This is a genomic window from Janthinobacterium sp. GW456P (assembly GCF_002127655.1).
Lineage (GTDB): Bacteria > Pseudomonadota > Gammaproteobacteria > Burkholderiales > Burkholderiaceae_D > Janthinobacterium.
The window spans coordinates 1-56,583 of sequence record NZ_NEHB01000001.1 but is presented as its reverse complement, the minus strand read 5'-3'; the positions used below and the strand labels follow the sequence as shown (position 1 = coordinate 56,583).

The 56,583-nt window shown below is 65.1% G+C and carries 50 protein-coding genes and 2 pseudogenes (1 of these 52 only partly in view); 23 read left to right on the top strand and 29 right to left on the bottom strand.

Annotated features, from left to right (window positions below; genetic code table 11):
• The 4 genes from CBW66_RS00245 to CBW66_RS00230 all read right to left on the bottom strand — a co-directional run.
• Positions 1–6,487, bottom strand: the 5' portion of a protein-coding gene (locus CBW66_RS00245; protein ID WP_086153600.1) for a filamentous haemagglutinin family protein. Its footprint begins 6,134 nt before the window's first position; only the first 6,487 of its 12,621 coding nucleotides appear in the window; it begins with the start codon at positions 6,485–6,487; its stop codon lies off the left edge, out of view.
• A 153-nt stretch (positions 6,488–6,640) separates the two neighbouring features.
• Complete coding sequence (locus CBW66_RS00240; protein ID WP_086153599.1) at positions 6,641–7,615, bottom strand: FecR domain-containing protein; 975 nt, start codon at positions 7,613–7,615, stop codon at positions 6,641–6,643.
• Between the two features lie 8 nt (positions 7,616–7,623).
• The gene (locus CBW66_RS00235) at positions 7,624–8,199 is read right to left on the bottom strand and encodes an RNA polymerase sigma factor (RefSeq protein ID WP_086140406.1); all 576 of its coding nucleotides are present in this window, start codon (positions 8,197–8,199) and stop codon (positions 7,624–7,626) included.
• On the bottom strand, positions 8,196–8,939 hold the full coding sequence (locus tag CBW66_RS00230) for a hypothetical protein (RefSeq protein ID WP_139841765.1): 744 nt from the start codon (positions 8,937–8,939) through the stop codon (positions 8,196–8,198). The genes CBW66_RS00235 and CBW66_RS00230 overlap by 4 nt, the downstream gene beginning before the upstream one ends.
• 207 nt (positions 8,940–9,146) lie before the next feature.
• Here CBW66_RS00230 and CBW66_RS00225 point away from each other — a divergent pair, with 207 nt between their 5' ends.
• The 3 genes from CBW66_RS00225 to CBW66_RS00215 are packed head-to-tail and all read left to right on the top strand — an operon-like array spanning position 9,147 to position 12,003.
• Positions 9,147–10,163 (top strand): M14 family zinc carboxypeptidase, encoded by a 1,017-nt coding sequence (locus CBW66_RS00225; protein ID WP_086140408.1) that lies wholly within the window; start codon positions 9,147–9,149, stop codon positions 10,161–10,163.
• Positions 10,160–10,963: an alpha/beta fold hydrolase gene (locus tag CBW66_RS00220; protein ID WP_086140409.1), complete on the top strand. Its 804-nt coding sequence runs from the start codon at positions 10,160–10,162 to the stop codon at positions 10,961–10,963. The genes CBW66_RS00225 and CBW66_RS00220 overlap by 4 nt, the downstream gene beginning before the upstream one ends.
• Positions 10,954–12,003 carry a serine hydrolase gene (locus CBW66_RS00215; RefSeq protein WP_205701241.1) on the top strand — a complete coding sequence of 350 codons (1,050 nt, stop codon included), beginning with the start codon at positions 10,954–10,956 and terminating at the stop codon, positions 12,001–12,003. Before CBW66_RS00220 ends, CBW66_RS00215 begins: the two co-directional genes overlap by 10 nt.
• Before the next feature lie 3 nt (positions 12,004–12,006).
• Here the strand turns inward: CBW66_RS00215 and CBW66_RS00210 are convergent, their stop codons facing one another.
• Positions 12,007–13,110, bottom strand: coding sequence for a YbfB/YjiJ family MFS transporter (locus tag CBW66_RS00210; protein WP_230492341.1), 1,104 nt, complete (start codon positions 13,108–13,110; stop codon positions 12,007–12,009).
• Positions 13,107–13,982, bottom strand: a complete 876-nt coding sequence (locus CBW66_RS00205; RefSeq protein WP_086140410.1) for a LysR substrate-binding domain-containing protein — start codon at positions 13,980–13,982, stop codon at positions 13,107–13,109. The genes CBW66_RS00210 and CBW66_RS00205 overlap by 4 nt, the downstream gene beginning before the upstream one ends.
• Before the next feature lie 86 nt (positions 13,983–14,068).
• Here CBW66_RS00205 and CBW66_RS00200 point away from each other — a divergent pair, with 86 nt between their 5' ends.
• Complete coding sequence (locus tag CBW66_RS00200) at positions 14,069–15,130, top strand: nitronate monooxygenase family protein (protein ID WP_086140411.1); 1,062 nt, start codon at positions 14,069–14,071, stop codon at positions 15,128–15,130.
• A gap of 42 nt (positions 15,131–15,172) precedes the next feature.
• On the opposite strand, the gene CBW66_RS00195 is transcribed toward CBW66_RS00200, so the two are convergent.
• A complete protein-coding gene (locus tag CBW66_RS00195; RefSeq protein WP_170933080.1) occupies positions 15,173–16,573 on the bottom strand; it encodes a PLP-dependent aminotransferase family protein in 1,401 nt (466 codons plus the stop codon).
• Between the two features lie 293 nt (positions 16,574–16,866).
• Between CBW66_RS00195 and CBW66_RS00190 the strand changes: the two genes are divergently transcribed.
• A complete protein-coding gene (locus CBW66_RS00190; RefSeq protein ID WP_070224327.1) occupies positions 16,867–17,112 on the top strand; it encodes a hypothetical protein in 246 nt (81 codons plus the stop codon).
• Positions 17,113–17,362: 250 nt separating this feature from the next.
• On the opposite strand, the gene CBW66_RS00185 is transcribed toward CBW66_RS00190, so the two are convergent.
• Together CBW66_RS00185 and CBW66_RS00180 are read right to left on the bottom strand one after the other, a co-directional pair.
• Positions 17,363–18,157 carry a hypothetical protein gene (locus tag CBW66_RS00185; protein ID WP_086140412.1) on the bottom strand — a complete coding sequence of 265 codons (795 nt, stop codon included), beginning with the start codon at positions 18,155–18,157 and terminating at the stop codon, positions 17,363–17,365.
• A gap of 47 nt (positions 18,158–18,204) precedes the next feature.
• Positions 18,205–18,411, bottom strand: a complete 207-nt coding sequence (locus tag CBW66_RS00180; RefSeq protein WP_139841766.1) for a hypothetical protein — start codon at positions 18,409–18,411, stop codon at positions 18,205–18,207.
• A 53-nt stretch (positions 18,412–18,464) separates the two neighbouring features.
• Here CBW66_RS00180 and CBW66_RS00175 point away from each other — a divergent pair, with 53 nt between their 5' ends.
• The 6 genes from CBW66_RS00175 to CBW66_RS00150 all read left to right on the top strand — a co-directional run bounded on the left by CBW66_RS00175 (position 18,465) and on the right by CBW66_RS00150 (position 23,573).
• Entirely contained in the window at positions 18,465–19,184 is a 720-nt protein-coding gene (locus tag CBW66_RS00175) for an SDR family oxidoreductase (RefSeq protein ID WP_086140414.1), read from the top strand.
• Positions 19,185–19,369: 185 nt separating this feature from the next.
• Positions 19,370–19,984, top strand: coding sequence for a glutathione transferase GstA (gstA, locus tag CBW66_RS00170; RefSeq protein ID WP_086140415.1), 615 nt, complete (start codon positions 19,370–19,372; stop codon positions 19,982–19,984).
• Between the two features lie 68 nt (positions 19,985–20,052).
• A complete protein-coding gene (locus CBW66_RS00165; protein WP_086140416.1) occupies positions 20,053–21,159 on the top strand; it encodes an acyl-CoA dehydrogenase in 1,107 nt (368 codons plus the stop codon).
• 148 nt (positions 21,160–21,307) lie between these two features.
• Positions 21,308–22,105, top strand: a complete 798-nt coding sequence (locus CBW66_RS00160) for an HDOD domain-containing protein (protein ID WP_230492340.1) — start codon at positions 21,308–21,310, stop codon at positions 22,103–22,105.
• 92 nt (positions 22,106–22,197) lie between these two features.
• Positions 22,198–22,629 (top strand): hypothetical protein, encoded by a 432-nt coding sequence (locus CBW66_RS00155; protein WP_070224319.1) that lies wholly within the window; start codon positions 22,198–22,200, stop codon positions 22,627–22,629.
• Complete coding sequence (locus tag CBW66_RS00150; RefSeq protein WP_230492339.1) at positions 22,626–23,573, top strand: DUF2145 domain-containing protein; 948 nt, start codon at positions 22,626–22,628, stop codon at positions 23,571–23,573. The genes CBW66_RS00155 and CBW66_RS00150 overlap by 4 nt, the downstream gene beginning before the upstream one ends.
• Here the strand turns inward: CBW66_RS00150 and CBW66_RS00145 are convergent.
• The 4 genes from CBW66_RS00145 to CBW66_RS00130 all read right to left on the bottom strand — a co-directional run bounded on the left by CBW66_RS00145 (position 23,570) and on the right by CBW66_RS00130 (position 27,487).
• The gene (locus tag CBW66_RS00145; protein ID WP_086140444.1) at positions 23,570–24,859 is read right to left on the bottom strand and encodes a glycosyltransferase; all 1,290 of its coding nucleotides are present in this window, start codon (positions 24,857–24,859) and stop codon (positions 23,570–23,572) included. The genes CBW66_RS00150 and CBW66_RS00145 overlap by 4 nt on opposite strands.
• A gap of 163 nt (positions 24,860–25,022) precedes the next feature.
• Positions 25,023–25,484 carry a GNAT family N-acetyltransferase gene (locus CBW66_RS00140; protein ID WP_086140418.1) on the bottom strand — a complete coding sequence of 154 codons (462 nt, stop codon included), beginning with the start codon at positions 25,482–25,484 and terminating at the stop codon, positions 25,023–25,025.
• Positions 25,485–25,531: 47 nt separating this feature from the next.
• Entirely contained in the window at positions 25,532–26,161 is a 630-nt protein-coding gene (locus CBW66_RS00135) for an NAD-dependent dehydratase (protein WP_086140419.1), read from the bottom strand.
• Between the two features lie 45 nt (positions 26,162–26,206).
• Entirely contained in the window at positions 26,207–27,487 is a 1,281-nt protein-coding gene (locus tag CBW66_RS00130; RefSeq protein ID WP_086140420.1) for an arsenic transporter, read from the bottom strand.
• Positions 27,488–27,672: 185 nt separating this feature from the next.
• Here CBW66_RS00130 and CBW66_RS00125 point away from each other — a divergent pair, with 185 nt between their 5' ends.
• The gene (locus CBW66_RS00125; RefSeq protein ID WP_086140421.1) at positions 27,673–29,151 is read left to right on the top strand and encodes a phage tail sheath C-terminal domain-containing protein; all 1,479 of its coding nucleotides are present in this window, start codon (positions 27,673–27,675) and stop codon (positions 29,149–29,151) included.
• Between the two features lie 130 nt (positions 29,152–29,281).
• The gene (locus CBW66_RS00120; RefSeq protein ID WP_139841767.1) at positions 29,282–29,527 is read left to right on the top strand and encodes a hypothetical protein; all 246 of its coding nucleotides are present in this window, start codon (positions 29,282–29,284) and stop codon (positions 29,525–29,527) included.
• Here CBW66_RS00120 and CBW66_RS00115 read toward each other — a convergent pair.
• On the bottom strand, positions 29,517–30,275 hold the full coding sequence (locus CBW66_RS00115; protein WP_086140423.1) for an IclR family transcriptional regulator: 759 nt from the start codon (positions 30,273–30,275) through the stop codon (positions 29,517–29,519). The genes CBW66_RS00120 and CBW66_RS00115 overlap by 11 nt on opposite strands.
• Positions 30,276–30,409: 134 nt before the next feature.
• Here CBW66_RS00115 and CBW66_RS00110 point away from each other — a divergent pair, with 134 nt between their 5' ends.
• Both CBW66_RS00110 and CBW66_RS00105 read left to right on the top strand, forming a co-directional pair.
• Positions 30,410–31,591, top strand: a complete 1,182-nt coding sequence (locus tag CBW66_RS00110; protein WP_086140424.1) for an MFS transporter — start codon at positions 30,410–30,412, stop codon at positions 31,589–31,591.
• A 4-nt stretch (positions 31,592–31,595) separates the two neighbouring features.
• Positions 31,596–32,282, top strand: coding sequence for a hypothetical protein (locus CBW66_RS00105; RefSeq protein ID WP_086140425.1), 687 nt, complete (start codon positions 31,596–31,598; stop codon positions 32,280–32,282).
• 8 nt (positions 32,283–32,290) lie between these two features.
• Here the strand turns inward: CBW66_RS00105 and CBW66_RS00100 are convergent, their stop codons facing one another.
• The 3 genes from CBW66_RS00100 to CBW66_RS00090 are packed head-to-tail and all read right to left on the bottom strand — an operon-like array spanning position 32,291 to position 37,971.
• The gene (locus CBW66_RS00100) at positions 32,291–33,664 is read right to left on the bottom strand and encodes an efflux transporter outer membrane subunit (RefSeq protein WP_086140426.1); all 1,374 of its coding nucleotides are present in this window, start codon (positions 33,662–33,664) and stop codon (positions 32,291–32,293) included.
• A complete protein-coding gene (locus tag CBW66_RS00095) occupies positions 33,664–36,810 on the bottom strand; it encodes an efflux RND transporter permease subunit (RefSeq protein ID WP_086140427.1) in 3,147 nt (1,048 codons plus the stop codon). The genes CBW66_RS00100 and CBW66_RS00095 overlap by 1 nt, the downstream gene beginning before the upstream one ends.
• A gap of 33 nt (positions 36,811–36,843) precedes the next feature.
• The gene (locus tag CBW66_RS00090) at positions 36,844–37,971 is read right to left on the bottom strand and encodes an efflux RND transporter periplasmic adaptor subunit (RefSeq protein WP_205701206.1); all 1,128 of its coding nucleotides are present in this window, start codon (positions 37,969–37,971) and stop codon (positions 36,844–36,846) included.
• 163 nt (positions 37,972–38,134) lie between these two features.
• Between CBW66_RS00090 and CBW66_RS00085 the strand changes: the two genes are divergently transcribed.
• Positions 38,135–38,884: a response regulator gene (locus tag CBW66_RS00085; protein ID WP_086140429.1), complete on the top strand. Its 750-nt coding sequence runs from the start codon at positions 38,135–38,137 to the stop codon at positions 38,882–38,884.
• A complete protein-coding gene (locus CBW66_RS00080) occupies positions 38,884–39,969 on the top strand; it encodes an ATP-binding protein (protein WP_086140430.1) in 1,086 nt (361 codons plus the stop codon). The genes CBW66_RS00085 and CBW66_RS00080 overlap by 1 nt, the downstream gene beginning before the upstream one ends.
• Here CBW66_RS00080 and CBW66_RS00075 read toward each other — a convergent pair.
• Entirely contained in the window at positions 39,966–40,856 is an 891-nt protein-coding gene (locus tag CBW66_RS00075; protein WP_086140431.1) for a LysR family transcriptional regulator, read from the bottom strand. The two genes, CBW66_RS00080 and CBW66_RS00075, sit on opposite strands and share 4 nt — an antisense overlap.
• A 114-nt stretch (positions 40,857–40,970) precedes the next feature.
• Here CBW66_RS00075 and CBW66_RS00070 point away from each other — a divergent pair, with 114 nt between their 5' ends.
• Together CBW66_RS00070 and CBW66_RS00065 are read left to right on the top strand one after the other, a co-directional pair.
• Entirely contained in the window at positions 40,971–41,969 is a 999-nt protein-coding gene (locus CBW66_RS00070) for an aldo/keto reductase (protein ID WP_086140432.1), read from the top strand.
• 108 nt (positions 41,970–42,077) lie between these two features.
• Positions 42,078–42,716, top strand: a complete 639-nt coding sequence (locus tag CBW66_RS00065; RefSeq protein ID WP_086140433.1) for an NAD(P)H-dependent oxidoreductase — start codon at positions 42,078–42,080, stop codon at positions 42,714–42,716.
• Positions 42,717–42,773: 57 nt separating this feature from the next.
• Here the strand turns inward: CBW66_RS00065 and CBW66_RS00060 are convergent, their stop codons facing one another.
• From CBW66_RS00060 to CBW66_RS00040, 5 genes are all read right to left on the bottom strand, one after another.
• Positions 42,774–44,084, bottom strand: coding sequence for an ATP-binding protein (locus CBW66_RS00060; protein WP_086140434.1), 1,311 nt, complete (start codon positions 44,082–44,084; stop codon positions 42,774–42,776).
• Positions 44,078–44,743 (bottom strand): response regulator transcription factor, encoded by a 666-nt coding sequence (locus tag CBW66_RS28870; protein ID WP_086140435.1) that lies wholly within the window; start codon positions 44,741–44,743, stop codon positions 44,078–44,080. Before CBW66_RS28870 ends, CBW66_RS00060 begins: the two co-directional genes overlap by 7 nt.
• A gap of 299 nt (positions 44,744–45,042) precedes the next feature.
• On the bottom strand, positions 45,043–45,654 hold the full coding sequence (locus tag CBW66_RS00050) for a DUF799 domain-containing protein (RefSeq protein ID WP_230492346.1): 612 nt from the start codon (positions 45,652–45,654) through the stop codon (positions 45,043–45,045).
• Positions 45,655–45,701: 47 nt separating this feature from the next.
• Positions 45,702–46,061 carry a DUF4810 domain-containing protein gene (locus tag CBW66_RS00045; RefSeq protein WP_205701207.1) on the bottom strand — a complete coding sequence of 120 codons (360 nt, stop codon included), beginning with the start codon at positions 46,059–46,061 and terminating at the stop codon, positions 45,702–45,704.
• A 17-nt stretch (positions 46,062–46,078) separates the two neighbouring features.
• Entirely contained in the window at positions 46,079–46,753 is a 675-nt protein-coding gene (locus CBW66_RS00040) for a CsgG/HfaB family protein (RefSeq protein ID WP_070288048.1), read from the bottom strand.
• Positions 46,754–47,066: 313 nt separating this feature from the next.
• Here CBW66_RS00040 and CBW66_RS00035 point away from each other — a divergent pair, with 313 nt between their 5' ends.
• On the top strand, positions 47,067–48,266 hold the full coding sequence (locus CBW66_RS00035; protein ID WP_086140446.1) for a YbfB/YjiJ family MFS transporter: 1,200 nt from the start codon (positions 47,067–47,069) through the stop codon (positions 48,264–48,266).
• Between the two features lie 23 nt (positions 48,267–48,289).
• Here the strand turns inward: CBW66_RS00035 and CBW66_RS00030 are convergent, their stop codons facing one another.
• Positions 48,290–48,649: a cupin domain-containing protein gene (locus CBW66_RS00030; RefSeq protein ID WP_230492338.1), complete on the bottom strand. Its 360-nt coding sequence runs from the start codon at positions 48,647–48,649 to the stop codon at positions 48,290–48,292.
• Positions 48,650–49,026: 377 nt separating this feature from the next.
• Between CBW66_RS00030 and CBW66_RS00025 the strand changes: the two genes are divergently transcribed.
• Both CBW66_RS00025 and CBW66_RS00020 read left to right on the top strand, forming a co-directional pair.
• The gene (locus CBW66_RS00025; protein WP_086140438.1) at positions 49,027–49,629 is read left to right on the top strand and encodes a DUF4291 domain-containing protein; all 603 of its coding nucleotides are present in this window, start codon (positions 49,027–49,029) and stop codon (positions 49,627–49,629) included.
• Positions 49,630–49,801: 172 nt separating this feature from the next.
• Positions 49,802–50,335: an ankyrin repeat domain-containing protein gene (locus CBW66_RS00020; protein WP_086140439.1), complete on the top strand. Its 534-nt coding sequence runs from the start codon at positions 49,802–49,804 to the stop codon at positions 50,333–50,335.
• An 838-nt stretch (positions 50,336–51,173) separates the two neighbouring features.
• Here CBW66_RS00020 and CBW66_RS28315 read toward each other — a convergent pair.
• Complete coding sequence (locus CBW66_RS28315; RefSeq protein WP_139841768.1) at positions 51,174–51,590, bottom strand: hypothetical protein; 417 nt, start codon at positions 51,588–51,590, stop codon at positions 51,174–51,176.
• 183 nt (positions 51,591–51,773) lie between these two features.
• On the opposite strand from CBW66_RS28315, the gene CBW66_RS00015 reads away from it, so the two are divergent.
• Positions 51,774–52,709, top strand: coding sequence for a transposase (locus CBW66_RS00015; protein WP_230492337.1), 936 nt, complete (start codon positions 51,774–51,776; stop codon positions 52,707–52,709).
• A 402-nt stretch (positions 52,710–53,111) separates the two neighbouring features.
• On the opposite strand, the gene CBW66_RS28310 is transcribed toward CBW66_RS00015, so the two are convergent.
• The 4 genes and pseudogenes from CBW66_RS28310 to CBW66_RS00005 all read right to left on the bottom strand — a co-directional run.
• Positions 53,112–53,534: a hypothetical protein gene (locus CBW66_RS28310; protein ID WP_139841769.1), complete on the bottom strand. Its 423-nt coding sequence runs from the start codon at positions 53,532–53,534 to the stop codon at positions 53,112–53,114.
• 301 nt (positions 53,535–53,835) lie between these two features.
• On the bottom strand, positions 53,836–54,339 hold the full coding sequence (locus CBW66_RS28305; RefSeq protein WP_139841770.1) for a hypothetical protein: 504 nt from the start codon (positions 54,337–54,339) through the stop codon (positions 53,836–53,838).
• 39 nt (positions 54,340–54,378) lie between these two features.
• A pseudogene (locus tag CBW66_RS00010) lies at positions 54,379–55,143 on the bottom strand (POTRA domain-containing protein); the annotation flags it as partial.
• Positions 55,144–55,359: 216 nt separating this feature from the next.
• A pseudogene (locus CBW66_RS00005) lies at positions 55,360–56,583 on the bottom strand (IS3 family transposase); the annotation flags it as partial.

The following is a 56,583-nucleotide window of genomic DNA, read 5'->3' as shown; positions in this document are numbered from 1 at the left end:
AGATCAGGTTTGCCGTGCGGATGGTGGCCACGGCATCGGCGCCACCCTGGCCATACATGGCCGGCGTGGTCAGCATCAGGCGCTCCAGGGTCGATTTCCCCGTGGCCTTGTCGTAGGTGTCGAGCACTACGTCACCATAGAAGTTGACGCTGTCGGCCGCGCTCAGCATCAGCGCCTGCAGCGCCGGCGCGCCCGTGCTGGTGTCGCCGTGCAGCAGGCGGTCGAGCACGCCCTGGTTCATGGCCAGGCCGCTGGAACGCGTGCCGTTGGCCTGGGCCGCCGCCAGCGCCTCGCCGCTGCCCATGTTGATGGCGCCCACGGCCAGGCTCAGGTTGCGGGTGCCGTAGCGGGCCGTGTCGTCCAGCGCGAAACCGCCATTCGTCGACAGCAGCAAGGTACCTTCCGAATACAGGCTGGCCGTGCCGGCGCACGCGTCGTCGCACACGCCGATGCGGATGCCGCCGCGCGCCGTGCCGCTGACGGGCGCCACGTTGAGCAAGCCGTTCGAGGCCGCCACCATGTGCACGTCCGCGCGGCCCTTTTGGTAGATGAAGCCGTCGTTGGCGTCATACGCGGCCTTGCCGCGCCCCAGGGTATTGATGCCGGCGCCGGGCGCGATATCGATCAGGCCACCGCCCAGCAGAGCATTACTTGGGTCCTGGGCGACGAGGAACACTTCGGGCGCCGCCAGCACGGCCCCCGCGCGCAGGTGGATGGCGCGCGCCGAACTGGCGCCGAAGCTCACGTAGTTGCCGCCCTGGCCATACTCAACGGATGGCGCATTGCCCAGCATCATGCGGGCAGCACCGATATTGTTTAGGCTGGAGGCGCGCACGCTGACCAGCCCGGCGCCGCTGGTGGCGGGCGCGCCGTCGGCGAGAATTTCAATCTCGCCATTGGCACTCTTGCCCGGCATCAACAGCACGGTGCCGCCATAGCCGCCTTCGGCCGCGGCGAACTTGCCGTTGCCCCGGAACTGGAACGTGTCCGCGCCGCCGTCCTGCGCCAGGATCAGCTTGAGCGTCTTCGCGTCGGCTGGCAGCAGCGCGCGCGGTATGCCGCGCGTTTGCGCATCGGCCAGCGCGAACGCGGCATAGCCCGTTTCATTGTATTGGGAATAGGTGCGCAAGACCTTGGCCGGCGTGAGTATCAGCTGGCTGGCCAGCGGCGCGCGAATGTCCGTGCCGGCGATCGACAGGGTGCCGGGCGCGCTCCAGGAACCGTTGCGCAGTTGCTGCGCCAGGGTGCCGGCGCCGCCCTGGCCCGCCAGGCCGTTCAATTCCACGCGGAAGGCGCCCGGCAGCAGAGCGTAGGTGGACGGCATCAGGGTATAGGTGCCGGCGGGCAAGCCCGGCACGCCGCTGCCTATCGTCACCTGCCGGCCGATGGCCGGATCGGCAGCGCCCTTGTCGCCGCCCGACGGTGCCTGCGGCGTTTGCGCGCCCGGCACGATGGCGTACACGGGGTTGGTTGCCAGACCCGGCAGGACAAAGCCGCCATTCGTCCCCACCTGCGCCAGCGGATGGTAGCGCGCGTCGGTCGAGCCGCCGCGTCCCGCGATGAAGCCGGCGCCCGTCAGTTCGCCGCCGCCGGACAGGTCGAGCAGCGCGCCAGGCCGCACGTCCACGGCCGCGCCGGCCATTTCCACGCCGATGCGCAAGCCGCCCTGCGCATTGATGCCGCCCACGCCCATCAAGGTGGCCGGCTTGCCGTTGACGTTCCAGGCCTGGCCATCGACGGTGCCGCCATACGGCATGACCAGGCCGGCGCCGCTGACCGAGGTGATGCTGTTGGCCAGCAGATTGACGCTCAGGCTCTTCTCGTTGTCATAGCCTGTCGTGCCGATCAACAACCGCCCCAGCGGCGCGCGCACCACGCCGCCCTGCTCGATATGCGCGGCCTGCAGCTCCAGCGAGCCGAAGGCCGAGTATGGCATGGCCGGCACGCTGTCGGTGGTGCGCGCGATGGCCAGGCTGTGGGCGGGATCGTAGCCTGTCTTGCCTTTGATGTTGCCATAACCGGCACGCACGGCGGCGCCGGCGCCCGTTTCCGGATACAGCTGGGCCGCCGCGAGCGTCAGATCGCCCGGCGTGGACAGCACCGTCGTCGCCTCGTTGCCATCCCAGCCCAGCGGGGACAGCAGGAAGCGCAGGTCGCCGCGGCTGCTCAGGCGCACGTCCGAGGCACGGATATCGACCAGGCCGCGCACGTCGATCAGGTCGCCCGTTATGCTGACCTGCCGGGCGACGGGCGACACTCCCGCCGTGCCCGGCGTGACATAGTAGTCGCGGCCCACCGGCTTGACGCTGGCCAGGCGCACATACGGCGCCGCCAGCCGCACCTGCGCCGCGGGCGAACTGCCGGGCGTGAGCGCCGGCGCACCGTACAGCTGCAAGCTTTGCGGCATGGCCAGCGACACGTCGCCGCTGAAGGACACGGCGCCCAGCAGCGCCAGGTTGCCGAAGCCGCCAGCGGCCACCTGCTCGACGGAGAGGCCGCCATGGCCATATTGCAGCAGCGACGCGCCATCGCGGGCAGACGCATCGCCGGCCAGGTCGCTGGCGGCCTGGCGCTGCGTGACGATCAGCTGGCGGCCCTGCAGCACCTTGTCCGTCGCCAGCGTTTTCAGGTACACGGGCGTGCCCGTGGCGACGGACAAGGTGCCGCCCGCCGCGCCCGCGCCGCCCGCCCGGGCCCGCAGCTGGCCGTCGAGGTACAAGCCATTGTTCGACGCCAGCGCGATGCTGCCGCCCGCGCTGGCCACGTCGATGGCGTCGCCATTGACATCCAGCACGGCGTGCGCGCCGGAAGCGTCAAGCACGGCGCCGTCGCGCACGACGACAAACAGATTGGCGGCCGACGTGCTGCCCTGCGCATGGTCGATCTCGCCGCCGACGACGATGCTGCCGCCGTCCGCCACCTTGCCGTAGCGCCGGCCCTGCGCGTCCGTGGCCGTGACCGCGCGCGACGCCACGTCGAGCACGGCGTTTTCGCCTATCCACAGGGAACGGCCATGGCCGCCCGCTTCCACGGCTTCGGACACGTTGACATCGACGCCCACGCCGCCCAGGCTGATCTTGCCGCCCCAGGCGTTCAGCCGCCCGTCCACTGTCAGCTGGCCCACGCTGGCCAGCTTGATGGACTGGCCCGCATCCACGCTCACGACGGCGCCCTTGCCTATCAGCAGCTCGGCACTGGCCATGTCGGCCGCGCCGGACAGGATATCGCCCACCTGCAGGGCCAGACTGGCACCCTTGCGCTGCGTCAAGGTACCCTTGAGCGCGTTTTCCGTGACCTGCTCCGGCGTCCACAGGGCCAGTTTTTCATTGTCCACCACGCGCAGCACGGGCATGCGCACGTCCACCTGCGTGCCGTCCGCTACCGTCAAACCCTGCTTGCCGACCAGGCTGTAGCTGGAAAAACCCTGCTCAAAAAAGTCGCCGCCCAGGTGCAGGGTGCCGGCCTCGGGTTGTTCAGTTTTGCCGATCAAAATCTTGTTGGCCTGTAATTCCAGCTTGCCGCCGCCGGCCACGCCATGGCCGCGCACTTGCGCGGCCTCGCCCAGCAGCAAATCGGCCTTTTCTCCATAGCTGGCCAGGGTCACGTTGCCGCCCTTGCCGCCCTGCTGTTTCGCCTGTGACAGGATGGCCGCGCCCGAGCCGGCGTCGATCAGGCTGCCGCTGCCGAGGCGCACGTCGCCATTGGCGCGCAGCGAGACATTGCCGCCGTTGATATACGGCAGGCCGGCGGCGGCCAGCGGATCGCGCAGCACATTGGCCAGCAGCCCGCTGGTGTCGAGCGTGACGCCGTCGGCCAGCACCAGCTTGCCCGCTGGCCCGCCCGGATTGACGACGGTGTCCAACATGCCCAGTGCACCGATCTGGTTCAGCACATTGCCGGCCAAAATGCTGCCGCCATGGCTGCGCAGGCTGGCATTGATCGCCACATCCTTGCCGTACAGGGTGATGTTGCCGCCATCGGCCACCTGCAGCGCGCTGTCGACGGTGATCACGCCTTTCGCGGCGAGGCGGATGGCGCCCAGATGTTGCTCATTCAACAAGCCAGTATCGAGCAGCAGCTTGCCCTGGCGCTCTGACGCCAGCACGTCCGCCACGTCGAGGCCGGCGGCGATGCCGTCCTGCACGCGCGTCAGGCGCACCTCGTCCATGACGGCCGACAGCGCATGCTGCAGCACGCCCGTGCGCTTGTCGAACATCGGCGCATACTGGCCGACGATCAGTTGCCCCCGCTGCGCGGCGGCGAACTGCGACTGCTGGTAGCCGTCGAGCAGCGCCTGCGGCGCCTGGGTCTGGCGCTCGCCCTGGAAGACCTCGCCCGCGATGCCCCCTTCCAGCACGGCCGAACCGGTGGCGACCACCAGCTTGCCGGCGTCGCGGCCCACCGTGTAGCCGTTTTCCAGGCGTTTTTGCGCGGCGATCAATGGATTGGCGTAGAACGCGCTGGCATCCTTGCCCCAGCGCGCATGTTCTTCCTCGTAACCCTTGTACACGCCCGCATACGGCAAGTCGGCCGGCGCGCTGCCCGCCTCATACAGCTTGCCGTCCAAGCCTTTCAGCCAGGTCTGGCGCACCGCGCCCGTCTGCACGTCGAGGGTGCCGCCCGACAGGTTGATGCTGGAGCCGGCCTGCGTGACAACATCCTTGCCGCCGAAGCTGACGGTGCCGCCCTGCGCCATCCACTCGCTGACGGAATGACCCTGCGTGCCCAGGTAGCCGGCCACTTCCAGCAAGCCGCCCGCCGTGTACCAGCGGTCGCTGTCGTAGCCGTTCGTGCCTTTCGGTACGAACACCAGCTTGCGGCGGTCGACCCAGATACTGCTGTTGAGCAAGGCCTTGCCGTCGCGGTTGACGGGCGCGTCGCGCTGCTCGTTGCCCTGCACATTGATCTCGATATTGTTCGCCTCCATGGCCACCTTCACGCCGACGGCGCCGGAGACGTCGAGCTGGGCGCCATCGCGCAGCAGGCTGCGGCTGGCCGCGTTGACGGCGATCTGGCCGCCCGTGGCCAGGGTCAGCGAGTCGCCCATGAATTCCACTGTGCCGGCGCTGCCGATCTCGATGCGCGACTGGTCGCGGCGGTCGTTCACGGCAATGATGTTTTCCGTCGTCGCCACGGCCGGACCGCGCATGGCGTCGCGCTGGCTGTCGAGCGCCGTCGTCTTGCCGTCGTCCTCGATGACGATGGCGGTGGTGGCGCCCCGTCCCACGGTGACGGCCGCGTCGCTGCCCAGCGCGTTCAGGTGCACGGTGCCGCGCGTGGCCGCCGTGGTGGTGGCGAGCACGACGCCGTCCTGCTGCACCGTGCGGCCGGCCAGGGTGACGTCGCCTTCGCGCGCCTGGATCAGGCCCGTGTTGACGACCTTGCCCGCCGTGCTGCCGGCCGCGAACCGCGGCGTGACTTCGCTGCCGCGCGTGGTCGACAGCGGATTGCCATCCGTGCCCACGCCTTTTTTAATGGCGAAACTGTCGCCGGCGGCCAGCAGGGCCTGGCCTTTGGGCGTGGCGATCTCGCCCCCGTTGTGCACTTCCTTGCCCAGCAGCATCACGTAACCGCCGCCCTCCGTGCTGCCCTTGGGCGCATTGCTGGCCAGGCGCCCGCCCGCCTGCACCTGCACCTTGCCGGCCGCATCGGAAAACGTCGTGGCGCCGGCCGTGCCGGGACTGTAGATGCCGTTTTTCTGGAATTGCGTATCGCTGATACGGGCCGCGGCCGCCACCAGGCTGCGCGTGTCGACCTGGCTCGTGCCCGTAAACACGATGCCGTTGCGGTTGACGAGCAGCACCGTGCCATCGGCCTTGATCTGGCCCTGGATCTGGCTGGGACGCGCTTGCGGATCGTTGACCCGGTTCAGCACGGCCCAGTCCTTTTGCTGCTGGAACGTCAATGTCGTGTCCTTGCCCACATTAAACGTTTCCCAGTTCAGGATGGCCTTGTCCGCCGTCTGCTGCACCACCACGGCCGTCTTGCCGTTCGCCACCGTCTGCACCGGTGCCTGGGCGTTGAGCCAGCCTGCCGTCAGGCTGTTGGTGTCGACCTGCAAGCCGCCCTGCGCCAGGCCGTTCGGCGCGCTGGCGCCGCCGGCGGCCGCCTGGCGGGCCTGCGCCTGGGCCGATTGCTGCGCGGCGATGGCGCGCGCGGCCAGGTTCAGGTTGTTGAGTGAGCGTTGCAACTGCTGATTTGCCTGCTGTTGCTGGCCCTCGGGCCGGCTGCCCAACGGCAGCGGCTGGCCATTCGGCAGGCGGCCCGAGGTGGCAGCCGTATTCTGCGCCGCCCCCTTGGCCGCGAACCAGCCGCCGCTGAACGCCTGCTGCGCCCGCGCCGGCGTGCTGAAGGCGCCCGCCATCAGCATGGTGGTCAATGCGTAAGCAAGCGGCGTGAGCCGCAGGCGGCTGCCCAGCGTGGAAGTACGCTGCGCGCCCGTATCAACGGTTGGGACTGGGCGCTGGGCAGTGTGAAGCTTGGTCATGGCAATGGTTTCCTGGCTAGAGAGAAGGGAACGGAGCCTGGCGTTGGCGCAGGCGTCCATGCCTCCATGACGTAGCTGGGCGGCGGAAGGGATAATGTTTTTTGAAAAATATTTTGATTCGCCTGCCGCTGGGGCGTCCGGCATCCGCTGAAATCAGCTGAGCAAGACGATGCCGCCCGGCAAACTGATCATTTCTGCTCCCGTCAAGTCGCGTATCATCGCCAGCGCGCCATCCATCTGGCGGATGGAAAAGCGCATGCGCACGAGCCGGCGGCCCAGTTCGGGATTGCGCAGCAGCACGCGGCCGGGCCGGTAGCGGTTGATTTCATCGACGACCTGGGACAGCGGCTTGCCGGCAAACGACAACGCACCCGTGCGCCAGGCGCTCGCTTCGCCCTTTGGTGCGGCCGTGGCCGCCTGCGCGCCCCCGTCGTCGTACACCAGTTGCTGTCCTGCATCCAGGGTCTGGCGCCGCTGCTGCCAGACCACCTCGACGGCGCCCGCCAGGCAGGTGACGCAGACGGCGTCGCCCGTGTGGCGCACATTGAAGCGCGCCGACTGCGCCAATAAACGCCCCGCGCCCGCCACCACCGACACGGGCTGGCGCGCGCCGCTGGCCAGGATTTCCGCCTCGCCGCCCAGCAGCTCGATCGACTCGGGCGCCCGCACATTGATGCGCGTCTGCGTATTCATCTGCACCGTCATCTGCTGCGACAGGGCCAGTTGCCGCTGCTCGCCCGTGTCCGTGCGGTAGTCGGCGCCGAGCTCCCGCAGCGAGGGCCAGGCGCCCAGCGGCGGGCGCAGGGCCAGCACGGCCACGCCGGCCGCCAGCGCGCCGCCGAGAAAGGCACGCCGCCCGGGACGCAGGGGGAACGCCAGCACGTTCGCCCGCTGCGGCGCGGCGGCGGCGCGGGCCAAGGCGGGGTCGAGCGCCTGCCACACTTGCCGGAGTTCGCGCCAGGCGCGCGCATGCGCGGGGCTGCGCGCGCACCAGGCGCGCAAGGCGTCGGCGTCGGCCTGCGTGAAATCGTCGCCACGCAGGCGTGCCCACCAGGCAGCGGCTTCTCGGCCGATGGCAGTGTCGTCATGTTCAACAAGGTCGCGTGGATCGCGGTCGGAAGCGGTCATGGGATTCATCAATATTTACGGCGGCCCGACACATCGCTGCGCTGGGCCGCATCGGCGTCGGCCATGCACGTTTTACAGTGTTGCATGGCGGCCTGCAATTCTTTCTTCACCATCGCCACGGAAATGCCGAAGCGCTCGGCGATCTCCGCATTGAGCATGCCGTCGATGCGCGCCGCCGTCAGGATGGCGCGGCGGCGCGGCGACAGGCCCGCCAGGGCCGCGTCGAGCGCCTGCACGTCGAGCCGCGCCGAGACGATGCGCGCCGGGTCGCTGATATCGTCGCCCGTCTCGTCGGCCATGTGCATCAGCTCTTCGCGCTCGTGCTCGGTGACGATGATGCGGTCGCGGCGGTAGGCATCGGTGGCGATATTGGCCGCCATGCGCAGCAGGTAGGCGTCGGGATTATGGACGGGCGCGGCAGCGGGACCGGGCGCCACCATCGCTTCGAGGCGCAGCCAGGTTTCCTGCAGCGCATCGGCCGCATGGTGCTTGCAGCCGACCACGCGTTCGAGGCGCCAGCGCAGCACGGCGTAGCGCGCACTGAGGTGGCCTTTGAGCTTGGTGCGCAGGTCGGGCAGGCTCATGGCGCGGAGATTCCTTGCGCGCCAGCGGCGCAATCGGCTTCGCTGCCCGGCCCTTGCGGCAGCAGCAGGATGGAGACGGGCTGCGGCATCGACGGCAGCGGCGCGGCGCCCACGCGCATGCCCAGCACCACGCGCGCAATCGCCGTGTCGCGCGCGCGCAAGCCCGTGCTGTCGAGCAGGTGCACGCGGTCCACGACGCCGGCGCGGTTCAGCGTCAGCTGCAGCGCCAGGCGGTAGCCGCCGGGGCGGGTCTGCGCGGCGCGGCACAGCAATCCCAGCAGCACGTGCTGCAGCCGGCCGACATAGGCCGCATGGTCGCCGCCGCCCTGCGTGGCGCCCGGGATGTCGGCGGCGGCCAGAATGGCGGCCGGCGGCTGGTCCGCTGCGGCCAGCGCTGAAGCCGCGGCCGGGGCATACACGATGACGGCTTGCGCGTCGGACAGGCGCGATTGCAAGCCCGTGCCTTCCAGCAAGACCTGCAGGGCCGCGCCAGCCGCATGGGGGCCGCGCACGGCGGCCGACTGGCGCTGCGCGTAACGCTGGTCGATCAGTACGGCGATACCCGTGCGGCGGCTGTACAGGTCCAGCGCGTCGCCGAGGTTTTGCGCGGCGATATCGAACTGCAACACGGCGCCGTCGCCCGGCTGCGCCCGCACGGGCCCCACCGCGGCCAGGAAACCCAGCAGTACCAGGTATCCGGCCAGCGCAAGCACATGGACGGATGCCGGGCTGCCTGTCATATCGCTATCGTGTCGCTATCGTGTGAGGAGTAAAGCGGACGCCTGGGGTGTTTGCAATGAACAATCCTTGCGTCAACTGCAACAGACTACACAGCAAACATGACGGCTTCGTGACATGCTTATCACCAATAAATTTCGCCATGCGGGACGTCGGGCGCGGCGCTGATTTCGGCTACACTGGCAGCTACTTTCCCTTTCAGACGCCTGATGATCGAAAAGAATCTGCCCGAACTGGTCATGCTGAAGCGCCTCATCGACGAAGGCGGCAGCCACCTGGAAGTGGCCACGCCCTGCAGCATTGCCATCGATGGACGCGCATTTCCCGTGTATTCGATCGCCATGGGCAATCCCGGCCCCGACGTACCCGTGCTGGGCTTTTTCGGCGGCATCCACGGCCTCGAACGCATCGGCACGCAAGTGCTGCTGTCCTTTTTGGAAAGCCTGGTCGCGCGCCTGCGCTGGGACGCCACCCTGCACCAGCAGCTGGAAACCATGCGCCTCGTGTTCATGCCGCTGGTCAACCCGGGCGGCATGTGGCAAGCGACGCGCTGCAATCCGCGCGGCGTGGACCTGATGCGCAATGCGCCGCTGAGCGCGCGCGAAAAAGTGCCGTTCATGCTGGGCGGACAGCGCTACAGTCCCCGCCTGCCCTGGTACCGGGGTGCGGCCGGGGGGCCGATGGAAGTGGAAAGCGCCGCCGTGTGCGACTTGGTCGAGCGCGAACTGCTGTCGCGCCAGTTCAGCATCGCCCTCGATTGCCATTCCGGTTTCGGCTTGCGCGACCGCATCTGGTTTCCGCACGCCCACACCAAGGTGCCTATCGAACACCTGGCCGAGATCGGCGCGCTGGAAGAGCTGTTCAGCCAGAGCTATCCGAACCACAACTATGTGTTCGAGCCGCAAAGCCGGCAATACCGCACGCATGGCGACCTGTGGGACTATCTGTACCTGAACGGCACCAGCTACACGGGCCGCGTGTTCCTGCCGCTGACCCTGGAAATGGGCTCGTGGCGCTGGGTCAAGAAAAATCCGCGCCAGCTGTTCAACCGGGTCAGCATCTTCAACCCCACGGCCGCGCACCGCTTGCAGCGCGTGCTGCGCCGGCACCTGGTGTGGTTCGATTTCCTCATGCGCGCCGCCAGCAGCCATGGCCGCTGGATGCCGGAAGGCTTGCTGCGCAAGGCGCAGCGCCGGCGCGCCCTGGCGCAATGGTACGAAGCATGACGGCGCCCACCTGGATTCTATTGCGCGGCCTGATGCGCGAACAGCGCCACTGGGGGGCCTTCCCCGCCACCCTGGCGCGCGCCCTGCCCGGCGCCCGCATCGTCACGCCTGACCTGCCCGGCAACGGCACGCGCCACGCGCAGGACAGCGCCACCCGCGTGGCCGCCATGGTGGAGGACTGCCGCCAGCACTTGCTGGCGCGCGGCATCGCCCCGCCCTACCATCTGCTGGCCCTGTCGCTGGGCGGCATGGTGGCCGTCGAATGGGCAAGCCGCTATCCGCAGGAAATCGCCCGCTGCGTGCTGCTCAACACCAGCATGCGGCCATACAGCCCGTTCTACCGGCGCCTGCGCTGGCAAAACTACGGCGCCCTGCTGCGCCAGCTGCTGGCCGGCGATGCACGCAGCCAGGAAGCATTGATACTGCGCCTGACGAGCCAGCGGCATGCCGGCGGCAACCCCGCGCTGCTGGCCGACTGGCTGCGTTTCCAGCAGGAATACCCGGTCAGCCGGCGCAATGCGCTGCGCCAGCTGCTGTCGGCCGCCCGCTACCGCGCCCCCGCCAGCCGTCCGGCCATGCCCGTGCTGGTGATGGCCGGCGCGCGAGATCAATTGGTCGACCACCGCTGCTCGCAACGCCTGGCGCGCGCCTGGCAAGCCGATTGCCTGATCCACGGCGACGCCGGCCACGACTTGCCGCTGGACGAAGGGGCATGGGTGGCGCAATCGGTGGCGCGCTGGCTGGGGGTGGCAGCGGCAGACGATAAGCAGATAAACACAGCACAATCATTATGCAGATAAGCAATCATACGAACCAGTTGGCGGCGCTGGCGGAGGCCGGCGTGCAGGAACACATTTTCCCGGGCGCGGCCTGGGCCGTGGGCACCATCGACGACGGCGTGGCGGGCGCGGCCGGGCGGCTCACGCCCGATCCCGCCATTGCCGCGATGCAGGTCGACACCCTCTTCGACATCGCCTCGCTGACCAAGATCATCGGCGTGTGGTCGCTGGTCGGCCGCCTGGTGACGCAAAAGCGCCTGCGCCTGGACAGCCGGCTGGCCGATGTGCTGCCCGGCACGGCAGGCTATGCGCTGGCGCCCGTCACGATTTTCCAGCTGCTCACGCATACGGCCGGCCTGCCGCTGCGCGCCCGCCTGCGCGCCAGCTATGGCGAGGTGTACGACGATATCGTGCGCGGCGTGCTGCAAGAACCGCTGGAAGGCACGCCGGGCCAGGCGGTCGACTACACGGACCGCGCGGCCCTGATCCTCGGCCTGGTCATCGAGCGGCTGCTGGGCATGCCGCTGGACACGGCCCTGGAAGAACATGTGCTGCGGCCGCTGGGCATGGCCGCCACGCGCTTTGGCCCGCTGCCAGCTGCGCACGGCAAGCTGGTCGCGCCGACCGAGTATTGCGAGCAAGCGGGCGCGCACCTTGCCGGCGTGACGCATGATTTTTCGACGCGGCTACTGGGCGGCGTATGCGGCATCTCCGGGCTGTTTTCCAACGTGCCAGACCTGCAGCGCTTCCTGCAGGCGATGCTGGCATCGCTGGCTGGCCAGCACGGCGCGGKGTTCGACGCCGGCTGGGTGCGTGATTCGCTGACCGTGCAAACGGGTTCCTTGAGCCCGTCGCGCGGCCTGTTCTGGCACCCGGCGGCAGGCACGGAGGCGACAGATGACATCTGGTGCCACCAGGGCTTCACGGGCACGGCCCTGTGGATCAGCCCCCGGCGCGGCCGCTATGCGGTGCTGCTGACCAACAAGCTGTACTACACGCGCGATTTCGACAGGATCAACGCGCTGCGGCGCGACTTCATGCGCCGCGCCTTCGATCTCTGAGTGTTACAGGCGCAAGCTCACGGCAATGGCCAGCAGCAACGCGCCGGCGGCCGCCAGCAGCGAACTGTTGAAACTGTGCGACTGCGCGTACAGGCTGCCGGCCAGCACGGGGCCGACGATCTGGCCCACGCCATATACCACCGTCATGAAGGCCATCATGCTGGTGCCCGCCTTGACGGCTGCCCGCTGCGCGGCCGGCATGGCGATGGTCACCGTGCCGACGAACGTGCCGCCGACGAGGATGGCGCTGAGCAGGTAGCCGGCGGCCGAGGGCGCCAGCACGGGCAAGGCCACGCCCAGCGCCTGCAGCAGCAGGTTCAGCCGCAGTGCCTGGCGCGTGCCCAGGCGCTCGTGCAGCCGGTGCCACAGGAAGCACGACGGCGCCGCACCGAGGCCGAACACGGCCCACACGTGGGCGGCATTCAAGCCGGGCAAGGCCGCGCCCACCAGCACGGGCAAATAGGTGGCCGTGACGATGTAGCCGAGTCCCGCCAGGCCGTAGATCAGGACCAGCGGCCAGGGCGCCACGGACGCCAGCGCCGATGCCGCCCTTTGCGCCGGCGCGTCCAGCGTCGCCTGGCCACTGGCGGCAATCGCGGACGCGGCCGCCAGGCCCGCCAGCGCGGCGACGCCGGCCAGCAGCAGCCACATGTCCGCGCTGTGCCAGCCCAGGCGCGCTGCCAGCGCCAGCAATTCGGCCGAGACGGCAATGCCGGCGCCCACGCCCGCGTACAGCAGCGGCGCGCCGCGCGCCTGCCGGCGCTGTTCCAGCAGCCACAAGGAGGCGGCCACCATGGCCAGCGCGCTGAAGACGCCCGCCACGCCCCGCACCGCCACGATGAGCCAGACGGGCATCGGCACAGCCAGCACGCCCAGGCACAGCGCCGTGCCGGCCGCCGACCACAGGCACAGCCGGTGCGCGCCGCGGGCCCGCGCGCGCATGGCCAGGATGGCGCCCAGCAGGTAACCGGCATAGTTGGCCGAGGCGGCCAGGCTGCCTTCGCGCAAGCTCAAGACGCCTTCCTCGACCATCTGCGGATAGATGGCCGTGAAGGCGAAGCGGCCAAAGCCCATGCCGATGGCGAGAATGACCGCCGCCACGGTCACGGCGCCGCCTCGCCGAGCTGCGCCAGCAAATGCTGAAAGGCGGGCACGTCGAATCCGGCTCGCCACACGAGCGCCGTGTCGGCTTGCCCGGCGGACAGCGTTTTCAAAGTGGCAGGCGCATCGGACAGCGCCAGCACGCTGGCGGGCAGCACGGTCACGCAGGCGCCGGCCGCCACGCAGGCGATCATGGTGTGATACGAACTCAGCTCCTGTACGCGCCAATCGGTCGAACCTGCAACGCCCAGCAGCTCTTCGGCGATGCCGCGGTAGGTGCAGCCCTGCGGAAAGGCCGCCAGCGAGCGCGTGCGCACCTCCATGGCGTGGCGCGCCTGCCCTTCACTGGCCGGCAGCAGCAAACACAGTTCCTCGCGCCACACGGCGGTCGATGCCAGGCCCAGCTCTTCCAGCGCGGCGGCGCCGCCGAACGCTGGCGGCAAGGCGACAAAAGCGCAGTCGAGCAAACCCGTGCGCACTTGCTCGATCAGGGGGCGCGACGGCCCCGTGCTCAGCGCCAGGCGCGTCTCCGGATGGCGGGCGTGATACGCGGCCAGCAGCGCCGGCAAGCGGCTGGCCGCCGTGCTTTCCATGCTGCCGACACGCAAGGCGCCCCCTTCGCGCCCGCCCGTGACGACGTGCCGCGCTTCTTCCGCCAGCGCCAGCAAACGCTGCGCATACTCGAGAAAGCGCTCGCCCGCCGCCGTCAGGGCCATGCGTTTATTGGCGCGCACGAACAGGTCGGCGCCCATATCGGCTTCCAGCTGCTGGATGCGCGTGGTGACGCTGGACGGCGCGCGGCCCAGCCGCGCCGCGGCCTGGGTGACGCTCAGTTCACTGGCCACGGCACAGAAAATCGTCAGGGATTCCAGATCCATCACATTCTCTTTTTTAAAATGATTGTGATAGTATATTCTGAAAATGAGAATACTCAACAGCATCTCTACTGCATGAAGGAAACATCATGAGCACGTCCCAGCGCTTCCTCGACCGTCTCGGCTTGCAGCACCCCCTCATCCAGGCGCCGATGGCGGGCGTGTCCACGCCGCGCATGGCCGCCGCCGTCTCGAACGCGGGCGGCCTCGGTTCGCTGGCCATCGGCGCCGGCAACGTGGCGCAGGCGCGCCAGGCGATCGCCGACACGCGCGCGCTGACGGACCGCCCCTTCAATGTGAATGTATTCTGCCACGCGCCGGCGGTACGCGATGCGCGGCGCGAAGCGGCCTGGCTGGCCCATCTGGCGCCCCTGTTCGCGGAACTGGGCGCGGCCGTGCCTACGGAGCTCGACGAGATATATCAAACTTTTCTCGCCAATGAGGCAGCATTCGCCCTGCTGCTGGAGCTGCGCCCCGCCGTCGTCAGCTTTCATTTCGGCTTGCCGGCGCAGCAGCAGATCGCCGCCCTGCGCCAGGCCGGCGTCTACACCATGGCCACGGCCACCAATGTGCGCGAGGCGGCGCTGATCGAACAGGCGGGCGTCGACGCCATCGTGGCGCAAGGCGTGGAAGCGGGCGGACACCGGGGCGTCTTCGACCCGCAAGCGCCGGACGAGCGCCACAGCACCAGCGTGCTGCTGCGCCTGCTGGCGGGCCGCACTGCTCTCCCCCTGATCGCGGCCGGCGGCATCATGGATGGACAAGGCGTCCGCGCCGCACTGGACCTGGGCGCCGCGGCGGCCCAGCTGGGCACGGCCTTCGTGCTGTGCCCGGAATCGTCGGCCAACGCGGGCTACCGCGCCAACCTGCAAAGCGAACGGGCCGCCAGCACGCGGCTGACCAGCGTGCTCTCGGGCCGCCTGGCGCGCGGCATGGTGAACCGCTTGATCGAGCACGGCGAAGCGCCGGGCAGCCCGCCGCCGGCCGACTATCCCGTCGCCTACGATGCCGCCAAGCAATTGAATGCGCTGGCCAGCCGGCACGGCCACAGCGAATTCGCCGCGCAATGGGCCGGCCAGGGCGCGCCGCTGGCGCGGGAAATCGGGGCGGAGGAACTGGTGTCGGCACTGGCAAGGGAAATGGCGGCCTGATGCCGGGATGCTTCTGCCAATACGGAGGCGCATCCCGGTCGCTCAAACCACGGCAGCGCTGAACGACTCGGGCCGCCGCGCAAGCAGGTGAGACAGGCGCTGAAGGCCGGCCTGCAAGCGTCCACGGTCCTTGATGCTGCCCAAAGAGATGCGAATGGCGTTCACGGATGCGCTGCCCGTTGCGAATGCCTCCGCCGGCGTGACGGCGATGCCGTAGCTGGCGGCTGCGAGCGCAAGCTGCGAGGAGTTCCAATACGCGGGCAACTCGAGCCATACATGCAGACCGTCTCCGGCGCCGCTGTAGCGTCCCGCCAGCACATCGCGCGCCATCCGGTGGCGCAGGCGCGCCTCCTTGCGTACGCCTTCCATCAATCTGTCAGCCGAGCCGTCGAGTATCCACTGCGTGGCCAGGGCGGCCGTCAATGGAGCGACCATCAGCGCAAATGACCTTAGCGCGACCAGGAAGCGCTCGCGCTCCGCCGGGTCGCGTATCAGCACGAAGGCGACACGCAAGCCGGGCGTCAGGCATTTCGACAGCGTCGAGATGTAGAGCACCTGTGCCGGGGCAAACGCGGCAACGGGCGGCGGCGGCGCATCGGCGAGAAGCCAGTAGGGATCGTCCTCGACGATGCGTACATTGCAGCGCTGCGCAATGCCGGCCAGTTCCCTGCGCCGGCGTTCCGGCATGGTGATGGCGGTCGGGTTCTGCAATGTCGGATTGAGGTAGACCAGCCCGGGCTGGTGCTGGCGACACGCTTCCTCAAGCAGTTCAGGCAGCATCCCGTGCTTGTCCGCACCCACCGCGATGACGTGCCGGCCGAACTGGGCCGCTGCGGCACGCAAGCCCGGATAACTCGTCGGCTCCGCCAGGATCACATCGCCAGGCTCCGTCAGCGCAAGGATCAATGCGGCGATCGCCGCCTGCGCACCGGGACAGACAACCACCTGCCTTGAATCCAGAGGTCCGAACATCGGTTCCAGCCACCTGGCTCCGGCCTTGCGGTCGGATTCGCTTCCCCCGCCCAGGTGATAAGTCATCAGCAACTCATTATCCGCGCGCATCAGTACTTGAGACAAACCTTGTCGCAACATGTCGTCGAAGTCCACGCCATCCGGCGGTGGCGGCGTATTCATGCTCAGGTCGAGAATAGCGGTCAATTCGACTTTCGGCGCCGCGACATACGTGCCGCGCGCGCCGCGCCCCTCCAGCAAGTTGCGGCGTCTGGCTTCGTCGTAGGCGCGCGTGATCGTCGTCAGGTCGACGCCCAGCTGTGCCGCCAGCTGGCGCTGCGTCGGCAGACGGTCGCCCGCTGTCAGCGATCCGTCTGCCACCGCCACTTGCAAGGCATCCGCAATTTGCAAAAAACGGGGGCCCTTGTTCCCGCCCAATCGCGGCAACCAGCTCGTCAAATTTTCATCTTGTATGGTTTTTAACTGGGACATTTTGTCTCAATGTATGGAGGTTGTTTTAAGGTAGTATGCCTCATAACGTGTAGCAACACCATCCTTGCATGGCAGTCGCAGGCGTTTTTTCCTCATTCATCCGCATGCGGCACATCACTGCGCTCGATACCGTCGTTATTTCAGAGCTAGCTATAATGAAAGAGCCAAACAGGATGCCTGGGGGGATAGTTGAAAAAAAGTTGGAACAGTAGCTGCTGAAGCGGCATTTTGAGGCAGTGCGCCTCACGACAGATAGTGTCAAGTAATCAAGTAATAGACTGGAAATACGCAAAATGATCGATTGGACCCCTATAGTCTTCGTGACATTCAAGGCGCTCGTGCTCGCCACGGGCATGTTCTTCGCCATCAAGTGGCATTACGATCAAGGCAAGAAGGATAAGGACAAGGCGAAGCAGAATCGCGCGGTGCTGCGCGCGAGCGGCAAGGTGGTCGCCATCTTCGCGCTATTGCTCCTGGCACTCGGGATCGTCACCTTCTTCGTCGTCAGCATGGTCGGTCTGGACATGACCATGCCATGACGACAGGGAGTGGCCGGCCGATATCGAGCGATGCGCAGGCCTACTTCAGCAAGGGACTAGACGCCAAGGGACTCGACGCCGATCAACGGCGACGCCATCGGCCCGCTCTCCTTCAACCGGGGCGCGCCGTTCGAGAACGAGACCAAGTTCGGTGAAGAACGCAATGGCGGCATCGTCGTCCATGCGCCCGACCGTCATATTGCCTCCCGGGCGGCTAACCCAGCCTGCCGTCAGGGAGAAGGAAGCCGCGCTACGGCAACCTGTGCCGGAAAGTCGGCTCGATGTCGCGCGCATGCAACCAGCGCACGATGTCTTCCAGTGTGGCGTCCTGCAGCAGCAAGCCTGGCTGCGTAACGGACTTTCCCGACGGCAATGGCGCGGCGGCGGGCGCGGGCACGGCATCAGCCAGCCCCGCATGTCCCTGCAGCTTCGCCAGCGCCTGCGCGAATTGTCCCGGAGTGATGCTGCGCAAGCTCTCCAGGAAGCCCAGCTGGGCGGCGGGCGGCGGCGGCATGTCCAGGCCCGGCTCGTCGACGAAGGCGGCGCCCATGCTGGGATGGATGAAGGCGGCCCATTTGCCCGAGGTCTGCAGGCATGGCGGCAGCGCCGCCTGCTCCACGTAGGCGGGCGGCGCAGAGGCAAGGATGTCGGTCGGGGCAGGCAAAAAGGTGGAACGCAGCAGCTGCACGAACCGGCGCGCCTGGGCGACGGGCACGGGCGTGGCCAGAGACAGCCATAACTGGAATGCCGTGCCCGAAATGCTGACGGCAGGCGCCGGCAAGTCCAGCTCGTGCTGCACGGCATTGGCGATCGTGCACAACGCGCTCCAGTGCGCCTCGCCGCCGCCCTTGCCGCCAAACTCCAGCACCAGTGCGCGCGCCAGGCCGCTCTCGGTCACGAGTTGCACGGCCACCGTCTGCTCGCCCGACAGGTGGCGCGCCAGCACGGCCGGCATCAAAGGCTGCGCACCGCCCTGCGCATCGACGTATTGCTGCTGTTCCTCGAACAGATACAGGCGGGTGAGTTCGGAAATCAGTTTATGCATGGGCACCCTCGTAATGACGTTGAGCAACACTTGTCAACGCGCCCCGATTATAGCCTCCCCGCCCTTGGCGCACCCTCCCGCCCTGCGCCAAACACCAGCCAGCCGGCCACGGCGAACAGGCTGGCGGCCACGCCGCCGTACAGCATCACGGCGCCAAAGCCCTGTGCCGGCGCCAGCCGGGCCACGGCGGCCGCCGAAGCGTTCGGGCAATCGCTGCGCGAATGGTCTGCCGCTGCGGCGACGTGAATTTGCAAAAAAGTGTAGCCTTCGCAGGTGTGCATTTTCAGGCCAAAGGACCTCCTCTCCCATGCAACCTCGCACCTTCCTCGTCACCGGCGCGACACGCGGCATCGGTCATGCCATCTGCACCCTGCTGCATCAGCAGGGACATCGGGTGATCGGCATCGCGCGGCATGTTGCGGGCGTCGACTTTCCGGGTACGCTGATTGCCTGCGATCTGGTCGATCTGGCGCAGACGGCGGAAGTGCTCAAGGCGCTGGGAAAAGAGTTTGATATCGATGGCATCGTCAACAATGCGGGCATTGCCTCGCCCCAGCCGCTGGGCCAAATCGACTTTGCCACCTTGCAGAGCGTGTTCGACCTGAACGTGCGCGCCGCCATCCAGGTGACACAGCAGTTCGTGGATGCGATGAAGCAGCGCCGCTATGGCCGCATCGTGAATATCTGCAGCCGCGCAGTCTACGGCAGCGTGGACCGCACCGCCTATTCCGCCGCCAAAAGCGCCCTGGTCGGCTGCACGAGAACCTGGGCGCTGGAGTTGGCCCAGCACGGCGTGACGGTCAATGCGATCGCCCCGGGCCCCGTGGAAACGGCACTGTTCCGCAAGACGCGCCCCGTCGGCAGCGAAATGGAACGCCAGGTGCTTGCCACGATACCGATGCGGCGGCTGGGACAGCCGGATGAAGTCGCCGCCGCCGCCGGCTTCCTGCTATCGGAGCAGGCCAGTTACGTGACAGGCCAAGTGCTGGCGGTGGATGGCGGAGGCAGCCTCGGCGGGCGCGCATGAGCAATCCGCACCAGCAGCATGGCGTGCGCGTTTTTCTTGCTGCTTGCCCCCTTGGGCTAGCCCGGGCTTTGAGGCAGCGCAATCGTTCACCGGGTGTGACCAGTCACCGCACGAACACGCATTTACCGGCGGCTCGCGCAGGACTATAGTGGTATCTTCCCAAGCTGTTCGAGGATAGGATCGCCATGAAACTCTTCTACTCGCCGGGCGCCTGCTCACAGGCACCGCACATCATCCTGCGCGAAACGGGCACGCCATTCACCCTGGCCAAGGTCGACCTGGGCCAGCACCGCACGCAGGAAGGCGGCAATTACTATGAACTCAATCCGAAAGGCCAGGTGCCCCTGCTGGCGCTCGACGACGGGACGACCTTGAGCGAAGGCCCCGTCATCGCCCAGTACATCGCCGAACAGGCCGGCAGGCAGGACCTGCTGCCGCCCGTGGGCAGCTTTGCCCGCTACAAGGTGCTGGAATGGCAGAACTACATCACGTCCGAGCTGCACAAGTCATTCAGTCCCCTGTTCGATCCCCGCTTCGAGGCCGCCACCAAGGCCTTGTTCATCGAGCAACTGGGCAAGAAATTCAAGTGGGTGGACAGCCGCCTGGAAGGCCGGTCCTATCTGACCGGCGACACGTTCACGGTAGCCGACGCCTACCTGTTCGTCGTCACGGGCTGGGCGCCGAACGTGGGCGTGGACTTGTCCGCGCTGGCAAATCTGCAAGCCTTCCTGGGCCGGGTGGCCCAGCGCGACAGCGTCAAGGCTGCCTGGGAAGCGGAAGGATTGACCAAGGCCGCTTGAACGGCCGTGTCGCGGCACGCCCGGCTCTGTGCGAAAATGCCCGCCTTCGCCATTGCCGGACTTTACTCATGCCGCACGCCGCCCTCGCTACCGTTGCCCCCCTTTCCGAGCGCGACGCGCGCCGCATCGCCCGTCACGCCCAGGCGGCCGACGCCGCCCGCTTGCTGCATCCGGCCCAGCAAGCCTTGCTACACCGGCGCGGCTGGCTGACGATGCTGGCGCCGCGCAGCGCGGGCGGCGCCGAGCTGCCCCTGCCGCAAGTGGTGCGCCTGGAAGAAGCCGTGGCCGCCGTCGACGGCAGCATGGGCTGGGTGCTGACCCTGTGCGCAGGCGCCGGCTGGTTCGCCGGTTTCCTGGCGCCCGACATGGCGCGCACCATCATCGGCACGCCCCGCGTCTGCCTGGGCGGCAGCGGCGCGGCCACCGGATACGCGGAGGAAGAAGGCGACGGCTACCGCATCACGGGCAGCTGGGACTACGCCAGCGGCGCGCCCATGGCCACGCACTTCACCCTGAACGCCCGCCTGCAGCGCGATGGCCAGCCCCTGCTCGATGGGGACGGCCAGCCGCGCATCCGCGCCTTCCTCGTACCCGCCGCGCTGGTGCGGCTGGTGCCCTCGTGGAACAGCATCGGCATGCGCGCCAGCGCCTCGCACAGCTACCGCATCGACGGCCAGTGGCTTGCCAAGGAACACGGTTTTACGATCAGTCCCGCTACCGCGACGGCCGACGGCCCCCTGTACCGCTACCCGTTTTATTCGCTCGCCTACGTGACCCTGGCCGCCAACATGGCCGGCATGGCCGCGCATTTCATGGAATTGGCCGAAGAATGCATGCGCCACCGCCGCCATGCGCGCGCCGGCTTGCCGCTGCTGGACGTGCCGGCAGCGGCCGCCATGCTGCAAGGCAGGCAAGACGCATACGCCGCCGCGCGCAGCCGCTTTTATGCCGTGCTGGACGCCAGCTGGGCGCAGGTGGCGGCGGGCGCAACGCTCGACGCGGACGCCATGCAAGCCGTGCAAGAGCGTGCGCTGGACCTGGTCGCCGCGTGCCGCGCAGCCGTCGATGGCCTGTATCCGTACTGCGGCCTGTACGCGGCCCGCGAAGACAGCGCCATCAACCGCGTCTGGCGCGATTTCCATACGGCCAGCCAGCACTCCTTGCTGCTGCCGTAAGACGCTGGAACGCAGCCCTCTATGCCGGGCATGGCCGGTTCGGCATGCGAACGCCATGCTAGCCGGATTGCCTGATAATATGGGGGCATTGCTACTTCTCGCTCCCCTATCCATGCACGTCAACACGCTCAGCAGCCTTGCGCAACTTTTGGCCAGCGCCGAAACGGAAACCCTGGCCTTTCCCACCAGCATCAATACGGCCCTGCTCCTGCAAAAGGAACTGGCCAACCCGGATTGCCACTCGGCCGACATCAGCCGGCTGCTGTTGTGCGAACCCACCTTGTCGGCGCGCGCCGTGGCGCTGGCCAATTCGGCCATGTTCGCGTCCGGCCACACGCCCGCCATCACCAGCGTGCGCGCCGCCGTCGAGCGGCTGGGCCACCGCAACCTGTATGCGCTGGCGACGGCGGCCGTCATCCGCCAGCTGAACGCGGGCATCCGCGACGAAGCCTTGCGCGCCCGCGCCACCCAGCTGTGGGCGCACACCGTGCATGTGGCGGCGCTGGCGCATGCGCTGGCAGGCGCCGTCACGCATGCGGATGCCGATACGGCGCTGTTCGCCGGCATCGTGCATGAAGTAGCCGGCTTTTATTTGCTGGCCCAGGCCGACAAGACCCCAGGTCTGTACGCCGAGCTGGAAACGCAGATGGCCTCCACGCTGGAAGTGATCGGCCGCGCGCTGATGCGCCAGCTGGGCGTGCCGCTGTCGGTGGCCGATGCCGTCAACGCCTTGCCCGGCTCGACCATCATGTTGCCGCCCGAAGGCTTGCGCGACACCCTGCTGCTGGCCAAGGCGCTGGCGCCCGTGCCTTCGCCGCTGCCGCAGGCCTACGTCACCATCAGCGCACCGCTGCGGGCCTACCTGGACGACGATCCCGTGCTGCAAGCGCTGCGCACGCAGCCGTCGGCCGAAGCCAAGGCCCTGATCAAGGTCCTGCTTAGCTGACGGCCGATCTGCTATGATGGCGCAGGCCCGGATGTACCCGGCCCGCTTTCATTGATGTGCACTGGAAAACTGCCTTGACTACCTCCCTACGCATGCTCGGCCTGGCCGCAGCTCTGACCATGGCGTGCAACGCCAACGCCGACAGCTTCGTTTCCTCGGCCTCCAGCGCCGGCTCCCAGTCGAGCGGCAGCATTTCCGATTCGCTCAACGGTTCGAGCAACAGTTCATCGCGCGACAACAAGGTGGCCAATGGCCCCTACCGCATCATCGACGTGGCCGCCGTGCCGGGCCGCGACGGCATGACGCGCTTGACCATGCAGGCCGAGGCCACGGCCACGCCGCTGGTGCTGGACTTGCCGCAGGCGGCGCTCGACAAGCAGCAGCTGGCGCAAGGCGACATGGTTCACGCGCAAAACCGCGCCTACGGCATCGAATTCTCGCGCAATGACACGCGCGCCGCCTTCTTCCTCGTGCTGGCCGACGACTGGTACGGCGAACTGGCCACGCGTCCCGTCAGCCTTTGATTCGTTTTCTCCTGCACCGCCCGGCATTGCTGCTGGGCGTGTGCGCCATCGTCAGCGCTGGCGCCGCCCAGGCGGGCACTTCGCTCGCCTCCTCGCGCTTTTGCGACCGCGCCCAGGAACTCACTGCCACGGAACAGGACCGCTTGCTGCGCTTTGCCGCCGTCGTGCGCGAGGAACTGGCCGCCAGCGAAGGCAGCGTGGCCCTGATCAGCCGCTCCGGCCTGGACCTGGCCCGCTTCGGCATCCGCTATTCGCATGCGGCGCTGGCCTGGCGCCACGACAACGACAGCGGCTGGTCGGCGCGCCAGCTGTACTACGCCTGCGACGAAGGCCGCCCGCGCATCTTCGACCAGGGCACGGCCGGCTTCGCCATGGGCACGGCCAATCCTGCGCTCGGCTACATCTCGCTGGTGAAATTGCCGGCCGAAACCGTGCCGCCCCTGCGCCGCGCCCTGCTCGATCCCGTGCGCGTGCAGCAATTGCTGGCGGGCCGCTACAGCGCCAACGCGTACGCCTTCCATTTGAAATACCAGAACTGCAATCAGTGGGTGGTGGAAATGCTGGCCGCCGCCTGGGGCGAACTGGCCGCGGGCAGCGACTTGCGCGCGCGCGCCCAGGACTGGCTGCGCGCCGCGCCTTACAACCCCGCCCCCGTCGACGTGGGCGCCCGCTGGCTGATGCTGGGCTCCATCTTCGTGCCGCTCGTGCACATGGACGACCATCCGTCAGAAGCCATCGGCACGATGCGGCTGGCGGTGAGCCTGCCGGCCAGCCTGGAAGCGTTCGCGCGCCAGCGCCTGCCCGCCAGCGAACGCGTGGAAATCTGCCACGACGGCAGGCAGGTGGTGGTGCACCGGGGCTGGGAACCGGTCGCCGACGGCTGCGTGCCCGGCCCGGACGACCGGGTCATCGCCCTCGACGATACCCCGCCCAACACGCCCTAAACAGTCCGGGCGGCCAGCGCCGCCTCGACCTGATCGAGCAAGTGCGCTGGCTGCGGCTCCTGCCCCATCCGGCGGGCCACCTCGCCGCACGCCAGTTGGACCTCGGGCGCGGCCAGCAAACGCGCCAGCTGCCGCCGCATGCGCCCGGCCGACAGCCGCCTGGCCAGCAAGACATCCCCCACGCCGAGCCGCTTGATCCTCCAGCCATTGTCGAACTGGTCGTAGGCGAACGGCACGATCAGTTGCGGGATCCCCGCGCGGAAAGCGTCCGCGCAGGTGCCGATGCCGCCGTGGTGCACGATGGCCGCCACGCGCGGCAGCAGCGCCGCGAACGGCGCGTGCGCCTGCCACATCACGCCGGGCGGCAAATGTTGCGGCACTTGCGCCGCATGGGACGTGAGGAACAGGCCGCGCCGCCCCAGCCGCCGCAACACGTCCAGCGCGATGCTGAAATAGCGCTGCGCGTGCCGGTGACCGGTCCCGGGCGTAAACACGATGGGCGGCCCGCCCTCGCCCAGAAAGCGTTCCAGCTCCGGCGGCAGCGCCGCGGCGCCCTGCGGGGCGGCGCCGGCGAAGCCGGCTTGCGCGAAATGCGGCGGCCAGTCCGCCTGCGGGGCGGCGAACCAGGCGGGAAACAGCCCCAGCGAGGCATCCGGCGCGGCCAGCATGTGCGCAAAAAAATGCGCTTCCGGCGGCAGGCCGTGCCGCGCGCGCGCGCCGTTCAGGCCGGGCAGCAGTGCCGGGTCGACCATGCCGCGGTGGATCAGCCGCCACAGGGCCTGGCGCCAGGCCAGCGGCACCCAGGCGGGAATGCGCAGCGAGCCGGCCGCCAGGAAATCATGGCTGCTGCACAGGTTCGATGGCGCCAGGTAGGCCGCGACGATGCGCAGGTCCGGGCGTGCCGAGCGTGCCAGGGCGGCCATCGGCACGAGGAAGGGATGGCACAGCACCACGCACGCTTCACCGTCCGGCAAGCCTTGCACGACGTCGCGCATGGCGCCCAGGTACGGCACGAGGCCGCGCCACACGACGCCCCAGCCCTTGCGCTCATCCCACAGGTCCGGGTCGCCCAGCATGGCCTGCCCCTCTTCCTGCGTGCCGAAGGTGCGATACGGCAGCCTTGACGCCTGCGCCGCCGCTTCCTGCCAGCCCGGCACCAGCAGCAGCACGCGCCGGCCCCGTTGCCGCAAGCCCTGCGCCAGCGCGATAAACGGCTGCATGTCGCCGCCGGTGCCGTTGCTGGCGACGATGACGAGCGGCGCCGGCGGGTGGCTGTCATCCGCCATGCCGCCCTCCGTGCCTGGCGAAGCTGTGCGGTGCAAAATCGGACAAGAGCGTAGGGTGCATGGAAATCTTTCCTAATTAAAACATCCAACGATGGCAGGCGATGAAGCTTGGCATTTCAATCAGTATCTGAGCGAAGCTTGACGCCATGCCAGCCTGCGATCGCTACGCCGGCAATTCCAGCAGCATATCCCACTGGTCGATGCCGGGTCCGAAACCATCCGGCGTCACCTTGACCGGCACGAAGCCGAAGCGCGCATAAAAGCCCTGCGTGTGCTGGCTGGTGTTCATGCTCACCCTGGCCACTTGCGGCACGGCGCGGATGGCGTCCAGGCGCGCCTGCGTCAGCGCGCGCCCCAGTCCCTGGCCGTGCACGTCCTGCGCCACCATGCCCCAGCACAGGCTGGCGACGGTGCCGCCCGCCTCGATGGCATGGCCGCCGCAGGCGACGATGCGCGTTGTTCCCTCGACCGCACGTTCGATGACCAGATACGGCTGTGTTGATTCTTCCAGCCAGGCGACGAAGGCCGCGCGCTCGGACGGGTCGAAAAAGCGCGGCGTATTGCCGTCAAAGAGCGCCAGGCAGGCGTCGCGGTCGCCGGCGCGGTAAGGACGTACTGTTTGCATTTTCTGTACTCAAAAGAACATGAACGCCGATTATACGGGGTGTGCGTTCAGGCCAGCTGCTCCGAGCCGACGACGTGCACGCCCGGCGCGGCGGCCAGCGCCGCTTCCAGCAAGACGCCGGCGATGCGCGGCGCGGGATTGATGCGCCAGCGGCGCGGCAGCACGGGACCCAGCACGCGCAGCAGGCACAAGGCGGCGCCCTCGCCCGCGCGCGCCTCCTCGCGTTCGCCCCCGATCAGGCCGGGCCGCACATAGGTGAGCGATATAAAACCCAGCGCTTCCAGGTCGCGTTCCAGCTCGCCCTTGACGCGGTTGTAGAAGAGGCGCGAGCCGGCATTCGCGCCGGCGGCGGAATTGAGCGCATACGCGCGCGTGCCGGCCGCCAGCGCCAGGCGCGCCACGGCCAGCGGATAGTCATGGTCGACCCGCCGGAACAACTGCTGCGTGCCCGCCAGCTTCATGGTCGTGCCCAGGGTGCAGATCACGGCATCCATCCGCCACCACGGTGCGTCGGGCGGCAGGCGGTCGAAATCGACCAGGGGGGCATCGAGTTTGGGATGCGCCGGCAAGGGCTTGCGCACGGGCGCGACGACCTGGCTGACGCGCGCGTCCATCAGCGCCAGGCGCAGCACTTCGCGGCCGACGAGGCCGGTGGCGCCGACGAGCAGTAATTTCATGGCTTTCCCGTTCAAGTTGCTGTCAGCCACTACCATACACGGAACTCAGGACAGGCGCAGCGCCAGCGCCGCCAAGGTCACCAGCAGCACGGGCACGGTCAGCACGATGCCGACGCGGAAATAATAGCCCCAGGAAATGTGAATATTCTTGCTGTCGAGCACGTGCAACCACAGCAAGGTGGCCAGGCTGCCGATAGGCGTGATCTTCGGTCCCAGGTCGCTGCCGATGACGTTGGCGTAAATCATCGCTTCGCGCACGGCGCCCTGCGCCGTCGTCGGGTCGATGGCCAGCGCCCCCACCAGCACCGTCGGCAGGTTGTTCATCACGGATGACAGCAAGGCCGTCAGCACGCCCGTGCCCATGGCCGCGCCCCACACGCCATACTGCGCGAAGTGGTTCAGCATGCCCGTCAGGTAAGCCGTCAGGCCCGCATTGCGCAAGCCATACACGACCAGATACATACCCAGAGAAAAGACGACGATCTGCCACGGCGCATGACGCAGCACGTGGCGCGTGGAAATCACGTGCCCCTTGCCCGCCACGCCCAGCAGCAGCGCGGCGCCCATGGCGGCGATCAGGCTGATGGGCACGCCCAGACTTTCTTGCGAGAAAAAGCCCACCAGCAGCAGGGCCAGCACCAGCCAGCCGGCGCGGAAGGTGGGCAAGTCGCGGATGGCCGCGCCCGGGCGCTTCAGCTGCGCCACGTCATAGTCGCGCGGGATATCCTGGCGGAAAAAGATCAGCAAGGCCGCCAGGGTCGCGGCCACGGCGACGACGTTGACGGGCACCATCACGGACGCATACTCGGCAAAGCCGATCTTGAAATAGTCGGCCGAGACGATATTGACCAAGTTCGACACCACCAGCGGCAGGCTGGCCGTGTCGGCGATGAAACCGGCCGCCATCACATAGGCCAGGGTGGCTTTGGCGGAAAACTTCAGCGCGCGCAGCATGGCGATGACGATGGGGGTCAGGATCAGCGCGGCGCCGTCGTTGGCGAACACGGCGGACACCACGGCACCGAGCAGTACCAGCAAGGTAAACAACTTGCGCCCGCTGCCGCCGCCCCAGCGCGCCACGTGCAAGGCGGCCCATTCGAAGAAGCCGGCCGCGTCCAGCAGCAGGCTGATGATGATCACGGCAATGAACGTGCCGGTGGCGTTCCACACGATATGCCAGACGACGGGGATGTCGCCCCAGTGGATCACGCCGGCCAGCAAGGCGACGCCGGCGCCGATGACGGCGCTCCAGCCGATGCCCAGGCCGCGCGGCTGCCAGATGACGAGGGTTAAGGTGGCGAGAAAGATCAGGAAAGCGGTGAGCATGGGGCAGTCGTCCGGGAAAAAACGCGAATAATATTCAATATTTCAATACTACTGGAATTATCAAACAAATGTAAAGCGAGAAATGCCCATGCGCGTGCTATCACTGGCTATACTTGTCAGTTGCGTGGCCCGAGGCGTGGCCCGATGCAGCCCCGCTCCCTCTGACCAACCAGGAAAGCATGCACATGGCGCAATACAACACTCCCGGCGCGTATATCGTGGAACAAAACGCGGCGCCCCATTCCGTCGTCGAAGTGGCGATGGCCGTGCCGGCCTTTGTCGGCTACACCGCCAGTGCCAGCCACGACGGCCGCTCCTTGCGCAACCAGCCGTGGCGCATCACTTCGATGGCGGAATTTACAGCCGTTTTCGGCGGGGCGCCCGTAGCCGAATTCATGCTGGAGGCGGGCAGCGCGGCTGGCGCGGCAAACGTGTCATGCACGCTGCGCCAGGCCGCCGGCCGGTTCCTGCTGTATCGCAGCATGCAGCTCTTCTTCCAGAATGGCGGCGACGCCTGCCATATCGTTTCCGTCGGCGATTATCACGACACGCCGGACATCGGCGCACTGCGCGCCGGCATCGATGCGCTGCTGCAGGAGCCGGGCGCGACGCTGCTGGCCGTGCCCGACGCCATGCTGCTGGCGTTGGACGACTGCCATGCGCTGCAACGGCACATGCTCATGCATTGCGGCCAACAGATGCGGAACCGCTTCGCCATCCTCGACATCCACCATGGCGCAGTGCCGTTGACGGAGGGGCCCGTAACCGCTTTCCGCGACGGCATCGGCAGCGACTCGCTGGGCTTTGGGGCAGCCTACTATCCGTGGATACAGGCCACGGTCGTTGCGCCGGAGGCACTCGATTTCACCCACATCCGCCGCAGCCAGTGGGGCGCGCTGCAAGACCTGCTATTGCAGGCGCTGGACGCCGGCGGGCAGCGGCAAGTGTCGGCCCTGTTCCAGCAGATGGCCATCGCGCAGGCTTCAGAAACCGGCCAGGCCAGCCGCATCGCCGCCATCGATAGCTCACTGCGCGCCATAAGCCCTTTGTACCGGCAACTACTGCGGGACATGCACGGCCAACTCAATCTGCTGCCGCCAGGCGCCGCGCTGGCCGGCGTGTACACCATGACCGACAACACGCGCGGCGTGTGGAAGGCACCGGCCAATGTCAGCCTGGCTGCCGTCAGCGCGCCGGCCGTCGCCATCACGCACGAAGACCAGGAAGACCTCAACGTGTGCAGCAGCGGCAAATCGGTCAACGCCATCCGCAGCTTCGACGGCGAAGCCAGCTTGGTGTGGGGCGCGCGCACCCTCGACGGCAACAGCCTCGACTGGCGCTACATCAACGTCCGCCGCACCATGATCATGCTCGAGGAGTCGCTGCGCCTGGCTATCCAGGCGTATGCGTTCGAGCCAAACGTGGCCGGCACCTGGCTCACGATCAAGAGCATGGCCCTTGATTTCCTGACCGGCATCTGGAAGCGCGGCGGCCTGGCCGGCGCCACACCGGACGATGCCTTCAGCGTACACGTCGGCCTGGGTGAAACCATGACGCCCGACGACATCCTGGAAGGCATCTTGCGGGTCACCGTCCTGGTCGCCATCAGCCGCCCGGCCGAGTTCATCGAACTCACCTTCCAGCAGCAAATGCAGAAGTCGTGAGGCAGCGGGCGCAGCCTGCCGGGCTTAGCCCGCTTACTTGAGCGCGATGGCGATCTCTGTCAGTCCCAATATCCCGTTGCCAATGGCGAACGAAGCCGGCGTAGCGCGGTCGGGCGACAGCAGCTTGTTGTTGGCCATCAGCACAAATACCGCGCCCGTGACGACGACCTCATCGTGCTGGCTGCGCGACGCCCTGCGCAGCGAAATCGAGCTGCAAACCCATGCCAACGACATGCCGACCGAGCATTTCAAGCTGAATTTTACGGAAATCCTCTGGAGCTACAGCATGCAGCAGGCGCACGGCCAGCCCGGCGCCCAGCATACGGCGGGCTGGAGCCTGGCGCGCAACCGACCGAGCCACACTTTTACGGCTTGATACCGAGCACGGCTTCGACTTCCGCCTTGCACTGCAATAGCGCCGACAGCAGCAGTTCCCGCTGGGCGTGGAAACGCAGGGCTGGCACGCCCAGCGACAGCGCGTAGCGCTCGCTCGTCCCCGTGGCCAGGGCCACGCCGATGCCGCACACGCCCGGCGCGTGCTCTTCCATATCGACGGCGTAGCCCTGCGCGCGTACCTGTTCCAGGTGCGGCAGCAGTTGCGCAAGCGCCGTGATGGTCTGGTCCGTGCGCGCTTCCAGGCGTTCGCCGAACAGCCGGGCCAGCGCGTCTTCCGGCATCTGCGCCAGCAACGCCTTGCCATGCGCGGTGCAGTGGATCGGGTAGGCCGTTCCCACGGCCGACACGACGCGCAGTTCATGGTCGGAACAGTACTGGTCCACCGACACCGCATGCAGGCCGCGGTACACGCACACATCCACCGTTTCGCGCGTGCGCCGGCCCAACGCTTCCGCATACGGCCGCAGGACCGCCACCACGTCCGTATGCGCCGACGCCGCCAGGCGCGCGATGGCCGGCCCCAGCTTCACCCCGCCAGCGCCGGAACTGACCAGTTGCTGGGCTTCCAGCGCGGCGACGATGCGGTGCACCGTGGTGCGCGGCAAGTCCGCGCCCTTGGCGATCTGCGCCAGGCTCAGGCCGCCCGTCTGGTTTTCCAGCGCGCGCAGCACCGCCGCCGCGCGCGCAATGACTTGCTTGCCGCTATTGCCTTCGTTTTCTTCACTCATCTCTTTACCCAATTGTGCATGACGATAGCTGCCGTGACGGCATTGACCGGCATTGTACATGGCCCTATAATTGTTCCATCATTCGGAACAGTGTTCCGATTAACGGTTTTCAACTCAAGCACCAAGGGAGGCGCATGTCCAGCCGCAATATATCGAAGACAGGAACGTGCACGCTCCTTTCCGTTGCCAGCCTGACCATCATGGTCGGATGCGTGCTGGTCCCGGGATTGCCGTCCATCGCCGCGCGCCTCGGGGTGGCCGACGCCGCCAGCTGGCTCGTCACGCTGCCCTCGCTGGGCGTGGTGCTGTCCGGCCCCTTCGCCGCCATGCTCATGCAGCGCCTGGGACTGCATCGCAGCCTGCTGGCGGGGCTGTTCCTGTACGGTTTACTGGGGGCGTCGGGCATGTTCCTGCATGGCCACCTGGCCGTGTTCGCCAACCGTTTCCTGCTGGGCGCGCCGACGGCGCTCGTGATGGCGTCGGGCACGGGGCTGATCTCGGCCCTGTTCAGCGGCCAGGCGCGGCTGCGCATGATCGCCAGGCAAGGCATGACGATCGAACTGGGCGGCGTGCTCTTCCTCGCCCTGGGCGGGCTGCTGGCCACGGCGGGCTGGCGCTATCCCTTCCTGCTGTATCTGTTCGCCTGGCTGCTGCTGGCCTTCGCCTGGCGCTGCGTGCCGGCAGCCGAGCCGGCCGGGGATGCCGGCATGGAAGGCGCACCGCCAGCGCCCAGCCCGTCGCGCGCCCTGCTCCTCGTCCAGGCGCTGGCGGCGCTCTCCATGACGGTATTTTTCGCCGCCATCATCATCTTGCCCCTGCGTTTGCAACAGCTGGGCTGGAGCGAGGACCAGGCCGGGTATTTGCTCTCCTTCGTGTCGCTGGTGGCCGTGGCGGCCGCCTGGCTGATGCCCAAGGTGATCCGGCGCCTGCATGAACACGGGACCTTGGGTGCCGCCTTCGCCTGTTATGCACTGGCACACCTGCTGTTTGCGGGCGCCGCCGCGCTGCCCATGCTGCTGGCCGGCGCCGTGGCGCTGGGAATGGGCTTCGGCCTGTCGGTGCCCCTCTGCACGCACATGACGGTCGAGCGCAGCCACCTGCCCAGCCGCAACCGCAACCTCGCCTATCTGTCGATGGCCATCTTCGGCGGGCAATTTCTCTCTTCCTTCATGACCTATCTGCCCGGCAGCCACGCCACGATGTTTGCCGCCACGGCCGCACTGGCCCTGTTGGGCGCGGCCGTGGCCGCCGCCCCGCTGCTGCGCCGTCGTACCGTCGGCGCCGCGACTGTTTCCCCCACCCACACTGAAAGGTAAGACCATGGATCTCAACGACGTCCACGCCCTGCTGCAGCCCGCTCCCCTGGCGCTGGAAACGGGCTTCGAACGGCTGCCCAGCGGCGTGCTGCACGTGGCGTGCCGCACCGACTTGCCAAATTGCACTGGCGAGATGTTTGAATGGTGGTTCCGCTCGCGGCCCGACACGGAACGCTACCTGATGTGGCACCCGGTCGACCACCTGGCCAGCGGCTGGATCGAAGGCAGCGCCGAGACGCACGTCGGCTCGATACACCTGGCGGAAGAATTTTTCAGCGGCATGCCGGCCGAACAGCTGGCGATCCAGTTCCGCGATCCGCGTGAGTTCTTTGACGGACAGCAATACACGGCGGCGCGGGCCGAAGGCCGCATTTCGGCCGCCGTGTGCGCCAGGGTCGGCATGAGCTATGCGCCGCCCCGCACGGCGGACGGCGCCGTCATCGGCGGGCGCCTGCTGCACATGGGCCGCGACACGCCCTGGGGCATGGCCTTGCGCAGCCATTTCTACATGGGCCAGGACTTGCCGGACGCCGGCCACAGCCCGCAAGAGATCGCCGCCCTCTTCCCCGATGCATTCGCCCGCGCCCTGCTCATGCATTGCTACAACGAATTCACCTTCCTGGCGCAATTCCTGCGTTCCCACTACCAGGCGAAGCACCGCGACAGCGTGCCCGTGGCGCTGCCCTGGTAGACGGAGGTTCACTCCTCGAGGCCGCCCCCCAGCGCCTTGTACAGGGCCACGGCCGACTTGAACTGGTCGCGCCGCGCATCGAGCAGGGCTTGCTGGGCGGCATACGACTGGCGCTGCGCGTCGAGCAATTCCAGGCGGCTGTCCTGGCCCGCGTCGTAGCGCAGCTGCGACAGCCGCTGGCGTTGCCGCGCCGCCACCACGACGCGTTCCTGCGCGGCGATCTGCTGCGCAAACGTGGCGCTGCCGGCCAGGCCGTCGCGCACCTCGCGGAACGCCGCCTGGATCGCCTGTTCGTATTGCAGCACGGCCACGTCCTTGCGCAGGCGCGACAGCTGCAGTTCCGCGCGCAGCTGGCCGCCCTGGAACAGCGGCTGCGTCACTTGCGGCGCGAACGACCAGCTGCGCGCGCTGCCGCGGAACAGGTCGCCCAGTTCCGGGCTGGCAAAGCCCAGCTGCGCCGTCAAGGACAGGCGCGGGAAGAAGGCGGCGCGGGCGGCGCCGATTTCCGCATTCGCCGCCACCAGCGCGTATTCCGCCTGCAGGATGTCGGGACGGCGCGCCAGCAAGTCCGACGGCACGCCGGGCGGCAGCTGGGTCAGCACGGGCTGGCCATCGAGCGCACGGCCAGCCGGCAAATCGGCGGGCAGCGGCGCACCGAGCAGCAATTCCAGGTTGTTGCGCGAAAGTAGACTGGCCCGTTCGCGCGCCTGCACGTCCGCCTCCGCCGTGGCGGCCTGCCCTTCCGCCTGCGCCACGTCCAGGCCGCTGCCCTGCTGCGCGCCGTGCAGGCGCTGCGTCAGCGCCAGCGCCTGGCGCCAGTCCAGCAGGGTTTGCCGGGCCAGCGCCAGCTGTTCCTCGGCCAGCCGCTGCTCCAGGTAGGCATCGGCCACGGCGCCGATCAAGGCCATATGCGCGGCGCGCTGCCCCTGCTGGGTGGCCAGGTAGCGGGCAAACGCGGCGTCCGACAGCGAGCGCAGGCGGCCGAACAGGTCGATCTCGAACGCGCTCATGGCGATGCCGGCCGTGAAGGTGTTTTGCACCGCGCCATCGGCGCCGCGCTGGCGCACGCCGCCCGCATTCGCGCCGATGGCAGGATAGCGGCCCGCATCCTGGATCTGGTACTGGGCCCGCACGGCTTCCACGTTGAGCGACGCCACGCGCAGGTCGCGGTTGTTTTCCAGCGCGATGTCGACCAGGCGCTGCAGGCGCGCATCGAGCAGCATCTGGCGCCAGCCCAGGTCGGCCGCGGTATCGGCCGTGGCTGGCGCGGCAATCTCTGCATAGCTGGCCGGTATCGGTGCCGCCGGCTTGACCAGCGGCGGCGTCAGGGAACACGCCGACAAGGCCAGCGCGGCCAGGGGCGTGATAAAAAATAAACGCATTACGATTCTCCTTCCACCGCCTTGACGGCGATGCGATCACTGCGTTTGTTGAAGTACGCGCCCATCTTGTCGACGGCGCCCAGCACCACGACAAAGAACACGGGCACGAAAAACACGGCCAGCACGGTGGCGGTGATCATGCCGCCGAACACGCCCGTGCCGATCGCGTGCTGCGTTTCGGCGCTGGCGCCCGTGGCCAGCATCAGCGGCACCACGCCCAGCGCGAACGCCAGTGAGGTCATCAAAATCGGACGCAGGCGCAAACGGGCCGCTTCCACCGTCGCCTCGACCAGCCCACGCCCTTGCGCCTGCAACTGGCGCGCATATTCGACGATCAGAATGGCGTTCTTCGCCGACAGGCCGATGATGGTGATCATGCCCACCTTGAAGAAGACGTCGTTCGGCATGCCGCGCACCATCACGGCCAGCACGGCGCCCAGCAAGCCCAGCGGCACCACCAGCATCACGGAGACGGGAATCGACCAGCTTTCATACAGGGCCGCCAGCACGAGGAAGACCACCAGCATGGACAGCGCCATCAGCATGGGCGCCTGCGACGCCGATTCCTTCTCTTGCAGCGACTGGCCCGTCCACGCCAGCGCGAAGCCCGGCGGCAGTTGCTTCACGAGCCGCTCCATTTCCAGCATGGCGTCGCCGCTGGACACGCCGGGCGCCGCGCTGCCGGAAATGCGCGCCGACGGGTAGCCCAGGTAGCGCACCAGTTGCAGCGGCGACTCGCTCCACACGGGGCGCACCAGTTCGCCCAGGGCCACCATGCCGCCCGCGTTATTGCGGATGCGCAAGGCCAGCACGTCGTTGAGCTGCATGCGCGACGGCGCGTCGGCCTGGATGATCACCTGCTGCATGCGGCCGGCATTCGGGAAATCGTTGACATAGGTCGAACCCATGGCCGCCGTCAGCATGTCGGCAATCGCCGTAAACGGCACGCCCAGCGCTTCGGCCTTGGTGCGGTCGATATCGAGGCGCACGCTGGCGCCGGGCGGCAAGCCGTCCGGATACACGCCCGCCACCTTGCTGCTTTGCGCGGCCAGGCCCAGCAGCTGGTTCTGCGCCGCCTGCAAGGCAGCGATGCCCTGGCTGGCGCGGTCTTGCAGGCGCAGGGAAAAGCCGGACGAGTTGCCCAGTTCATCGATGGCGGGCGGCATCAGGCTCATGATCACGCCCTCCTTCGCCTGCGACATGGCTTCCTGCGCCAGCGCCACTTCTTCCTGCGCCGTGGCGCCGTGGCGCTCTTTCCAGTCCTTCAGCATGGTGAACGCCAGGCCCGCGTTCGGGCCCGCACCGGAAAAGCTGAAGCCGAGGATGGACTGGTTCACTTCGATGCCGGGCCGCGTGGCCACGTGCTGCTCGTACAATTTGACGACATCGAGCGTGCGCTCCATGGTGGCGTCGGACGGCAGCTGGATCGAGGTGATGAAGTATCCCTGGTCTTCCTCGGGCAGGAAGGCCGACGGCAGCTGCATGAAGGCCACGCCCAGCGCCGCGACGATGGCGCCGTACAGCACCATCGAGCGGCCCGCGCGTTTGAGCATTGCCACCACGCCTTTTTCGTAGCGGGCCGTCATGCGCTCAAACTGGCGGTCGAACCACAGGAAAAAGCCTTTTTTATCGTGGTCGTGCGGACCGATGGGTTTGAGCATGGTGGCGCACAGGGCCGGCGTCAGGGTCAAGGCCAAAAACGCCGAGAACAAAATCGACACGGCCATGGCCAGCGTGAACTGGCGGTAGATGGCGCCCACGGAACCGCTGGCCAGCGCCATCGGGATGAACACGGCCGTCAGCACCAGGGTGATGCCCACGACCGCCCCGGTGATTTCACGCATCGCTTTCGACGTCGCTTCCTTCGGCGACAGGCCTTCCGTGGCCATCAGGCGCTCGACCGCTTCCACCACGACGATGGCGTCATCGACGATGATGCCGATGGCCAGCACCATGCCGAACATGGTCAGCACGTTGACGGAATAGCCGGCCAGCAGCATCACCGTAAACGTGCCCATCAAGGCAATCGGCGCGACGATGGCGGGAATCAGGGTGTAGCGTATCTTTTGCAGGAACAGATACATGACGAGGAACACCAGCACCATCGCCTCGAGCAGGGTGACGACGACCTTCTCGATCGAGATCTTCACGAACGGCGCCGTATCGAACGGCACCGAATACTTGATCCCGGCCGGCATGGAATGCGCCAGTTCGGCCATGCGCGCGCGCACGGCGGCAGCCGTCTGCACGGCGTTGGCGCCCGGTGACAGCATGATGGCGGCGCCCGACGCGGCCTGCCCGTTTTCGCGGATGCTGAAATTGAAGCTTTGCGCGCCCAGCGACACCTTCGCCACGTCGCCGATGGTCACTTTCGAGCCGTCCGCATTCGCGCGCAGCACGATGGCGGCAAATTCGGCCGGCGTGTGCAGCTGGCCCTGCACCGTCAGCGGAATCGTCACGCGCTGGCCTTGCACGGCGGGCGAATCGCCGAGGCGGCCCGGCGCGATCTGCGCATTCTGCTGCGCGATGGCGGCCGTCAGCTCGCCCATGGCGATGTTGTACGACACCAGCTTGGCCGGATCGACCCAGATGCGCATGGCCCGCTCGGAGCCGAACAGCTGCACCTTGCCCACGCCGGGAATGCGGCGCAGTTCTTCCGTCACGTTGCGCGCCAGGTAGTCGCCCAGCGCCACTTCGTCATGCTGTCCATTGTCGGAAATCAGGCTGACGATCATCAAAAAGCCGGACGACGCCGACTCCACCGTCAAGCCGTTTTGCCGCACGGCTTGCGGCAGGCGCGGTTCGATGGCTTTCAGGCGGTTTTGCACGTCCACCTGCGCCATTTCCGGATCGGTGCCCGGCTGGAAGGTGACGGTAATCGAGGCCGAGCCCGAGGTATCGGTGGACGACTCGAAATACAGCAGGTGCTTGACGCCGGACAGTTCGCGTTCGATCAGTCCCACCACGGAATCGTTCATGGTCTGCGGCGTGGCGCCAGGGTAGTTGGCGCTGATGCTGACGCTGGGCGGCGCCACGGAAGGAAAACGCGCAATCGGCAATTGCGGTATGGCGATCAGTCCGAACAGGACGATGAAGACCGCCACCACCCACGCAAAGACGGGGCGGTTGATGAAAAATTGAGGCATGTCGTTAGACTTTCATTGTATTCAAATGGCGCATCAACGCGCTTTGGCGGCAGCCGCGGCTGCCACGACGGCTGGCTTCCAGGGCTGCGGCGCGGCGGTGGCGCCCGGCTGCAGGCGTTCCTGGCCTTCGATGACGACGGTGTCGCCGGCCTTCAGGCCGCCGTTGACCACATACTGGTGCTCGACCACGTCGCCCACGGCGATCGTTTTCAAGCTGGCTTTATTCGTGCCGTCCAGCACCCAGGCTTGCGCCTGGCCGCCGCTGCTGTGCAAGACCGCTTGCTGCGGCAGCAGCACGCCGTTGGCCTGCACGGCGCGGGCGATGCGGGCACGCACGAACATCCCCGGCAGCAGTTGGCGCCGCGGATTGTCGACCAGCACGCGGATGACGGCGTCGCCCGTGCCCGCATCGACGCTGATGCCGGAAAACAGGATGCGCCCCGTGACGGGATGCGGCTGGCCATCGGCGCCTAAAATGGTCACGGGCAGCTTGTCGGCGCCTCCCGTACCCGAAGCTTGCAGCGCGGCCAGCGCGGCGGCCGGCTGGCGCACGTCGACATACACCTTGTCGATCTGCTGGATGCGCGCCATCGGCGCCGCGTCCGCCACGCCCACGAGCGCGCCTTCCGTCACCAGTTCGGAACCGATACGTCCGGCAATCGGCGCCTCGATGCTGGCAAAGGCCAGGTCCAGGCGCCGGCGCGCCAGGCTCGCGCGCGCCTGCGCCACCGTGGCCACGGCTTGCTCGCGCTGGGCCACGGCATCGTCATACGCCTGGCGGCTGATGGCGTCCGCTTCCACCAGCGGTTTCAGGCGCTCGGCCTGGCTGCTGGCGCGGTTCGCCGTGGCCACCGCGTGCTGCAGGGCGGCGGCCGCCGAATCGACTTCCGCCTGGAATGGCGCCGGGTTCAGCTGGAACAGCTTCTGCCCCGCTGTCACGTCGGCGCCCTGCTCGAACTGGCGGCGCAGCACGATGCCGCCCACCTGCGGGCGGATGTCGGCCGTGCGGAAGGCCGCCACCCGGCCCGGCAATTCGTCGCTGAGCACGACGGGCGCCGCTTGCAGCTTGAGCACTGTCACGGCGGCGGGCGGTGCCGCCGCCTCTTCCGGCGCGGGTTTGGAACAGGCGGCAAGGCTGAGCAGTGCCGCGGCGATCAACATGTTTTTCTTGGTGAAGTGGCTCGGATGCATGGTTTTTCTCTATGGCAGATCCCAACCGGCGGTCCGGTCGACAGATAGGCGCAGCATAAAAGGCCATGGTGGACATTTCGTCAAAGAAATGTGGAGATTCGATGGAGAGATGGAAGAATGCTAGACTATTTGCATGAACTATCATCACAGCGCCTGCCTGACCTCCTTTCTTGCCACCACGCCCCCTGCCGCCCTCGTCCTGATCGCCGAAGATGAACCGCAAATCGCCCGCATCCTCGCCGGCTACCTCGAGCGCGACGGCTACCGCACGGCCTTCGCCCTCGATGGCCAGGAAGCGCTGCAGCAGCACCTGGCGCTGGCGCCGGACCTGCTGCTGCTCGACGTGCAGATGCCCCGCGTCGACGGCTGGGCCGTGCTGGCCGAAGTGCGGCGGCGCGGCGAGACGCCCGTCATCATGCTGACGGCGCGCGACCAGGATGCCGACAAACTGGCCGCCCTGCGCGTGGGCGCCGACGACTACATCATCAAGCCCTTCAATCCGGCCGAAGTGGTGGCCCGCGTGGCCGCCGTGCTGCGCCGCTCGCGCGTGCGCCACCATCCGGTCGGCGGCCAGCGCCTGCGCTGCGGCCCCATCGAGATCGACCAGGAAACCTATGTCGCCAGCGTGCTGCGCGACGGCGCGCCGGTGCCCTTGAGCCTGACCTTGACGGAGTTCCGCCTGCTGGCCCACCTGGCGCGCACGCCGCGCCGCGTCTGCAGCCGCCTGGAATTGCTGGAGTCGTGCATGCCCGAAAGCAATTCGATGGAACGCACGGTGGACAGCCACGTCAGCAAGCTGCGCAAGAAGCTCGAGGAAGCGGGCGTGATGAACATGCCGGCCAGCCTGCGCGGCGTGGGCTACCGCCTGGAAAGCGACGCCTGATGCGCTTCACTGGCCTGAACCGGCAGATCGTGCTGTCGATGTCCGTGCTGATGGTGTGCAGCATCCTGATCATCTGGATCGGCTCGTGGATCTTCTTCGCCGTCGCCTTCAAGATCGATCCCGACATGCTGTCCGAGCCCGACGACTGGTCGCCCAGCACCGTCGAATGGCTGTGGATCTTTGCCATCACCCTCTTCGGCCTGGGGCTGGCCGCCTTTTTCGCCTTCAAGCTGGCCGCGCGCATTCTAAAACCGATCAATTCCGTGATGGACAGCGTGCGCCGCGTGGCGCATGGCGACCTGTCCGCGCGCGCCTTCGCGGGCGACCGCAGCCTGGGCGAGACGGCCATGCTGGTCGATGACTTCAACAGCATGGCCGAACGCCTGCAGCGGGGCGCCAAGGAAAGCGAAACCTGGAATGCGGCCATCGCGCACGAACTGCGCACGCCCGTGACCATCCTGCGCGGCACCTTGCAGGGCGTCGTCGATGGCGTCTTCAAGCCCGAGGAAGTGCCGTTTTCCAGCCTGCTGGCGCAAGTCGAGGATTTGGGCCGCCTGATCGAGGACTTGCGCACCCTGAGCCTGGCCGACAGCGGCCACATGCAGCTGCGCATGGCGTGGACGGACCTGACCCTGGAAATCGAGGAAGTGGGCCGCCTGCTGGCGCAGGAAATGGAAGCGGCCGGCTTTACCTTGCAATTGCACCTGTCCGACCATCCCGTCTGCTGCGACGCGGCGCGCATCCGGCAAATCGTGCTGGCCCTGCTCGACAACGCGCGCCGCTATGCGCAGCCGGGCCTGCTGCGCGTGCGCACCCGCGTGCTGGCCGGCCAGTACTACCTGAGCGTCGAGGATGCGGGCCCCGGCATTGCAGAGGAACTGGCGCCGCACGTGTTCGAAGCCTTCCGCCGCGGCGACAGCGACGGCGGCGACCCGCATGCGGGCAGCGGCCTGGGTCTGGCCGTGGTCGAAGCCATCGCGCGCGCCCACGGCGGCAGCGCCGCCTGCATGCGCGGCAAGGCGGGCGGCAGCGTGTTTACCGTCAAGTGGCCGGTCGAGCACGGCGCGCCGCCGGCCGCCGCCTAGGCAAGACCGTCGGCGCGGACCATGTCGACAAAGGCGCGCAGCACGGCAGGCAGCTGCCGCCGGCCCGGGTAGTATAAAAAGTAACGGGACGGCGGCGGCAGCCAGCGCTCCAGCACGCACGCCAGGCGCCCCGCCGCGATATCGGCGCGCGCGTCGGCTTCGTACACATAGGCCAGCCCCGCCCCATCGCGGGCCGCGCGCAGCATCAGTTCATCATCGTCGAACACCAGCGGGCCGCCGACGGCGATGCTGACGGCTTGCCCCTCCCGCCCGAATTCCCACGCGTACTGGCGCCCGCTGGGAAAGCGCCGGCCGATGCAGGCGTGCGCCAGCAAGTCACGCGGCATGCCCGGTGCGCCATGCGCCGCCAGGTAGGCGGGCGACGCCACCACCACGAACGGTTGCGGCGCCCCCACGGGCACTGCGATCATGTCGGCCGCCACCTGTTCGCCGAAGCGGACGCCCGCGTCAAAACCGTCGCGCACGATATCGATCATGCCGTCGTCGGTGACCACTTCGACCTGCACGCGCGGATAGCGCGCGACAAACCCGGCCAGCATGGGCGCGAGCAGCAGCCGCGCGGCCGGACGGGGCACGTTCAGGCGCAGCTTGCCTGCGGGCACATCCTGCAAGGTGCTCAGGTCCAGCAAGGCATCGTCGATTTCGCGCATGGCCGGCGCCAGCCGCGCCAGCAGCTGCCGCCCCGCCTCGGTCGGCGTGACGCTGCGCGTGGTGCGGTTCAGCAGGCGCACGCCCAGGCGCTCTTCCAGCGCGCGCAATGCGTGGCTGAGGGCGGAGGCGGACACGCCGCGTTCGAGGGCCGCCTTGCGAAAGCTGCGCAGGCGGGCGACGGCGGCAAAGGCCGCCAATTCGTTGAGGTCAGCCATTGTCGAGGAAAAAATTCATGAACAAAATTCAGCAATGCATGCAGGATTAGCCATCTTATCGCATGCTGTTCCTTCCCCCATACTCCTTGCATCTTTTTTTGAAAGGAAATGACAATGGAACACAGAACACTGGGCAACTCCGGCTTGCGCGTCGCCCCCATCGGCCTCGGTTGCATGGGCATGAGCTTTGCCTACGGCGGCGCCGACGAAGCCGCCTCGCTGCGCGTGCTGCACCGCGCCGTGGAGCTGGGCGTGAGCCTGATCGACACGGCCGAAGTCTACGGCCCCTACGCCAACGAGGAACTGGTGGGGCGCACCCTGAAAGAATTACGCGGCAAAGTCAGCATCGCCACCAAGTTCGGCTTCAAGATCTTGCCACACGGCCAGGGCGTGGAACGCATGGCCGGCGTCGACAGCCGCCCGGAACACATCGTGCGAGCCGTGGAAGGCTCGCTGTCCCGGCTCGGCATCGAGTGCATCGACCTGCTGTACCAGCACCGCGTGGACCCCGCCGTGCCCATCGAAGACGTGGTGGGCGCCATGGCCGGCCTGGTGCGGGCGGGCAAGGTGCGCCACCTGGGGCTGTCGGAAGTGTCGGGTGCCACCCTGCGCCGCGCCCACGCCGTGCATCCGATTGCGGCCGTGCAGTCCGAATACTCGCTGTGGAGCCGCGAGGTGGAAGCGGAGGTGCTGCCCGCCTGCCGCGCGCTCGGCATCGGCTTCGTGCCCTACAGCCCCCTGGGCCGGGGCTTCCTGACGGGCGGGCTCGCGTCCAGCGCCGCGCTGGCGCCAGACGATTACCGCCACAGCCTGCCCCGCTTCCAGCCGCCGGCGATGGCGGCCAACGCGCACATGGTTGCCGAACTGCAGCGCCTGGCGGCGGCGCGCGGCGCCACGGCGGCGCAGCTGGCCCTGGCCTGGCTGCTGGCGCAAGGCACGGACATCGTGCCGATTCCCGGCGCCCGCAGCCTGGCCCACCTGGAAGAGAACGTGGCTGCAGCGCAACTCACTCTGAGCGGCACCGAGCTGGCCGCCATCGGCGCCGCCATCGCGCCCGCCAGCGTGCACGGCGCGCGCTACCCCGCAGTGGAGCTGGCCATGGTGGGGTTGTAAAGGGCAAGAGACAGCTCATCTATACAACTGTCTTTGAGGGGCCGCACTTGAAATGGCTGAATCCGCTATCATTTCCAATCTGAACTATTCACTCTGAAAGGGATTCATATGTCCGATTTGCTCGAAACACTGCAGTGGCGCTACGCCACCAAGAAAATGGACCCGTCGAAAACGGTGCCGCAAGACAAGGTCGAGCGCATCCTGGAAGCCGTGCGCCTGACGGCCAGCTCCAGCGGACTGCATCCTTACGAAGTCTTCGTCGTGACGAATCCGGCCCTGCGCGAGCAGATCAAGCCGCATGCGTGGAACCAGTCGCAAGTGACGGACGCCTCGCACCTGCTGGTGTTTGCCGCCTGGGACAATTACACGGCAGAACGCATCAACGCGCGCTTTGACCTGGTCAACACCGTGCGCGGCTTCAAGAACGAAGGCTGGGAAGCGTACCGCCAGCAGATCCTGGCCACGTATCCGCAGCGCGATGCCGAGACCAACTACCAGCACGCGGCGCGCCAGGCGTATATCGGCGTGGGCACGGCCCTGATCGCCGCGGCGCAGGAAAAAGTCGATTCGACGCCGATGGAAGGTTTTGATCCGGCCAAGGTCGACGAGATCCTGGGCTTGCGCGAAAAAGGCTTGCGCTCCGTCGTCATGCTGCCGCTCGGCTACCGCGCCGACGAAGGCGACTGGCTGGTGGACCTGAAAAAAGTGCGCCCCGCGCGCGAACAGTTCATCACCGAGCTGGCGTAAGCGCCCCGCCCTTGATGAAAAAGCGGATGCCCTCGCCGGCATCCGCTTTTTTTTCGTTCAGGCCGCCTGCGGAAAACGCACCGTCACCTGCAAGCCCCGCCCCGCCTCGCCGTCGGCCAGCGCGATATCGGCCTGGTGGTGTTCGGCGATGTGGCGCACGATGGACAGGCCCAGGCCGCAGCCCCAGGCAGCGTTGCCGTCGGGACGGAAGAAGCGGTCGAACAGCCGTGCATGGTGCTGGCTGGGCACGCCGGGGCCGTTGTCGGAGACGCGCAGTAGCGGCCTGCCCTCTTCCAGCGCCGCTTGCAAATCGACCCGGCCGCCCTGCTGCGTGTAGCGCAAGGCGTTGTCGATCAGGTTATTCAGCAAGACCTGCAAGCCGTCGGGATCGGCCTGCACCAGCACCGGGGCCGGCAGTGTTTCCACCACGCCCAGGTCGATCGCGCGGCTGTCGGCCAGCGCGCTGTGGTCGGCCACGGCCGCTTCCAGCAACTGTCCCAGGTCCACCGTGCGCAGCTGGCTGGAAGTGAGCGCCGTTTCGTGGCGCGCCAGGCTGAGCAATTGCCGCACCAGGTGCGTGCTGCGGTCCAGCCGTTCATGCAGCCGCGCCAGCGCCACGCGGCGCTCGGCCTCGCTGACGGCCCGCTCGGCCACCTGCAGCTGCAGTTTCAGCGCCGTCAGCGGCGAGCGCAATTCATGCGCGGCGTCGGCGACAAAGGTGCGCTGCGCCGTCAGCGCCGCTTCGAACTGCCCCATCAAACTATTGAGCGCCAGCGCCACGGGCCGCAGTTCGGGCGGCATGTCGTCGGCCGCCAGCGGCGTCAGGGCATCGGGCGAACGGCCCGCCACGGATTCGGCCAGCCGGTGCAGCGGCGCCAGCGCGCGCCCCACGACGACGACGATCAGCAGCGCCAGGATCAGCGCGAACACCAGCAGGGGCGCGCCCGCGCGCATGGTCATCTGCCAGGCCAGCTGGTCGCGCACGGCCTGCGCCTGCGCCACCTGCACGTAGCGGCCGCGCCGCGTCTCGCCGTACAGGCGCCAGTCCTCGCCGTGCACCGTGACATCGGCAAAGCCGGCCAGCGCATAACGCGGCAATGCCGGCTGGCCCTGCAGGATGGGCAATGGCTCGCCCTCCTCGTCCCACGCCTGCAGCACGAACGCTTCTTCCGGCTCCTGCGCGGCGGCCAGGCCCGTCTGCGGCTCGAACTCGTCGGGCAAGGCCACGGCCAGCTGGCGCAGCTGCAAGTCGGCCAGCTCATTGGTTTCTTCCAGCAGCGAACGGAACAGTGAAATGCCGGCGCCGAGCACGCACAGCAAGGTGGCGGCCAGCAAACCGAGCAGCAATTGACGGCGGATGGTCAGCAAGATGCCACCCGCATCTTGTAGCCCACGCCGCGCACGGTCTGGATGGCGTCCGTGCCCAGCTTCTTGCGCAGCTGGTAGACATACACGTCGACGGTATTGCTTTCCACTTCGCAATCCCAGCCGTACAGCTTCTCGCTCAGCTGACGCTTCGACACCACCTTGCCCGGATGGTCGAGCAAGGCGCGCAGCACGGAAAACTCGCGCGGCGGCAGCTTGATCTGCTCGCCCTCGTACGTGACGTCGTGGCTGGCCAGGTCGAGGATCAGCGCGCCATGCTCGATGACGGAACGCGTGCGGCTGACCCGGCGCCGCAGCAGTGCGCGGATGCGCGCCAGCAGCTCGTCGAGGTCGAAGGGCTTGACCAGGTAATCGTCGGCGCCGCTGTCGAGTCCTGCCACGCGGGCCGGCGTGCCGTCGCGCGCCGTGATGATCAGCACGGGCAGTTCGGCGCCGCGCGCGCGCATGGCGCGCAGCACCTCCATGCCCTCCTTGCCGGGCAAGCCCAGGTCCAACAGCATCAAATCGTAGGCGAAACCGGCCAGCGCCAGCTCCGCATCGTGGCCGTCGCGCACCCAGTCCACGGCATAGCACTCGCCGCGCAAGCCCTCGACCAGGCTTTCCCCGATCATCGGATCGTCTTCCACCAGCAACACGCGCACCTGGGCCCCTCGCAATCTTGAAAATACCGCTATCTTAACGTGGCTGGGGGAAGTGGGCTTGCGCCAGTCGAAGTCTCACAGGCCCCGCTTGCGGCTCAAGGCAACGTTTCTTGCGATGACCATGGCCGGCAGCGTGGACTACTGCATGTCCGGGGCGGCATCGCGCACGTCGGTGGCAATGATGATTGACGATCGTAGACGAATGGTTAGGCGCTGCCAGGCATGCCTTTCGACACTGGCCTGGCAGGCCTGCGACAGGCCCTGGCGGATGCAGGGCCTGTGCGGGTGCAGCGGGATGCTTACTGCGCCAGGTAGCGTTCCGAACGTGGGCCGTACAGCAAGCCGTTCGGCACGCCGGCCGACAGCAGGCGCGCATTCGCCGTGCCGGCGATAGGATGGCTGGCATCGGTGCTGGTGTTAATGATCTGCTTGACAGCCGCCGTCACCAGGGCGCCGATCAGGCCGCCGCCACCGCTGTTATTGCCTTCGTTGCTGGAAGCGCTGGCCGCGCCCTGCCACAGCAAGGCACCCGTCTTCAGGTCGACCAGCTTGGCATCGACCGCCACCACCGTCACGCTGTCGATCACGGAATACGTCGTGCCGTACTTGGAAATCGTCACGTACAGGCCCGCATCGGCGCCAAAGATCTCGTTGAGCTTCTTGGCATCGACGCCGTGGATATCGGCCGCGTTCGTCAAGCCGTTCTGCTTGAAGGTTTCACCGACCACAGCCACCGGCAGCACGTAGTAGCCCGCTTCGGCCAGCGGATAGGTCACTTGCGCGTAGACGCTGTTGCCGGCATTGACTTCCGGCGAGTTGTTCAATGGCGGCAAGACCACAATCGAACGGGGCTTGGCGGCCTTGAAGGCCGTATAGTCATACGCGGCCTGCTTGGTGGCGCAACCGACCATGAAGATGGCGGGACCCAGGCACAGAGCCATTTTCAACATGCGCGACATCATAATTTCTCGCCTTTTTTCAATTTACCCAACAGGAAGTCCATGTACGGCGTCGATTCCGGGAACAGTTTTTTCTCATCCTCGAACTGCGCGGCGACCTGCTCCGGCTTGCCGGCGATCGAGTACAGCATGCCCAGGTGGGCATGGAAGCCCGGCGGCGCATGATTGCCCTTGGCAGCGATCACTTGCAAGTCTTTTTCCATGGCGGCGATCTGCTGCTCCGGGCTTTCGCCCTTCAGGTATTCGTACACTTGCGGCTGGTAGCCTTCCCATTGGTACAGGGTTTTCGATTGCGTGGCGCAACCGGTCAGGGCGGCACAGGCGAGCATGGCCAGCAGGGCTGCGCCCTTGTTCATCATTGTTGTCATGGGATACCTTATTGTTTGCGCAATGCGCCCGCTTCGACGCCAGCCACCAGGCGCTCGACCGCTTCGCGCATGGCCAGGTCCAGGACTTTGCCGTTGAGGGTGGCGTCATAGCTGGCGGTGCCGCCAAAACCCAGCACTTCGCGGTTCGACAGGCTGTATTCGCCGGCGCCGCCGGCCGAGTACACGACTTCAGACGTAGCGATATTGACGACATTCAAGGTGACCTTGGCATACGCCACTTGTGTCTTGCCACGGCCCATGATGCCGAACAATTGCTTGTCGCCCACTTCCTTGCGGCCGAATTCGGTCACGTCGCCCGTGACGACAAAGTCCGCGCCCTTGATGTTCTGGCCCTGCTTCTTGAAGTCAGCTTCCTGCTTGAGCTCGGCCATATTGTCGCGGTCGAGGACGTTGAAGCGGTTGGATGTTTGCAGGTGTGCAATCAGAATTGTCTTCGACTGGCTGCCCAGACGATCGACACCATCGGAAAAGATGCCACGCATGAAGTTGGAGCGGTTGTCGAACTTGCCGACAGCGATCAGCGTGCGTGGACCGACGTAAGGTCGGGCCGCGCTGGCGACTGTGGGAACAGCCAGGGCTTGCGACGATTCGGAAGCGCAGCCAGCCAACGCCGCACCAATCAGCGCTGCAATCAACAACGCGCCAGGTTTATTCTTGTTCATAGTGCCCTTAAGATATGGAGGATCAGGAGCAACCCGCAAAATTGAATTTTGGCAAGTTAATTTCCTAATTGCAATTATATGGGATTGCATGTCTCACAATTCTCTCCAAAAGTAACGGTGGCAAAGATTGCATTGTTGTTTGCCACAGCCGGGCGCAGCCATGCTTGACTTCCCGTGTCCGATTCATTAACTTGACAGTAAAAAAGCGTGTAGCCAGCGCCGTATGCCACTGTCCCGCACAGACCTGTCCGCCGACCAGCCCCGCCCGGCGCCCACTCCACCGCACGCTTTCACCTGGATGTATCTCAAGGCCATGCCGACCCACGATCCTTCCCCGTCCCATCCGCTGGCCACGGCCCTGGCGCTGTCGCTGGGCGCCGCCATCGCCCTGGGCCTGTCGCGCTTTTCCTATGGCTTGCTGCTGCCGCCCATGCGTGGCGAACTGGGCTGGTCCTACCTGCTGGCCGGGGCCATGAACACCTTCAATGCGCTCGGCTATTTTCTCGGTGCCCTGGCCACGCCGGCGCTGATGCGCCGCCTGGGCGTGTGGCGCTTGCTGATCGCCGGTTCCCTGCTGGCCAGCGTCTTCATGCTGATGTCGGGCCTGGTCAGCGATACGACCGCCCTGTTCCTGCAGCGCGTGTGCGCGGGCGTGGCCAGCGCCTTCATCTTCATCGCCGGCGGCGTGCTGGCGGCGCGGCTCGGTTCCATGCACAGCCAGCGCGCCGGCTTCTACATCGGCCTGTATTACGGCGGCACGGGCTTCGGCATCGCGCTGTCGGCCCTGCTGGTGCCGGCCGCATTGGCCGCCGCGCAAGACCACGGCGCCGCGCATGCCTGGCAATGGCCATGGCTGGCCTTGGGCATCGCCTGCCTGGCCGCCACCGCCCTCATGGCCCTGCCTGCGAAGGCGATCGGCGAAGCGCCGCGCGCCCTCGACACGCCACGGCCCTTCGCCTGGCGCGATTTCGCTCCCAGCCTGGCCGGCTACTTCATGTTCGGCGTCGGCTACATCGGCTACATGACCTTCGTCATCGCCCTGCTCAAGCAGCAAGGCATGAGCGCCAACTTGATCACCGTGTTCTACACGGTATTGGGGCTGGCGGTGGTGGCCTCGTCGCGCATCTGGGCGCGCATGCTCGACCGCTACAGGGGCGGCGAATCGCTGTCGATATTAAATGGCGTGCTGGGCACAGCCACCATCCTGCCCGCGCTGACCAGCTTTGTGCCCGTCGTATTTCTCTCCGGCCTGGTCTTTGGCGCCGTGTTCCTGTCGGTGGTGGCGTCGACCACGGCGCTCGTGCGGCATAATTTGCCGCAGCAATCGTGGACGGCCGGCATCAGCGCCTACACGACCGTGTTCGCGCTGGGCCAGATCGTCGGCCCCGTCGTGGTCGGCTGGATCGCCGACGGCCCGGCCGGACTGGAGCGGGGCTTGATCGCCTCGGCCATCGCCCTGTTCATCGGCGCGGCATTGGCATCGCGGCAAAAAGCGCTGGCGGCGGGTTCGTGAGTGGCTGTCTTCAACTGCCGCCCTTATTGCGGTTTGGCATACCTTGCGACGCCGGTGACATCGAACAGGACACAACGCTGGTCTCCAACGACCCAGGCGTCATGCCCGGGCGGCATATAGAAGACGTCGCCCGGCCCATATTCCATCTCAGCGCCATCATTCATCCTTACCACCATCCGCCCCTCGAGGACCATGCCGGTATGGGCAGCCTGGCACGAATCGGTTCCCGCTAGCGGTTTGACGTGCAGGCTCCAGCGCCAGCCAGGCTCGAATTCGCCGCGCCCCATGGTCTGCCCGCCTAGCGTAAAAACACCCATCCGGCCCGCTCCGTCCTTGAATGGGCGCACTTCGTCCGGCTTGTCCAAGGATTTCTTTTCTAACATTGCACTCATGACCCGTCCCTCCTTTTGACTTTCTGGAAATATTAAATTTCCGTATCGGAATCCCACGACTCTGCACACGCAATCGGCTCCGATATAAAAATAACATGTATTTTCCAATATAGTTTAATAGTGGACATTTTCAAGCAGAGCACCGAGAAGCCGAACCGATATAATTGAACCTGCCCAATTTCAAATTTCGCCACCGCTTTCAAGCGCACGAAAAATAAATAGCCATCGCCCGGTGACTGGTGACAAGGTCCGTCAGGCGGAGATGGATGGGCTGCAACTGCGGTGTGCCAAGCTATCCACACGGGACAACGGCCTAGCCGGCATCATTGTTCAACTTGCCAGGATTCTCCGGCGTCTACGAGATAAAAATGCAAGATCATAGTCACAAGACAACAGCAATCCCTCATCGTCAGATCAGGGCTTCCTACGACGAAGCAACCATACGCGTCTATCAAGCCTATTCCGATGTGATCGCGGAGGCGGCCCTGGCGAATGGCACATTCACCTCGCCGCCATTTAAGATGGAACGCATGACCTGGATTAAGCCATCTTTTTTATGGATGATGTATCGCGCTGGATGGGGGTTCAAAGACGTCGGGCAGAAACGTATTCTGGCGATCGATATCAGCAGATCAGGATTTGAATGGGCACTGGAGCACGGCTGCCTGAGCCACGCAGACGCGTCCATCAGCAAGGATGAATGGACAGAGAGAAAAGAAGCATCACCCGTACGCATCCAATGGGATCCGGAACGGGATCTGCTGTTGCAGCCGCAACTACACAGAGCCATTCAGATTGGCCTCGGCAAAGAAGCCGTTGAGCTTTATGTACAGAAATGGATTACAAGGATAGAGGACGTGACGCCACTGGCCCACGCCATTCACGGATTGCTTATTCAAGAGAAGTCAGAGGAAGCCAGGCACCTGCTGCCGAAAGAGAGACCGTACTCGTCAGCATTCCATCAGTCCTGAGCGCCGGCAGTAGCTAGATGCTGATTGCGCCGACAGGGATGAGGATCGTCTATGCATCGCGGACCTGACTGCGGTTTTCCGTCATCGGCGCCGCGCCGGCCTGGCGGAAAATGCGTTTGCGCCGACCGCATAGTAGACTAAAGGCATAGCCCACCTTCGCGGAAAGAACACCATGACTACCGATGCCCGAAAACTCCCGCCAGCGATGGATGCCGAAACATTGGAATTCATCCGGGGCCTGTTTGCCTTGGTGCGCGAAGGCGATACGCTGCAACTGGGCGCCATGGTCGCCCAGGGCGTCCCGGTCAACTTCCGCAACGAAAAAGGCGACAGCCTGATCATGCTGGCCAGCTACCATGGCCACCTGGAAACGTCTCGCCTGCTGCTCGAAGCGGGCGCCGACGCCAACGTGCCCAACGACCAGGGCCAGACGCCGCTGGCCGGCGTGGCCTACAAGGGCTACCAGGACATCGCCGAATTGCTGCTCCAGCACGGCGCCAGCGTGGACGGCGCCAGCCCGGACGGCAAGACACCGTTGATGATGGCCGCCATGTTCAACCGCCTCGCCATCCTCGACCTGCTGCTGCAACACGGCGCCCGCATCGATGCCGTGGACAGCCGCGGCATGACCGCCGTCAAGCTGGCCAGGAGCATGAATGGGCAGGACACCCTGGCACGCCTGACGAGCCTAGGCCAGACGGCATAGCCGACGCCGACATCACCGGCCGTTTTGCAAGCGCCACCAACAAAAAAGCCCCTGAAAAATCAGGGGCTTGGCTGTTTCATTGACCCGGCATTACCTTACGGTACCGGACGGGAGATTATTCCACTCGATGATCAATGAGGTGGCTAATCGTTTGATTTTTCAGTGTTTTCCAAACCATTCAGTTACTGATACCCTCAAAAATACCCTCACCTGCAAAATCCGCTATTGCCGGTTTGTCGCGGCTGGGATAGGAGACACCAGTCCGCTTGCTCGCACTTGTTATCCGATTCTTCTGGGCGACAACGCATTCATTTCAGCACAGCAGCAATCGAAGCGCTCCGATGAATTTAAGGATACGCCGATCTTCAGAGCCACGCTGTCCCCTGTCACTCGCGTAATATCACGCCCGCTATAGCGACAAAGACGAAACAATGGGACGCACTTATTTATCTACCGCTTTTACCATGCCCCACATTACCTCCGCTTTTCACGTCTCGAGCTAGACAGTCAGTCGAGCCGTATCAGCATTTAATAAAGGGCAACTTGCTGCAGATCGCAACGGTCAAGGCTGAGATCGTGTACGAATGGCGGACCTGACCCTTGCTCCTACTTAGCTAACGACAACAATCAACCTCACAAACATATGGCCCGACCACTTTCTACGGCCTATACCATGTTCCACACTGCCGCCGCTTTTCACGTATCGAGCAAAACAGTTAGTCGAGCTGTCTCGGTATTTACTAAAGCACAACTTGCCGCAGATCGAGACGGCCAAGGCTGAGATCGTGTACAAATGCCGGACATGACCCCGCCCCAATATTGATTTTGTCTACACCCTCTAAGTAACCGCTCCATCCGCTTTTCCTTCAATGTCCCGCAACTTATAAATTTCGTCATAAGGCAGCGAATGAAATTCAATGCTTGATGGCTCTTCCCCTGCAACCTTCAAGACATCTGCAAGCCGCGCAAACGATTCGCGAGGGCCATAAAGATCAATATCTGATACCGGCACCTCACGATTGACTAACTGACCGCTGAACAATCGCTGAGCAGATCGTAGTTCCAATTCTAGCCAACAATCTTTAATCTTCGCAAAAAGATCAGTTACATCACCTCGGATTGATTCCAAGTCGATGCTAATTCTCCCCCAGTCAGGATTGCCAATTATACGATCGGTTCCAGAGTCGTCTTCTGAAAAAATTCCGCCACAATTTCCACATATATTTTCACCCTGCGGGATTGTTGCCCCGCACATCTCGCAATGCCTCATTCTGGCCCCATATGGTAAGTTCGCATGTTTTTATAAATAGTACGCAGGTAATCATAGGTCTTAGTTCCGCCCCAGATCTGAGGGTCGTAGAAATATGCCCTCCCATCTGGCAAGACTTGGGGATGGTGGGGATGGGGTCAGGTCCGGTATTCAGACACGGCCTCAGCCGTGCCATTGTCCAAACCATTGCGCAATTTCAGTGCCAATGTGTACGGCTCAAATATCCTCTACCACATGACGCGACCACTACGACTTGAGTTCGCCGGTGCTCTCTACCACGTTACTTCGCGCGGCGACCGGCGTCGTGCCATTTACCGGGACGATACTGATCGCCTTGCCTGGCAAAAAGTGCTTGCCTTGGTATGCGAGCGGCACCATTTTGTCGTGCATAGCTTTTGCCAAATGGGCAACCATTATCATCTGCTCGTTGAAACGGTCGAGGCAAATCTGTCACAGGGCATGCGTCAACTGAACGGCTTATATACCCAGCATTTCAATCGGCGCCACAAGCTTGTCGGGCACGTCTTGCAAGGTCGTTACAAAGCTATTTTGGTGCAGAAAGAAAACTATCTGTTGGAATTGGCCCGCCACATCGTCTTGAATCCAGTCCGGGCGCACATGGTGGCATCACCCGATGACTGGTACTGGAGCAGCCATCACTACGTTTTGAACAATGTAGTGCCTCCATGCTGGTTGACGCGGGACTGGCTCTTGAGCCAGTTTGGCGCCACACGCGACGAGGCGGTCGCCAACTATGCTCGGTTTGTCGCGGCCGGTATGGGTGAAACCAGTCCGCTCGCCCACACCTGCCACCAACTGTTACTCGGCGATGACGCCTTCGTTTCGACACATCAGCAATCGCAACGCTCCAATGCATTTAAGTATGCGCCAAGGCAGCAACGCCGCGCAGCAACACTGTCACTCGCGCAATATCAGGCCCGCTATAGCGACAGAGACGAGGCCATGGCACGCGCCTATCTGTCAACCGCTTTTACCATGCCCCATATCGCCGCCGCTTTTCACGTCTCAAGCAGGACAGTTAGTCGAGCCGTATCGGCATTTAATAAAGCGCACCTTGCTGTAGATCGAGACGGCAAAGGTTGAGACCGTGCACGAAAGGCGGACCTGCCCCGCCCCTCTTGGCCCCGTTTCCAATCTGCTCAACAGCCTGACGGGCGTTTCCAGCCGCATGATTCGGAAGAAGAACTATCCGAGCATCCGCAAGACATTTTTTTTGCGCACTATGACCACCTTCCTAATTGCCTGCAACTGCGGCGGTGGGCCTATTATCGCTATCCGGCAGTACATCGAGTAGCACATGACGCAGCACTAGACACCAACAGGACCGCTGGGCCGTTCGCGTTCTTCCCCTCCTTGACGAACGAAGTTTGCTGCGTAACCGATCAGACCATTCACGATCCATCGCAGTATGTCATTGTCATAAATTTCAAGTGACAGGCGAATACCTCTCTCTTTTCACTGTAACGTCACGACGAGTTTTTATATTCACTGACATTCCTTTATGGTCCTTGCACTATAAAATAGATCTATAGTATTCGTCCCCTGTCCTTGATGCATGCTCTGTCCCTCTTTGATCTCCAATTTTACTCCTTTTTTGCAAAAAATGTTATTTGGACGTTTTTCCCATCCTAGCAAAAGAAGCGTATTAATATTATTTTGCAGTAAAGCCGCACTCCACCCCTCATCTTTGAATGTTAAAAAATACGTTGCGGAATCTCTCTGCGACCTTGGTTTTCTAGCAATGACATTGCCTCCATTTTTTAATATTTCATTGACGTCACTTTCCATAAATATCATTTTTTCATGACCACTTATTTCAGTTCTATTTTTAATTAATGAAAAAACGAAAACAACAAATATAATGAAGAAAAATGTTAAGTGTATTTTTTCTTTAATTTCAATACTCATATTTATAAAATTTCCAAATGGATTGATTCTGGCATTGCCGATTATTTTTTATGGGGCCTGATCCTCCTACGTTGACATTAATTGATGGGGCCGGTAATTTTGATATACCACCGAATCCGATACCTACTTCGTTCGCCGTTTCCCCACCTACTGCATGATTAATTCCTAGACATACTCCGTAAGTACAAGCACTTAATCCTGCTGATGCTCCATTCATAAAACTATCGGCACTTTTTGCTTTATCGTCACGGCTTCTAGGATTGCCGGTAATTCGAGGCTCCCTAAAGATAGACTTAACATTCTAAGCCTCGGTTAAGTTATCTAAAATTTCCATTTCAAGGAACTCATCGGAATTTAAAATATGCAAATCATATTTATCAACATAAAGAAATAAACCAGGTGGAGTAAACCCTTCCCGTGCCATTTTTTCTGACCATCGAACAAACCCAGCAGCCCTAACAGACAATGTTCCACTTAATGGCGTGCGCTCCATTGTCGAGAAATCATAACCGGGAAAATCATTTATCTTTTCAATAAAACCATTCTCCGCAATCTTCATTAATGATGATGCATTAACTTCATTTCTTATTTCAGCCTTAGTAACATATGCGGATACTTCATTTTTTTTAAGACATTTTGCAAGCCAAATCATCTTAATCACATCAGAATCCAATTTCATATACCCCTGACACTTTCCGATAAATTTATTTGGAAATTTTTTCACCGCAGGATCGGGACGTAAAAATAATTTATGCTTACCATCACAAAAATCGACTTCGTCATTCAAAAAAATATCATAATTCATTTTAATTCCCATCAAATGTTACAGTCTGACGCCCAGCGCCAGGCGGAACGGCAAACCTTGCTTCCACTGGATCTGCAAGTCGCTCTCGCCCGGCTTGGCGTTGCCGCCCTCGGCCGGCATGATCTGGATATCGGCTTCGGCCGTCGGCACGCGCTTGAAGTTTTCCAGCGCCTGCTCCGTATCGCGCACATTGAGCAAGTCGCCCGGCCGCGCCGGCACGGCGTTCCACCAGGTGGCGCGAGGATTCGTACCGGACGCGAAACCGATCTGGCGGATGCGCCCCGGTATCAAGGTCAGGGTTAAGGTACCCTTGCTTAAATCCTGCGGCTCGGCCAGCACGCGCGTGGTGACGTAGCCGCGCGCGATGATGGCGTTTTGCATCCGCCCCATCAGCGCATTGATGGCCTGCGTGCCCAGGCAGCGCCCCAGCGGAGAATCAGGCGCGCCCAGTTCGTCGCGACTGGTCGCATCCAATGCCCACTGGAACTGCGCGGCGCCCTCACCCCGCAATTGCAGATGGTCGATGGTAAAGCATGGCGATTCGCCCGTCGGCAGGCGGTTGGCGGAAGCGGCCGCGGGCACCTCGAGCAGGCGCACGTCGGGCTGGCGCTCCTGCTGCTGGCGCAGGAGGCGCTCGCGTTCTTGCTGGCGTATCAATTCTTGGCTGGCATCGTCGCGCTGGCTGGTGCCAGGCGTAGTGGGAAGGGGCGGCGCGATTTCGGGACGGGTCTGCGCGGACACGGCGGCACAGAGCGTGCCGCTAAACAAAAACACACCGCACCATGGCGTCAAACGCAGGTGCATATTGTTGCCTTAAGTAATTATTTACGTAAGGAAATTATAAAATAATTATTTCTACGTGGCAACTATATTTATTTTTTTGAGAACTTTGACTGTTTAGTAACCGCATCTCAACTCTCACATTACCACTAGTAAAACAGGAGAGCGGCATTCTGTCATCAGATCAGGCGCTGGCAGCCCGATACGGATATGTCCAGTCCTAAAATAGGTTGACAGTATTTATTGCTGTAAAAACGCCCGATGCACCGCATCGGGCGTTTTGTATTTCAGCGCCGTATGCGGCCGTTCCTGGTTATAGATCCGCACCGATTGCGCCACCATTTTGCTCGCCTGTTTCGTTTCAGGTCGGCAGGTCGATTCAGCAGGAACTCGCCTTTCAGAATGCCGTTGATGCGTTCGGCCAGCGCATTCTGATAGCAGTCGTAGCCGTCGGTCATGGAGCAAGTCAGTCCATAACGACGATGAATTTCCTGATAGTAAGTAGAGCAATACTGGATGCCCCTGTCTGAATGATGGATCAGCGGCGTCTTGCGCTGTCGTGCTCGCAGGGCCATCTTCAAGGCCTCGCTGACCTCTTCGGTTTGCAGRCTTGCGTGCACGTGATAGCCCACGATCTTGCGCGAATACGCATCCGTTACCAAGCTCAGATAGACGAATTTTCCGGCWGTCGGGAGGTATGTGATATCGGCTACCCACACCTGCTCCGGCCGCGTGGCGCGCACTTGTCCCGGCCCCTCCTTGAGCAAGTTGGGATGGCGTCGGAAGCGATGATGGCTATTCGTGGTCTTATGATAGGCTCGCTGTGGTTGCACCAGCAGCCGCTCCTGGCGCAAGATGTYAAAGAGTCCATCGCGTCCCAATTTGATTTTTGCACCGGAAAAGGCTGCACCGAGCATGCTGTGCAGCTTGCGCGTGCCGATGCGTGGCTGGCGCAGGCGTATCGGCTGCACCAGCTTGACGACAGTTTGCGCCCTGTCCAGGCAATGTCGCTCGCGCTGACGGCGCTGGTAATACGCTTGGCGGCTGATGCCGACACAGCGGCAGGCCTGTTCGACGCTTAATCCTTCGACTTGCTTGCGCGCGATGACCTGCCCAAAGGCTTTTTTACTGGCACCCCGTATTCGTCACGCAGGACGTCGAGAACCGCCTCGAACAGCGCCGATTTCTGTTTTTCTTCCTTGAGCTGACGCTCCAGCTCCTTGATGCGCTGCTCTGGTGTCAGTGGCTTGGCAGGTGTGTCTGTCATGGTCGCTCTCCGTTGGCTTCGGCMCCTGGGATGCRTCCAATCCTGCAGGCCGTGTTTGCGACACCATACCAAAACTGTCGACCGGCCCTGTATTCCGTAGCGCGTTTGCGCTTGTTTGTACGTCATCTCGCCTTTTTCAACCTGCTCGACAACGCTCAATTTAAAAGCCAGGCTGTAATCTCGCTGACTGCGTCGAA

What these genes read in the sequence shown, in the direction of transcription:
- CBW66_RS00240 (WP_086153599.1), bottom strand. Translation starts at nt 7,615, where the DNA reads ATGACCGCTTCCGACCGCGATCCACGCGACCTTGTTGAACATGACGAC.
- CBW66_RS00235 (WP_086140406.1), bottom strand. Translation starts at nt 8,199, where the DNA reads ATGAGCCTGCCCGACCTGCGCACCAAGCTCAAAGGCCACCTCAGTGCG.
- CBW66_RS00230 (WP_139841765.1), bottom strand. Translation starts at nt 8,939, where the DNA reads ATGACAGGCAGCCCGGCATCCGTCCATGTGCTTGCGCTGGCCGGATAC.
- CBW66_RS00225 (WP_086140408.1), top strand. Translation starts at nt 9,147, where the DNA reads ATGATCGAAAAGAATCTGCCCGAACTGGTCATGCTGAAGCGCCTCATC.
- CBW66_RS00220 (WP_086140409.1), top strand. Translation starts at nt 10,160, where the DNA reads ATGACGGCGCCCACCTGGATTCTATTGCGCGGCCTGATGCGCGAACAG.
- CBW66_RS00205 (WP_086140410.1), bottom strand. Translation starts at nt 13,982, where the DNA reads ATGGATCTGGAATCCCTGACGATTTTCTGTGCCGTGGCCAGTGAACTG.
- CBW66_RS00200 (WP_086140411.1), top strand. Translation starts at nt 14,069, where the DNA reads ATGAGCACGTCCCAGCGCTTCCTCGACCGTCTCGGCTTGCAGCACCCC.
- CBW66_RS00195 (WP_170933080.1), bottom strand. Translation starts at nt 16,573, where the DNA reads ATGTCCCAGTTAAAAACCATACAAGATGAAAATTTGACGAGCTGGTTG.
- CBW66_RS00190 (WP_070224327.1), top strand. Translation starts at nt 16,867, where the DNA reads ATGATCGATTGGACCCCTATAGTCTTCGTGACATTCAAGGCGCTCGTG.
- CBW66_RS00185 (WP_086140412.1), bottom strand. Translation starts at nt 18,157, where the DNA reads ATGCATAAACTGATTTCCGAACTCACCCGCCTGTATCTGTTCGAGGAA.
- CBW66_RS00175 (WP_086140414.1), top strand. Translation starts at nt 18,465, where the DNA reads ATGCAACCTCGCACCTTCCTCGTCACCGGCGCGACACGCGGCATCGGT.
- gstA (WP_086140415.1), top strand. Translation starts at nt 19,370, where the DNA reads ATGAAACTCTTCTACTCGCCGGGCGCCTGCTCACAGGCACCGCACATC.
- CBW66_RS00165 (WP_086140416.1), top strand. Translation starts at nt 20,053, where the DNA reads ATGCCGCACGCCGCCCTCGCTACCGTTGCCCCCCTTTCCGAGCGCGAC.
- CBW66_RS00155 (WP_070224319.1), top strand. Translation starts at nt 22,198, where the DNA reads ATGCTCGGCCTGGCCGCAGCTCTGACCATGGCGTGCAACGCCAACGCC.
- CBW66_RS00145 (WP_086140444.1), bottom strand. Translation starts at nt 24,859, where the DNA reads ATGGCGGATGACAGCCACCCGCCGGCGCCGCTCGTCATCGTCGCCAGC.
- CBW66_RS00140 (WP_086140418.1), bottom strand. Translation starts at nt 25,484, where the DNA reads ATGCAAACAGTACGTCCTTACCGCGCCGGCGACCGCGACGCCTGCCTG.
- CBW66_RS00135 (WP_086140419.1), bottom strand. Translation starts at nt 26,161, where the DNA reads ATGAAATTACTGCTCGTCGGCGCCACCGGCCTCGTCGGCCGCGAAGTG.
- CBW66_RS00130 (WP_086140420.1), bottom strand. Translation starts at nt 27,487, where the DNA reads ATGCTCACCGCTTTCCTGATCTTTCTCGCCACCTTAACCCTCGTCATC.
- CBW66_RS00125 (WP_086140421.1), top strand. Translation starts at nt 27,673, where the DNA reads ATGGCGCAATACAACACTCCCGGCGCGTATATCGTGGAACAAAACGCG.
- CBW66_RS00115 (WP_086140423.1), bottom strand. Translation starts at nt 30,275, where the DNA reads ATGAGTGAAGAAAACGAAGGCAATAGCGGCAAGCAAGTCATTGCGCGC.
- CBW66_RS00110 (WP_086140424.1), top strand. Translation starts at nt 30,410, where the DNA reads ATGTCCAGCCGCAATATATCGAAGACAGGAACGTGCACGCTCCTTTCC.
- CBW66_RS00105 (WP_086140425.1), top strand. Translation starts at nt 31,596, where the DNA reads ATGGATCTCAACGACGTCCACGCCCTGCTGCAGCCCGCTCCCCTGGCG.
- CBW66_RS00100 (WP_086140426.1), bottom strand. Translation starts at nt 33,664, where the DNA reads ATGCGTTTATTTTTTATCACGCCCCTGGCCGCGCTGGCCTTGTCGGCG.
- CBW66_RS00095 (WP_086140427.1), bottom strand. Translation starts at nt 36,810, where the DNA reads ATGCCTCAATTTTTCATCAACCGCCCCGTCTTTGCGTGGGTGGTGGCG.
- CBW66_RS00090 (WP_205701206.1), bottom strand. Translation starts at nt 37,971, where the DNA reads ATGTTGATCGCCGCGGCACTGCTCAGCCTTGCCGCCTGTTCCAAACCC.
- CBW66_RS00085 (WP_086140429.1), top strand. Translation starts at nt 38,135, where the DNA reads ATGAACTATCATCACAGCGCCTGCCTGACCTCCTTTCTTGCCACCACG.
- CBW66_RS00080 (WP_086140430.1), top strand. Translation starts at nt 38,884, where the DNA reads ATGCGCTTCACTGGCCTGAACCGGCAGATCGTGCTGTCGATGTCCGTG.
- CBW66_RS00075 (WP_086140431.1), bottom strand. Translation starts at nt 40,856, where the DNA reads ATGGCTGACCTCAACGAATTGGCGGCCTTTGCCGCCGTCGCCCGCCTG.
- CBW66_RS00070 (WP_086140432.1), top strand. Translation starts at nt 40,971, where the DNA reads ATGGAACACAGAACACTGGGCAACTCCGGCTTGCGCGTCGCCCCCATC.
- CBW66_RS00065 (WP_086140433.1), top strand. Translation starts at nt 42,078, where the DNA reads ATGTCCGATTTGCTCGAAACACTGCAGTGGCGCTACGCCACCAAGAAA.
- CBW66_RS00050 (WP_230492346.1), bottom strand. Translation starts at nt 45,654, where the DNA reads ATGGTCGGTTGCGCCACCAAGCAGGCCGCGTATGACTATACGGCCTTC.
- CBW66_RS00045 (WP_205701207.1), bottom strand. Translation starts at nt 46,061, where the DNA reads ATGATGAACAAGGGCGCAGCCCTGCTGGCCATGCTCGCCTGTGCCGCC.
- CBW66_RS00040 (WP_070288048.1), bottom strand. Translation starts at nt 46,753, where the DNA reads ATGAACAAGAATAAACCTGGCGCGTTGTTGATTGCAGCGCTGATTGGT.
- CBW66_RS00035 (WP_086140446.1), top strand. Translation starts at nt 47,067, where the DNA reads ATGCCGACCCACGATCCTTCCCCGTCCCATCCGCTGGCCACGGCCCTG.
- CBW66_RS00030 (WP_230492338.1), bottom strand. Translation starts at nt 48,649, where the DNA reads ATGTTAGAAAAGAAATCCTTGGACAAGCCGGACGAAGTGCGCCCATTC.
- CBW66_RS00025 (WP_086140438.1), top strand. Translation starts at nt 49,027, where the DNA reads ATGCAAGATCATAGTCACAAGACAACAGCAATCCCTCATCGTCAGATC.
- CBW66_RS00020 (WP_086140439.1), top strand. Translation starts at nt 49,802, where the DNA reads ATGACTACCGATGCCCGAAAACTCCCGCCAGCGATGGATGCCGAAACA.
- CBW66_RS28315 (WP_139841768.1), bottom strand. Translation starts at nt 51,590, where the DNA reads ATGTGCGGGGCAACAATCCCGCAGGGTGAAAATATATGTGGAAATTGT.
- CBW66_RS28310 (WP_139841769.1), bottom strand. Translation starts at nt 53,534, where the DNA reads ATGAGTATTGAAATTAAAGAAAAAATACACTTAACATTTTTCTTCATT.
- CBW66_RS28305 (WP_139841770.1), bottom strand. Translation starts at nt 54,339, where the DNA reads ATGAATTATGATATTTTTTTGAATGACGAAGTCGATTTTTGTGATGGT.